At 45.2% G+C, this 56,074-nt stretch carries 41 protein-coding genes; 12 read left to right on the forward strand and 29 right to left on the reverse strand.

Annotated elements, in window-relative coordinates:
* Positions 1-497, reverse strand: a 497-nt coding sequence (locus tag QUA54_RS04715; RefSeq protein WP_445301526.1) for an ISAzo13-like element transposase-related protein, incomplete at its 3' end; no start/stop codon positions are given.
* 137 nt (positions 498-634) lie between these two features.
* Here QUA54_RS04715 and QUA54_RS04720 point away from each other — a divergent pair.
* From QUA54_RS04720 to QUA54_RS04735, 4 genes are read left to right on the forward strand one after another with little or no spacing between them, the layout of a single operon-like run.
* Positions 635-1,000 carry a hypothetical protein gene (locus QUA54_RS04720; protein ID WP_333413582.1) on the forward strand — a complete coding sequence of 122 codons (366 nt, stop codon included), beginning with the start codon at positions 635-637 and terminating at the stop codon, positions 998-1,000.
* A complete protein-coding gene (locus QUA54_RS04725) occupies positions 1,000-2,397 on the forward strand; it encodes a glycosyltransferase family 2 protein (protein ID WP_333413583.1) in 1,398 nt (465 codons plus the stop codon). The genes QUA54_RS04720 and QUA54_RS04725 overlap by 1 nt, the downstream gene beginning before the upstream one ends.
* Positions 2,398-2,433: 36 nt before the next feature.
* A complete protein-coding gene (locus tag QUA54_RS04730; protein WP_333413584.1) occupies positions 2,434-3,372 on the forward strand; it encodes a glycosyltransferase family 2 protein in 939 nt (312 codons plus the stop codon).
* On the forward strand, positions 3,365-4,105 hold the full coding sequence (locus QUA54_RS04735) for a glycosyltransferase family 2 protein (protein WP_333413585.1): 741 nt from the start codon (positions 3,365-3,367) through the stop codon (positions 4,103-4,105). The genes QUA54_RS04730 and QUA54_RS04735 overlap by 8 nt, the downstream gene beginning before the upstream one ends.
* A 275-nt stretch (positions 4,106-4,380) precedes the next feature.
* On the opposite strand, the gene QUA54_RS04740 is transcribed toward QUA54_RS04735, so the two are convergent.
* From QUA54_RS04740 to QUA54_RS04770, 7 genes are all read right to left on the reverse strand, one after another.
* Positions 4,381-4,800 (reverse strand): GFA family protein, encoded by a 420-nt coding sequence (locus QUA54_RS04740; RefSeq protein ID WP_333413586.1) that lies wholly within the window; start codon positions 4,798-4,800, stop codon positions 4,381-4,383.
* 140 nt (positions 4,801-4,940) lie between these two features.
* Positions 4,941-5,099, reverse strand: a complete 159-nt coding sequence (locus tag QUA54_RS04745; protein ID WP_333413587.1) for a hypothetical protein — start codon at positions 5,097-5,099, stop codon at positions 4,941-4,943.
* Positions 5,100-5,229: 130 nt separating this feature from the next.
* Positions 5,230-5,532 (reverse strand): hypothetical protein, encoded by a 303-nt coding sequence (locus QUA54_RS04750; RefSeq protein WP_333413588.1) that lies wholly within the window; start codon positions 5,530-5,532, stop codon positions 5,230-5,232.
* Positions 5,533-5,712: 180 nt separating this feature from the next.
* A complete protein-coding gene (locus QUA54_RS04755) occupies positions 5,713-6,306 on the reverse strand; it encodes a hypothetical protein (protein WP_333413589.1) in 594 nt (197 codons plus the stop codon).
* Positions 6,307-6,659: 353 nt separating this feature from the next.
* Positions 6,660-7,163 carry a hypothetical protein gene (locus QUA54_RS04760; RefSeq protein WP_333413590.1) on the reverse strand — a complete coding sequence of 168 codons (504 nt, stop codon included), beginning with the start codon at positions 7,161-7,163 and terminating at the stop codon, positions 6,660-6,662.
* 102 nt (positions 7,164-7,265) lie between these two features.
* Positions 7,266-7,661: a DOPA 4,5-dioxygenase family protein gene (locus QUA54_RS04765; protein ID WP_333413591.1), complete on the reverse strand. Its 396-nt coding sequence runs from the start codon at positions 7,659-7,661 to the stop codon at positions 7,266-7,268.
* Positions 7,662-7,771: 110 nt separating this feature from the next.
* On the reverse strand, positions 7,772-8,698 hold the full coding sequence (locus QUA54_RS04770; protein WP_333413592.1) for a GIY-YIG nuclease family protein: 927 nt from the start codon (positions 8,696-8,698) through the stop codon (positions 7,772-7,774).
* Positions 8,699-8,905: 207 nt separating this feature from the next.
* Between QUA54_RS04770 and QUA54_RS04775 the strand changes: the two genes are divergently transcribed.
* Together QUA54_RS04775 and QUA54_RS04780 are read left to right on the forward strand one after the other, a co-directional pair.
* The gene (locus tag QUA54_RS04775) at positions 8,906-9,856 is read left to right on the forward strand and encodes a tyrosine-type recombinase/integrase (protein WP_333413593.1); all 951 of its coding nucleotides are present in this window, start codon (positions 8,906-8,908) and stop codon (positions 9,854-9,856) included.
* Entirely contained in the window at positions 9,856-10,098 is a 243-nt protein-coding gene (locus QUA54_RS04780) for a transposase (protein ID WP_333413594.1), read from the forward strand. The genes QUA54_RS04775 and QUA54_RS04780 overlap by 1 nt, the downstream gene beginning before the upstream one ends.
* 652 nt (positions 10,099-10,750) lie before the next feature.
* Here QUA54_RS04780 and QUA54_RS04785 read toward each other — a convergent pair.
* Both QUA54_RS04785 and QUA54_RS04790 read right to left on the reverse strand, forming a co-directional pair.
* Entirely contained in the window at positions 10,751-11,263 is a 513-nt protein-coding gene (locus tag QUA54_RS04785) for a phytochelatin synthase family protein (RefSeq protein ID WP_333413706.1), read from the reverse strand.
* 7 nt (positions 11,264-11,270) lie between these two features.
* Positions 11,271-11,504 carry a hypothetical protein gene (locus QUA54_RS04790; RefSeq protein ID WP_333413595.1) on the reverse strand — a complete coding sequence of 78 codons (234 nt, stop codon included), beginning with the start codon at positions 11,502-11,504 and terminating at the stop codon, positions 11,271-11,273.
* Positions 11,505-11,795: 291 nt separating this feature from the next.
* On the opposite strand from QUA54_RS04790, the gene QUA54_RS04795 reads away from it, so the two are divergent.
* The 4 genes from QUA54_RS04795 to proX all read left to right on the forward strand — a co-directional run bounded on the left by QUA54_RS04795 (position 11,796) and on the right by proX (position 16,368).
* A complete protein-coding gene (locus QUA54_RS04795) occupies positions 11,796-12,686 on the forward strand; it encodes a hypothetical protein (protein ID WP_333413596.1) in 891 nt (296 codons plus the stop codon).
* A gap of 29 nt (positions 12,687-12,715) precedes the next feature.
* The gene (locus tag QUA54_RS04800; protein ID WP_333413597.1) at positions 12,716-13,903 is read left to right on the forward strand and encodes a glycine betaine/L-proline ABC transporter ATP-binding protein; all 1,188 of its coding nucleotides are present in this window, start codon (positions 12,716-12,718) and stop codon (positions 13,901-13,903) included.
* A 324-nt stretch (positions 13,904-14,227) separates the two neighbouring features.
* Positions 14,228-15,220: an ABC transporter permease subunit gene (locus QUA54_RS04805; protein WP_333413598.1), complete on the forward strand. Its 993-nt coding sequence runs from the start codon at positions 14,228-14,230 to the stop codon at positions 15,218-15,220.
* Positions 15,221-15,294: 74 nt separating this feature from the next.
* Positions 15,295-16,368 carry a glycine betaine/L-proline ABC transporter substrate-binding protein ProX gene (gene proX / locus QUA54_RS04810; protein ID WP_333413599.1) on the forward strand — a complete coding sequence of 358 codons (1,074 nt, stop codon included), beginning with the start codon at positions 15,295-15,297 and terminating at the stop codon, positions 16,366-16,368.
* Between the two features lie 17 nt (positions 16,369-16,385).
* Here the strand turns inward: proX and QUA54_RS04815 are convergent, their stop codons facing one another.
* The 18 genes from QUA54_RS04815 to QUA54_RS04900 form a co-directional block, all read right to left on the reverse strand.
* The gene (locus tag QUA54_RS04815) at positions 16,386-17,384 is read right to left on the reverse strand and encodes a GNAT family N-acetyltransferase (RefSeq protein WP_333413600.1); all 999 of its coding nucleotides are present in this window, start codon (positions 17,382-17,384) and stop codon (positions 16,386-16,388) included.
* A 67-nt stretch (positions 17,385-17,451) separates the two neighbouring features.
* A complete protein-coding gene (locus QUA54_RS04820; protein WP_333413601.1) occupies positions 17,452-17,703 on the reverse strand; it encodes a phosphopantetheine-binding protein in 252 nt (83 codons plus the stop codon).
* Between the two features lie 147 nt (positions 17,704-17,850).
* On the reverse strand, positions 17,851-18,651 hold the full coding sequence (locus tag QUA54_RS04825; RefSeq protein ID WP_333413602.1) for an enoyl-CoA hydratase/isomerase family protein: 801 nt from the start codon (positions 18,649-18,651) through the stop codon (positions 17,851-17,853).
* Complete coding sequence (locus tag QUA54_RS04830; RefSeq protein ID WP_333413603.1) at positions 18,642-19,865, reverse strand: hydroxymethylglutaryl-CoA synthase; 1,224 nt, start codon at positions 19,863-19,865, stop codon at positions 18,642-18,644. Before QUA54_RS04830 ends, QUA54_RS04825 begins: the two co-directional genes overlap by 10 nt.
* Positions 19,866-24,665: a beta-ketoacyl synthase N-terminal-like domain-containing protein gene (locus tag QUA54_RS04835; protein WP_333413604.1), complete on the reverse strand. Its 4,800-nt coding sequence runs from the start codon at positions 24,663-24,665 to the stop codon at positions 19,866-19,868.
* A gap of 281 nt (positions 24,666-24,946) precedes the next feature.
* Complete coding sequence (locus QUA54_RS04840; protein ID WP_333413605.1) at positions 24,947-25,126, reverse strand: hypothetical protein; 180 nt, start codon at positions 25,124-25,126, stop codon at positions 24,947-24,949.
* Positions 25,127-25,180: 54 nt separating this feature from the next.
* On the reverse strand, positions 25,181-25,597 hold the full coding sequence (locus tag QUA54_RS04845) for a hypothetical protein (RefSeq protein ID WP_333413606.1): 417 nt from the start codon (positions 25,595-25,597) through the stop codon (positions 25,181-25,183).
* Positions 25,598-25,969: 372 nt separating this feature from the next.
* Positions 25,970-26,260 (reverse strand): hypothetical protein, encoded by a 291-nt coding sequence (locus tag QUA54_RS04850; protein WP_333413607.1) that lies wholly within the window; start codon positions 26,258-26,260, stop codon positions 25,970-25,972.
* Positions 26,261-26,447: 187 nt separating this feature from the next.
* Complete coding sequence (locus tag QUA54_RS04855) at positions 26,448-26,621, reverse strand: hypothetical protein (protein WP_333413608.1); 174 nt, start codon at positions 26,619-26,621, stop codon at positions 26,448-26,450.
* A 3-nt stretch (positions 26,622-26,624) separates the two neighbouring features.
* Complete coding sequence (locus tag QUA54_RS04860) at positions 26,625-27,152, reverse strand: hypothetical protein (RefSeq protein WP_333413609.1); 528 nt, start codon at positions 27,150-27,152, stop codon at positions 26,625-26,627.
* A 24-nt stretch (positions 27,153-27,176) separates the two neighbouring features.
* Entirely contained in the window at positions 27,177-27,467 is a 291-nt protein-coding gene (locus QUA54_RS04865; RefSeq protein ID WP_333413610.1) for a hypothetical protein, read from the reverse strand.
* A gap of 127 nt (positions 27,468-27,594) precedes the next feature.
* Positions 27,595-28,620 carry a fatty acid desaturase gene (locus QUA54_RS04870; RefSeq protein ID WP_333413611.1) on the reverse strand — a complete coding sequence of 342 codons (1,026 nt, stop codon included), beginning with the start codon at positions 28,618-28,620 and terminating at the stop codon, positions 27,595-27,597.
* Positions 28,607-30,151 (reverse strand): FAD-dependent oxidoreductase, encoded by a 1,545-nt coding sequence (locus tag QUA54_RS04875; RefSeq protein ID WP_333413612.1) that lies wholly within the window; start codon positions 30,149-30,151, stop codon positions 28,607-28,609. Before QUA54_RS04875 ends, QUA54_RS04870 begins: the two co-directional genes overlap by 14 nt.
* Before the next feature lie 115 nt (positions 30,152-30,266).
* Positions 30,267-30,905, reverse strand: a complete 639-nt coding sequence (locus tag QUA54_RS04880) for a hypothetical protein (RefSeq protein ID WP_333413613.1) — start codon at positions 30,903-30,905, stop codon at positions 30,267-30,269.
* Between the two features lie 539 nt (positions 30,906-31,444).
* Positions 31,445-32,437 (reverse strand): linear amide C-N hydrolase, encoded by a 993-nt coding sequence (locus QUA54_RS04885; protein ID WP_333413614.1) that lies wholly within the window; start codon positions 32,435-32,437, stop codon positions 31,445-31,447.
* A 257-nt stretch (positions 32,438-32,694) separates the two neighbouring features.
* Complete coding sequence (locus QUA54_RS04890; RefSeq protein ID WP_333413615.1) at positions 32,695-32,820, reverse strand: hypothetical protein; 126 nt, start codon at positions 32,818-32,820, stop codon at positions 32,695-32,697.
* A 273-nt stretch (positions 32,821-33,093) separates the two neighbouring features.
* Positions 33,094-41,688: a LamG-like jellyroll fold domain-containing protein gene (locus QUA54_RS04895; protein ID WP_333413616.1), complete on the reverse strand. Its 8,595-nt coding sequence runs from the start codon at positions 41,686-41,688 to the stop codon at positions 33,094-33,096.
* A gap of 340 nt (positions 41,689-42,028) precedes the next feature.
* Complete coding sequence (locus QUA54_RS04900; RefSeq protein ID WP_333413617.1) at positions 42,029-45,568, reverse strand: WD40 domain-containing protein; 3,540 nt, start codon at positions 45,566-45,568, stop codon at positions 42,029-42,031.
* Positions 45,569-46,089: 521 nt separating this feature from the next.
* Here QUA54_RS04900 and QUA54_RS04905 point away from each other — a divergent pair.
* Positions 46,090-48,087, forward strand: a complete 1,998-nt coding sequence (locus tag QUA54_RS04905; protein ID WP_333413618.1) for a non-ribosomal peptide synthetase — start codon at positions 46,090-46,092, stop codon at positions 48,085-48,087.
* Positions 48,088-48,195: 108 nt separating this feature from the next.
* Positions 48,196-54,498, forward strand: coding sequence for an SDR family NAD(P)-dependent oxidoreductase (locus tag QUA54_RS04910; protein ID WP_333413619.1), 6,303 nt, complete (start codon positions 48,196-48,198; stop codon positions 54,496-54,498).
* 40 nt (positions 54,499-54,538) lie between these two features.
* On the opposite strand, the gene QUA54_RS04915 is transcribed toward QUA54_RS04910, so the two are convergent.
* Positions 54,539-55,909 carry an AAA-like domain-containing protein gene (locus tag QUA54_RS04915; protein ID WP_333413620.1) on the reverse strand — a complete coding sequence of 457 codons (1,371 nt, stop codon included), beginning with the start codon at positions 55,907-55,909 and terminating at the stop codon, positions 54,539-54,541.
* Between the last annotated feature and the right edge of the window lie 165 nt (positions 55,910-56,074).

The following is a 56,074-nucleotide window of genomic DNA, read 5'->3' on the forward strand; positions in this document are numbered from 1 at the left end:
TGTTCATTACGATTCTTTGTTACTCCGGTTGTTTGTTTTTTTTGAGCTTGACGTTTCACATATCCATGTTTTTTTAACAGTTTTTTAACAACTGTTGTACTGACTATTGTTTCCTGAGCCTTCAGACCTTCAACTATTTGTTGCTGGGTAAGATTTGTCCATTTAATTTTTTCCGACATGGGATCTCCGGCTGTGTGGTTTTTTAATACTTCTAAAAAACGCTCATTTAAATCAGGTATCTCAGACTCCCTACTTTTTCTTCCTCCCCCACGTCGGCGAATTGTCTGTTGATTAAAAGTAGTGTCTGATTCACTTTTTAACTCTTTAATTCCCTTGGCTATTGTATTCCTGTCTACTCCCAAAACTCGGGCTATGTAAATAATTCCACCATGTCCAAGTTTTACGGCTTCTATAGCTGCATATTTTCTTTGGTCTTTTTCAGATAAAGACTGATGATGTTTTCGCATTAAATCAGTAATTTCGTCTGAGTAACACATAAATTAAGTTAGTAATAAATGATTTAAATCAAAAAATCTTGGGCGACATAAGAAGAACCAAGTAGGTATAATATTTGACATCTCTACCGAAACATAAACCTATTCATATTCACTCATTTATTTATTATACATCGCTGATGTTATTAAATTTTCATTCCTTACAAGCAACAGCAACTTTACTGACAGAGGTAGCGCGAGTAGAACTGGAACAAGGATATGCTAAACTGCTGTGGGAAACTGACATTAATCCTATAGAATGGTTAAATAAAATTGCCAATAATGCTGGATTGATTGACCGCAGCTTACCCGATGGAGTTCTCGATCCAATACCTTGGATACCGCTGTTGTTAAAATTAGCCAAACTTTTGTTAGCGCGGGGAGAAGGGGAATTAGCCTATCAGTGTTTAATTGCCTCGGCACCGCCAGATATGCGGGCTTCTGGATTTGAAAGATTAGCGCGAGAGATGAATTACAAACAATCTATAATTTGCGATCGCACCTAATGATAAGTTTAACTTTAATTATACTGGGAAACAGCAATCCTGACTGGGAAATAGAGGCGATCGCCGCTTTCCAAAAACAAGCCTGTGACTTACAGCAGGTAATGAGATTCAATCCCTCAAACCCCCACAACACGGTTGATTTTTTATCCTATTTGCAACTTTTAAATACAATTAATACAGAAGTCACAGCTATTTTACCAGCAAATACACAATTAAATTTTTTGCTACCTCAATTCGCAAATACTGCACTGGCATTCTTACCGCCTAGGATGGAGTTTCCTCTAGAAACTGCCCAACAATATCCTGTCGCCGCCTTAGCTTGGATGGCATCAAGTTTTTTGGTAAAAGCGGCACTACCGCAGTTAGAAATAACGCGCTGGAATTTGTTAGCAGTTGCTGGGGAATTAGAACGGCAAAACATCGCTTTTACTTGGGGTTCTGCTCGGGCAAATACTGCTATTTTAGAATTGGATAATTATCAAATACAAGCTGATTATCTATGGAAAGGTTCAGAGATAAATAACAGCTATATCTGCACAAATATAGATAAAGAAAACATCAAATATTCTCGAAATCGCGATCTAATTACTAGCAAATCTCGCGTGCTGGCTGTGATTCCCCATTATCGCTGCGAACAGTTTCTCCATCGCTGCTTGCAGTCTCTGGTAACTCAAACTAGACCTCTGGACGGTATTGTAGTTATTGATGATGGTTCGGATGTGCCGCCTGTAGATATCGTGCGAGACTTTCCGGGAGTGACTTTATTAGCTTCAGCTTTGAATGTCGGCCCTTATCGCTTAATTCAACAGGTGATTTGTCAAACAAATTATGATGCTTATTTATTTCAAGATGCCGATGATTGGTCGAGCAGCTATCGGCTGGAGTTGCTGCTAGCAGCAGCCGAAAGTTATGGAGCTGAATTAGTCGGAACTCAGGAGTTGCGCGTGTTTGAAGATGACAGGGTTTTACCCGTACTTTATCCTCTCAATGTCAGCGCCGCCCTAGCAGCAAAACCGGGGCATCCGCTGTTGCATCCCACCAGCTTAGTTTCGCGGAATTTAGTGTTGAGATTGGGCGGTTTTGCTACGGGATTGCGGTTTTCGGGAGATACTGAGTTTTTGTTGCGAGCGCAGTTTGCTGCGACAATAGTTAATGTTCCCGATTACGGTTATTTTCGCCGGCACCGAGCTGGTTCCCTAACTACCGATCGAGCAACTGGATTAGATTCTCCAGTGCGTTTAGAATTGATTCAGCAGCTCAAAAAAAGAGCGATCGCCAACAGTGCTGCGGTGCGGTCAGGCAAATTACCGGATTTGCGTCCTTTGGAGACAGCAGGGGAGATCGAACTCAATTATATAGCCGGTTCTGCCCTTGAGAGCTCAGACGTATCGATTTGAGATTTGAGATTTGAGATTAGAAATGACTGATTCTGGATGAGCGGTGTCAATATCGTGTTACAGGTAATTATCCCCGTTAAAAATCGTCCCGAAATCGTTGACTGCGTGCGATCGCTTTTAGCAGTTGGTTATCCCGTGACTAAAATCATTATTTGCGACGGCGGTACCGCTGAATCTAAATGTTTAATGGCTTTACAAGATTTAGCCAAATTATCACAGGTAGAGTGGTTCAAGTATCCTCAATCTGATTTTAATAAATCTCAGTTAATTAATCAGGGTATTCTCCAGGCTAGTAGCGAATATTTGCTGATTTCTGATGCTGACATCATCTGGAATAGACAAGGAATTTTACAACTATTCTTTTCCATTTTAGAACCAATTGATCGGGAATCCTTTTATTTAAGAACTCGGATAGAAAATGTAAAACATCTCCCAGAAATATCCTCTTTATCGGCTGTAAGTAATTCAAAAAACGGGATTATTTGCTGTGTAAGAACTGTAGCAGAGTCTTGCCTGCAAACAACGGCCCTAAAGCGGGAACGCTTTAGTTACAACATCCAGAAGGGGGAACAGATTGCTGCTGTTAATATTGTACTGGCGGTGGCGGGCAATCGCGCTCGACCTGGATGCGGTTTGCTCTGTACCCGCAAACAAACGTTATTATCATTAGGAGGATATAAAGAAAGTTTTACAGGTTGGGGATGGGAAGACCAAGATTTGCTGATTCGCGCTACCCTTTTTGGCATCAAGATATGCGCGGCGGGAAATGTAATTCATCTTTCTCATAGCGATGCTGCGCGCAATCAGCACCACCAGCAATTGCCGCCAACACAAACGCGAGATCGTAACATCATCTCTTGCTTGCAATCTCTCCAAAAAGGCGATATATTTGGAGACTTACGGCAACCAGCAATGCTACCTCATCCATTGTTGGAAATTACCACTAATTTTACCCCTAATTCTAGTTGTGAGTGAACTTCAGTTATCCTTAATTATTACCTACCGCCAGCGGGAAGAGCATTTGAGAACTCAACTCGCGTGGTGGAGAACTCAAGCCTCGGAAAGTTTATTATCTCTTTGCGAAATCATTTTAATTGAACTCGATTGCATTCCTTCGGCTTGGATTTTACCAGAAATTACTAATTTGCCAGTCAGTTACAATTATCTGCCCGTTGGGGGAACTTTTCATAAAACCAAAGCTTTAAATTTAGGTTTATCTCTGGCGCAAGGGCAATGGGTAGCTGCTTTTGATGTCGATCTCATTCCCTACGGAGATACTCTCGCTCGCCATCTAAAAATGGCTCAACTTTCAGCCCAAATGTTAGTAACTGGGTATCGAATGATGTGCGATACTCCGCACCTGGATTTTGCTCAAAATTTGGCTACAATCGAACAGTCGCAAGTTGCACCAGAAGATATGCCAACCGCGCTATTTAAGCACTTGATCCGGCGGGAAAGATTTGGAGTTTTACCCCTATTTCAAAGCCAACGCTTAATCGAAATCGGGGGATGGGATGAGACATTCATTGGCTGGGGAGCTGAGGATCAAGATATTGTGGAACGATACTTAGGAGAGGATAGATATTTTTGTCGCTCGCCTGAATTAACCTACATCCATTTAGCGCATCCACCCGATAATAATTGGTCGGAATCTTGCTGGATAGAACAAAATCGCCAGCACTATTATACTAAACGTCAGTCGATTTGAAATTTGAGATTTGAGATTGACTGCACAGATGAATCTGATAGCTTGAGCTTTTGGCTAAACCAGATCTAAGTTTCAGTAATATCAAATTGAAGTTGCGGCGAAGCGCGGCATTTGACTTTTGCCGACGAGAGAGCGAGATCGGTTAGCAGTGCGGTAGCGGTGCGGGCCGACTACACTTAAATTCACACGCTTATCGGTGGAGTAAAAAGGCGATGATTGTTCGCATCGGCACTGAGCGGTTGGAGTTACGACCATTGGGAAGGCGTGCTTTATCCCTACCATGACTCTGGATACTCGGCATGGGTTGGAAGCCCTCCGCTAGCACAACTCCACGGCGCTCTCGATGCCCAGAAAATGCGATCCGTCGGAGCCATAGGCGGTGCTGTATCCAGCGAGCCGGCTGGAACAACCACAATTAGGCCGCTGCGCGTTAGACGGGGGAGCGGGCACCCGCAATGACTGCAAAACCATTTGCTGAAGCTCGTTGCCGCGGGAAGGTCGTAACGTGTGATGCCTTCCTCCCCTGACAGCCACCGGAACTGGCTCGGCTCAACGGTTAGATTTGTGGCGTGGCCTGTGCCCGTGCCTTTGCGACACCGCGAGCAGTAGCAATGAGCCATTTTCTGGAACGGTGGGTTCACTTCAAAGGTCACAGTTCCGCAAAGGCAACTACCGTGAATGCTGGGCTTATCCATCTGCTCTCTCCGAGTGTCTAAATATTATTAGGCTGAACGATTCTAGTTATCCACCAGAACTAGATGGACAGCCAGAATCGTTCTGTATATCATTCTAAATTTAGTGGATAGGTAGAATTGTTCCGTATATTAAGTATTTTCTAGAGGAAAGGCTGAATTTTTCCGTATATCTTCAAATGCGCTCGCCCCTCGCTGTAGGTTGGGTTGAGCTTGCCACGTCCTTGCTTGCGAATCCGGGTAACGTGAAACCAAACATGGCTCGATGGGGCGCTCGCACCGGGATTGAGGTCTAGAAGCATTTATGAGTATCGGGTTTCATCTTTCAACCCAACCTAAAAGATCGGGCGACCGCATTAAGTTGAAGGATAGAATGCGCGAGCAAGCTACAAACTGAGATAGCTCGCATTCTCATACCTCAAATACCTCGATCTATTCCATTCCCCACGTATTATCCCAGCTATAGCACTCTTGAATCAGTTGATGTACCGCAGCACCTGCGGTTGAAAACGTACCGCAATTAGTTCTTTTTGTTCCAGATGCCGCATGACCGACATCTCGATACAGCGCAAACTGACCGTTCTCAAAATGAATAGAGAGCGTAATAGCAACGCCATTTGTATACTGTTTCCACAAGTTAACAAATGAAGCTCCTTGCGGTATCAGTTTTACATCTTCTAGATCACAAATCCATTGCCGCTGTTGCAAGTCTGTCCGCGTATGTTCCTCTATCATTGCATTCCATGCTCTTATCGTATTTGAGTTGTATCATTACCTAAACAAACACTAATTGAGCCAAAACTGTACAGCAATCTAACAGTTCGCTTGAGTGGCTCCAAGTGACCTTCGCAATGCACTAATGTCTTTCGTCAGTCCGCTCCAAGCAAATTGTTATACAACCGATGCCAAACAACGTTACCATCCCTGAGCATATAGCTGTTTAACCGCTCCAGGATTATGCTTACGGCGAATATCGCCAAACTTAGCCTCATCTGTAACTTCTACATACCCGTCTGAAGCCACTGTATAAACACCCGTCTCATAGCACTCAGCTAAGGCCAACATCATATTAGTAAGGTTTGTGAAAGCAAAGCTCAATGAACCATCATCACAACCTACATGAAAGATCGGGGCAGTATCATTTAGATTGTCACTACCTGTAACAGCAAAATACTCACCATCAAAATCAAATATTAGAAAGAGGTGAAGAGGGTCTCCATCTCTTTCTCGAACTTCAAGCCAGTAAGAATCATTAAAACCTTGTGAATATTGCAAAGCAGTGTCTAGATCTAACAAGTAGTGATATACAAAAACACCGCACCTATCATTAGTACCATTACACCATTGATATAATTCGTGGACTTCACGAGATACACAAAAAGGTATCTCACCTAGCTTCTCTTCAACTTCTTCGGGTGATAAGCCTGGCTGAAAACCTGACGCACAAATAGGGCTGTTTTGTTGAAGCCATTCCATGATGCGGTTTAGAGCATCAGTTAAAGCTGACATAATATTGCCTCATAGAGAACTCTCGCATTAAGTTGAAGGATGCAATGCGCCAGCGAAATCAACACACCTGCACTTAAAGCTTCTTGAAGTATCTGGCAACTGGTAACAGCTCGAAGCCCGCCTTTTCGTAGGTGTGACGGGCTCTTTCACGACCGGGTTCGCCCCCAGTCTCAACCATCGCCACAGACATCCCAGGGCCTTAGTTCCCTGAAGCTGAATTAAAAATCGGAGGTGGCGTTCGTCTAGGTTGTTGTTTGACGATCGCACTCTTCGAGATTGGGGGCACGGGTTGGTGTTGGGATTTGGTTCTGTTTTCATCAAAACTGAGGTGTTGGGAGCGATCGCACTTTTGCTCAGTTAATCCCATCTGGCAAGTACAAATCATCACCCGGAAGTCGCCGCTCGATAACCTCTTTTCGGTTCTCCAACATAACTGACTCAAAAAATTCACCAAACCGCAGATTGTACTCAGGTTCAGTACGTTTGATGCTGAATGCTGCGTCAGCCCGCCGTTCGATAGATTCTGCCATGCTAGCTTGCACTAAAGCTTGAGCTTTTACGTTGCCTTTAGTTGCTTCATTGAGCCAGTATGCTGTAGCTAATGCAATGGGAATAGGCTTGATTAATTGAGCGTTGCCTTCCACTGGAATGCTTTGGGCTTGTGTAAAATTGTATCCGCCAAAAGGCAGAGCTAAAGCCGATTTCCCAGCGATAAACTTAGTTAATGCGCTGCCCTTTTTATCCACCGCACCCATAACCCCAATTGCATCGACTTTGTAGCCGCCGTCGGGTAGTTGATAAACATTCAGAGGAATCGCACCTAAAAGGATGGTGGCGGAAATAGCTTTAACTGTCATTTGTGAGTTCAAATAAATTACAATTGCCAGAGATTAGCCTGTTTTTGACTAATTAATCAACGATATCTCTGAGCAAATAATTTAGTTTGCGGACTACCGAACCTAGCAAGTAGTGTTTGCTCTACATAGAGCAATCCACCGCTGAGAATGATGACAAGCGAACTTCGCGTTGGCTGTCCTAGGTCGCAGGACTTCGACATTCAGCTCTAGTTTTTCTCCCAGCCACAAAGAATGTGTTGTATGGTCTGCCAGATCGTCGCCTGTTTCGAGATGGACGAGAATATTTAGTTCCTGGCGGTGGAGCATCAACCAGGGAACGACTGTGCCAAACTGCGGGGGTAAAAACGCAACTTGATACATCGCTTGGGAGTGGGGGCCAATGGGTTTGTCGTGCCGCCGTGCCCTTGCTGCACCTCGAACCGAGCCAATCCTTCGCGCACGCGCTCTGCGGCCGAAGGCGGCGATCGGCGTCGAAATAAATATGTGCGTGAAAACCAACAATTTCGCTGGCGTCTTCTTTCATCATTTTCAGTGGGGTATTGAGCCGACATTTGCACAAAACGGCTGTTAACTGAGCGGGTAACTTGACTTATAGCAAACTGCGGAATTCAGCCATCCGTGTTGTTCGCACTCACTCCGTTAATTGCATCCAACTCAACAGCAGATAACACTTTGGGTTCCATCCCGTACAAATCGCATAGCACGGCCTTGACGTTCGGAAACACAAAATATTCCGTCAGTTTTCCGATGCGGTAATTAAAGGGTTGATACCGGTGTTTGAAGTACAGCTCCACATTTCCCCGGCGTTCCCACAATCCCAGCAAATTAACAACCACATCCGAGTAATGCCCTCTCACATCCCGCTCCACTTCAGCTATCCTCTCTTCAATCTGACGAGTAGTAACGCCAATTTTATAGAAGCAGTTGGCATCAGCTTTCACCTCTAAAAAGTAGAGCGAGTTCACCAAAATCCGGCGAAGCTGTGCAAGGGTAATCAGCAAATCAGCCCGCCGTTCATCCAAACAAGATAAACCTGCAGATAAAGCAATTTCTACAGAGCCTTCCAATGAAGCTAGCTCCGACAGCAGCAAAGGTTCCTGGACTTTGTTGAATAACACCAGGGGAAGCGCGCCGACGGGGATTTTGCCGAGGTCGGTAAAGTGATAAGTGCGATCGCCCGACGACTCCACCAATCCTTTGAGTTCCCACCGAAAGTTTACCAAGTCTTTGGAAATGGCGTAATTTTGTGCGCCGTACTCTTTCCACAGCACCTTCAACTGTTCTAATTCCTCACCCTTAAGCTCGATGGTGAAATTATTGTAGAGAGGCAGCGATGGGAAAGCTTTGGTTTTAATCCGCTGTGACACGGGCTTGCAAGTTTCCCCGGTGTGGGCGAAGTGATGTTCTTTCACTGACCCTTTTTTCGCTGTCAATCCGCCGCCACAGTAGAGGCAAGTTAGCTGAGTTTTTCCGCGCACAACTTCATCAATGCCCGTCAGTTCGCCACTGCGAGCAACACCAAATTTAAGCCACATCGCCCTTCAATTCTCCTCAATGCAGGTTTGAAGATGCACCCGCTAGATGAAGAATTGTAACAATATTGCTTGTTAATAGCCTCTGCCTTGGGGGAGAACCAACCTCCAGGTGCTGCTGAGGGCGACTCTTTTGAGAAGTAAATTTTGAATAAAGGCAAGTGTTCCTTAGTCTAAATTAGTATTTATAACCACACTTTGAAAGAGTAAATGCTCAACTTACTTGAAGAGCAACAGCCGGAAACCTTGAAGTTGCAGGCACCGGTGCCACTGGCATTGCATCCAGCTGCGGTGTACCTTGACAGTTTGGGAAGCGATCGCTCGAAGGCAACGATGGGGGCGGCGCTGGACATCATGGCGAAGTTGCTGGCGGGCTCGGAGTGCGACCGGATGACGTTGAATTGGGCAGCATTGCGCTACAAGCACACGGCAGCGCTGCGCTCGGCTCTGGAGAAAAAGTACGCGCCAGCTTCGGTCAATCAAATGCTGTGCGCCTTGAGGCGAGTGTTGAAGGAGGCTCTGCGGTTAGATTTAATCGACCCCCTGGATTACAGCAAGGCGGTAGACGTGAGAAGCGTCAAGCAATCGGGAAAACCAAGGGGGCGGGCACTGTCACCGCATGAAATTGCAGCGCTGGTGCAAAGCTGCTCTGGCGAGAGTACCGTTGATGTTCGAGATGCAGCCTTGATTGCTATCTTGCGGGGGGGAGGCATCCGCCGCGCTGAAGCAGTCAGCCTTAATTTGGACGATTTCAACCGCTCCACGGGAGCATTGGAAATTCGATTCGGGAAGGGGAAGAAAAACAGGATGGTTTATCTCCCAGAGGCAGCGATGGCGTTGGTGGAACAGTGGCTCAAGTTGAGGGGAGAAGCACCAGGGCCGCTGCTTTTTCCCATCCGTAAGGGAGGAGAAATTCAATTTCGGCGGATGACGGACGATGGTATTTTGAAGATTTTGCAGCGACGGGCGTTCCTTGCCGGAGTGGATTCTTTCTCGCCTCACGATTTTCGGCGTACATTTTGCTCAGATCTCCTCGATGCTGGAGTCGATATCGTGACAGTGCAAAAGTTGGCAGGTCACGCTTCCCCCGTGACGACAGCTAAGTACGATCGCCGGGGCGAAGAAACGAAGCGACGGGCTGTGCAGCACTTAGGGTTTTGATGCTGAGGGTGGAAAGCTCATCGCAGATTTTCTTGAGCAATGCTAGGCCGTGCCTTCTATTTTTATCTCAAGCGCGATCTGGTTCCATACACCGATGTCATGAAGTACAACACTTATGGTCGCAGTGGGAAAGCCAGGGCTTATATATATTCTTTTTACCCAAATATTGTTCGGAAATGAATCCAATTGAATTGGAGTCGCAACACATCAAAAAAGATGAACTAGCTGCGACATTTATTTGATGATGAGTTAGAGCACGGGCTTATGCTGTAATTCATGGGGTGGAGGTGAGAGGAAAAAAAGGAAACTACCGTACACAACGTATTAAATTTAACTGGAATTATCCTACTTAATGTTTTGTTACATACTTGGGAATTTTCCCGACGACATACTTATAGCGTGTTTAAATAGTTAAACTTTGGCTTAGGGTAAGATTTGCTGTTGAGAGTTATAAAGTCATACTGGTAAATCGTAAAAAGCTTTTGCGAGGGTCTTGATTACTACAAGGGTGAGGGATGCTGGGTCGCTTCGATAGCGGAAAATTACTTTAAGGACTTGGAGATATACATTGCTGGTGATGTGAATGAACTTAATCCAACTCTCGAAAAAACAGCAGTTCGCTTTTTCAACAACTTTAGTGCCGTTGAGTCAACTTAAAACTGATAAAGTTTAAATCAAAGATAGAATGCGGAAAATTACTTTAAGGACTTGGAGATATACATTGCTGGTGATGTGAATGAACTTAATCCAACTCTCGAAAAAACAGCAGTTCGCTTTTTCAACAACTTTAGTGCCGTTGAGTCAACTTAAAACTGATAAAGTTTAAATCAAAGATAGAATAATGCTTCAATTACTTTTGCTCACACCCCACTAGGCAATCTCTAATTCTCTATCTTACTGGTGCACAACGAGATAGCCGCGTGTCTTTTTGGAAATTGAATCAGTAGTATTCATCGCTTTCCAAAGATTCTCCGTAGAAGTCCATACAGGCGGATATTTATAACTGGCTACATCTTTAATCAGAAACCGATCGCTTTGCTCGTGATAGGCAGCAAGGGGAGAAATATGCCCGCTTTTACCTTGACCCAAAACAGAGCGTTGGTAATTCACGATTATATAGTCGCCAGAACTGGCAAGGTTGGCTTTAGCTTGGGTACGAAATTGGTTAAGTGTTGTCTCCGACGCATAGTAGACCTCAACTTTGACGTTGTGACTTCTGAGCAAGGCAGCTAATTCATCAAGAGTCATCCCCGAAAAAGTGACGGCATAAGAAGAACGGATATTCTGGGTTTGACCGTCAAAAAAGGTGTCTTGGGTTAGGGGGCGGTATCCCTGTCTTTTGCTGCTGAGTGCATTCAGAACCATCACACTACTAGCCACAATAGGCGGGACGTTTTTGAGTTTCAGTGTGGTGCTAAGCGGTTGAAAATCTTGTTTGCTCTTGCTCTGGCGAGCGTAGCTGTTGTCCTTCGGGTGATTCTAGAGAAACCAAAGTTTTGGGAAGTGGTTGTCGCTCAACAGAAGGTGGCGAGAAGGCTTTCCAGGTAAAAACGCTTAAACCTGTGCCGAAGATTAGGAGAATACCACCTCCAGCTTTTATTAGTCGGCCTCGCCATCGGTGATTGCCAGACGTTTGATTTAAGTGCATATCTTCATATCTCTCAAGAACAGTTGTGTAAAAAAGTCTTAGTCAGAATTTTTCGTTAGATAATTAAACATTACAATGTCTAAACCTTGCCATCTGGTTAGTAGCTCTGATACCTATCGCCTTTGCTTTGGACATCATTCTAGCAAGTCTTTTTATGGTTAAAATTTCATTATAATTCAGGAAAAATTTCATTTTTATAAAGCGGTCTGAAAAACTTGGATTCTGTAATATTGAAAAACTTGGATTCTGTAATATAATTTTGAAATCTATGCAGTTTCGCTCGATTTAACCGTGCCGCCAATACCAACAGTCACAGTCAAGTCAGGATACAAGCCACAATCTATCGATACCAGCATTGAGGCGGATGTGCTGATGTTTCAGCTATTGCGCCAGTTAACGCACCAACAAAAAGTACAGCGGACTTGCGCTTTCAATCAAGCGGTGCGAAGGCTGGCAATATCTGGAATAAAGAACCAGTATCCCAATGCTACTGAGGCAAAAGTTCGGCAAGAATTTATTAAAAGGTGCTTGGGTGCTGAGTGGATAGAAGTTTTATCAGACAGTAAAGATTGGGGTGAACTCGTGATTGCAGATCCGATCGAATTAGCGCAAAAAATAGCCAGCATTTTGCTACCGCTGAATATTCCCTATGTGGTGGGAGGTTCGGTGGCAAGTTCGCTGTTGGGAGAAAACAGATCTACGCAAGACTTGGACTTAGTGATTGATTTGGAATCCCGAACAGCACAGAGACTAATTGATGCCATGTCAGGTGAGTTTTACATCAGCGAGTCGGCTGTGAATGAAGCAATTGCCAAGTCCAAAGCAGCACCCCGCGAATCATCGTTCAATGTCATCTATTTGCCTTCTATGGAGAAAGCAGATATTTTTGTGATGGGCAGCGATGACCCTTTTTCAGCTTCGGTGATGAGTCGCCGCCAACTTTACCCTGTTAGCGGTTTAACAGAGGAGGGAATCTACATTTATTCGCCCGAAGATATCGTCCTACAAAAACTCAGTTGGTACAAACTAATTCCTGGCGGTTCCCAAAAGCAGTGGAGGGATGTGTTGGGAGTTTTGAAGGTGCAGGGGGAACGACTCGATCTTGTTTATATGAACCAGTGGGCTGTTACACTCCAACTAACAGATTTGCTTTCGGGAGCGCTGCGTCAATCAGGATATTAACAGTCGGCCATTACTTGTGACCCCAGGAAATGACAAATTCAAAACCCAAAATTTGCATCGAGCATCTCATCAAAATTTATGGAGAAAAACCTCAAGTTGCTCTCAAAATGTTTCGAGACGGCAAGTCTAAAGATGATATTTTACAAGCAACTCTTCACGTGCTGGGCATTGCCGATGTATCTCTCACGGTTAATCAAGGGGAATTGTTCGTAGTGATGGGGTTATCCGGTTCGGGAAAATCTACCTTAGTTCGCTGCATCAACCGTCTGATTAAGCCCACCAGCGGACACATTTACATTGATGGTGAAGATGTTGCCCATGTGGGCGAGAAACGGATGCGGGAGATTCGCCTGACGAAAGTGTCGATGGTTTTTCAGCGATTTGGATTGTTTCCCCACAAAACTGTTGCTGAAAATGTAGAGTACGGTCTTTTGGTGCGGGGAACGGACAAAGCTGATCGCCGCCAAAAAGCCTTGGAAACCTTAGAATTAGTTGGTTTAGCGCAATGGGCGGATTATTTGCCCGACTCGCTGAGTGGTGGGATGCAGCAACGGGTGGGTTTAGCCCGTGCTTTGGCGACAGATGCGGAGATTTTACTCATGGATGAGCCATTCAGCGCCCTCGATCCGCTGATTCGCCGGGAAATGCAGGATGAATTGCTGCGCCTCCAAAAAGAACTGCACAAAACTATTATATTTATCAGTCACGATATTCATGAGGCGCTGAAAATTGGCGATCGCATTGCCGTAATGCAAGATGGCTGTATCGTTCAAGTCGGTACCCCTTCTGAACTCATTGCCCAACCCGCTTCCGACTACATCCGCGCCTTTACTAGAGATGTCAACCGCGCCCAAGTCCTCAAAGTAGGGTCAATTGCCCGTCAAACCATTACCTTGATTCTCGGTCAAAACTCCCCTACAGAGGCACTGGAGCAAATGTTACACCATAACCTTAAACAAATGTACGTTGTCGATCTCGGTGGTAAACTGGTTGGCATGGTTAAGAAAAAATTTCTCTCTGAAGCAATCCCACAAGGAAATGAAGACCTTACTTCTGTGATGCTGCAAAACTTTCCTAAAGCCAATGCTTCAACCAGTCTCGAAAATATTTTTCACCTCTACCAACAAGGACGGACGGTTGCTGTGGTTGATGCCGAAGAAAAATTCCAAGGTGTGGTTGAAGCGGATGATGTTCTTGCTAGTATTAGCAGCATTTGATAAGAGGCAGGAGGCAGGAGGCAGGAGGCAGGAGGCAGGGGGCAGAAGGCAGGAGGCAGGAGGAACCCACGTTTAAAAAAGTGGGATTCAAGCAAGGACGACGGCACTTCACTCAAGTCGAGAAACCAGCCCACGTGAGTGGCTCCTTTGTATCTTGTGGCACTTTCCGCTCATACCAATATCTTCTTTTAAACTGGGCAATGACCCAGAACTAAAGTTTTCATTCATACTTCTTTCCTCCTGCCTCCTGCCCTCTGCCTTCTGCCTTCTCTTGTAAGTTAACTTTTCGCTCTTTTTGCCATCTGTATCAGGACGCTCTCTATTTTGTTAAATTCCTTAACTCTACGCGCTAATCTCATTGCCAAGAGCCAATCCGGGCTGGATGTTATCCTAAACCCCTTTGAGCTTTATACTATACCTCTGGATAATTGGATTAACGCTGCGGTTAATTTTCTCGTTGACAACTTTCGTCCGTTCTTCCAAGCGATTCGTGTCCCGATTAAATTCGCGCTTGACTCTATAGAGGCGATGTTCCAATCGATTCCTCCCCTAATTTTCCTGATGATTATCGGGTTGATGGCATGGCAACTGGCAGGGAGAAAAATTGCGATTTATAGCATCTGGGCCTTGACCTTAATTGGTTTTCTTGGGGCGTGGAAGGAGGCAATGGTGACACTTTCCCTGGTGGTGACTGCGGTAGCATTTTGCGTGGCGATCGGTATTCCCCTGGGTGTTGCCTGTGCCAGGAGCGATCGCCTAGAGGGATTTGTCCGACCCCTCCTCGATGTCATGCAAACCATCCCCATCTTCGTCTATCTGGTTCCTGTCGTCATGCTATTCGGCATTGGTAAAGTTCCTGGAGTGATGGCAACGATCGTCTTTGCACTGCCGCCTCTGATTCGCCTCACCAACCTGGGTATCCGGCAAGTCTCTGAAGAGGTGGTGGAAGCGGCGATCGCTTTTGGGTCAACTCCTTGGCAAGTCCTGTGGGAAGCGCAAATTCCCCTAGCTATGCCAACCATTCTCACTGGGTTAAATCAAACTATACTGTTTGCATTGGGAATGTCGGTAGTTACCTCAATGATTGCTGTGCCTGGGCTAGGATTGATGGTGTTGCAGGGCGTTGGTCGTTTGGATGTGGGACTGGCTGCTGTTGGAGGGTTGTGCATTGTCTTGCTGGCGATTATGCTCGATCGAATTACTCAGGCTGTGGGGAAAGTCAACAGTAGAGGTTCTTGGCTTCAACAAGGACCGATCGGTTTTCTCCTTTCCCGATTGAGAGTCAAAAGTCGCGATCGCTCTCAACAAACAGGATGAAAAACTTTTTTCCCCTACACCCCACACCCGATTTTCAGTACAGATATCAGTCAAAGCTAACTAACCCAATGATAATGAAACTACACAGAAAAAAACCAATTTTTGCTATAGCAGTAGCCTTGATTGTAGGTTTAATTTCCTGCCAATCGACTCCCGAAAGCACTACAAAATCTCCAGGCAACAGTCGATCGACAGAAGTAGGACTACCTGGTAAGGGGGTGAAAGTACGCCCTGGTTCTGGTACTTCAGTAACGGGACAATTTGTTTCAGAAATCCTTCGCATTGGGTTAGAAAAGCTTGGTTACGAAGTCGAAGAACTAAAGCAACTGAATACCACCGCTCTATTTCTTGCTCTCGGTAATGACGAAATAGATGTTACTCCCATTCTAGAAAAAGTTTATGCCAACTTCTTTGAAAAGGCTGGGGGTGAAAAAAAACTACAGGTTGTTGGAATGTTTGCTGACAGTGAGATTCTTCAAGGTTATTCGATTGATAAGAAGACTGCTGAACAATATAAAATCACGAATCTCGTCCAACTTAAAGACCCAAAACTTGCTCAACTGTTTGACTCAGACGGAGATGGTAAGGCAAATTTAACGGGTTGCAATCCGGGGTTGACCTGTGAGCTGATTATCGATCGTCACTTAAAAGTTTACGGATTAGAGGATACCGTCAAACAGGATAAAGGAGAAATTGAAGTTCTCAAGGCAGATATCATTACTCGCTATCAGCAAGGAAAACCCGTACTCTATTACAGTTGGAATCTTAGTTGGTTGACTTCAGTTTTACAAACTGGCAAAGATGTGGTTTGGTTAGAAGTTCCCTTTACCTCTTTGCCAGGAGAAAAGGGAAAAGAGGTGACACAAAAAGATACTACGGCAGGTGGGAAGAATCTGGGATTTGCTGTGGATAAAGGGCGTATTGCGGCTTCTCAGCAATTTTTGGAGTCTAACCCAGCCGCTAAACGTTGGTTTGAGCTGGTTCGGGTTCCTTTTGAGGATATTATCACCCAAGAAAAACTCGCTCATGAGGGTAAAAGTCGTCCAAAAGATATCCGTCGTCATGCCGAAGAGTGGGTAAAGAACCATCAAGCGCTGGTTGATGGTTGGCTAGAAGAAGCAAGAATTGCCGGAAAAGCTTCTAAATGATTTTAACTACTCTGGCTTTATTGTGATTGGTTTTGAGTATACCATTCATAAATCCAGTATTCTAGTTCTTCAGCTTGTTGATAACCAGCAAAATTTAGAGATTTCAAGATGCGATCGGTAATGGGAAAAAACCCGCCTACTGCTAGATACCCCTTGTTGTGGGCTAGTTGGCGCAACTCGTGTAACAGAGTTGTCAAACCTTCATCCGTGCCATTGGCATAACCAATCCACCAAGTTTGATGAGCGCCTTTCCACAAGGCTTCATTTGCGCCTTCAAGATAATCGATGCTATCGACAGGCATTTGGATAACTAGACCGAGCAACTGTTCTTTTTGCTTGAGTCCCCACACTCTGCCTTCATTGAGGCAGTTTATCAGTTGCTGTTGGGTTAGTTCCTGCCACTTAGTAGCACGGTTGAGGTAAAGATATGATTCGCCACTGCATAGGTCAGAGTTTGTCACCACCGCCCAAGCTAAGTTGAAATCATTAATATTTAACTCTACTATCTGGTTAGGTGGTGAGTCTATAGCATCAGCTTTATAGGGAATATAGCAGCCAACTTTTTGGTAACCCAACAGCGTGGAGTATTTATGTATGAAAGTATTATTGGAACAGGTAACAAAGCGCGAGATTTGGATGTTCGCTTCCAGCAAGTACTGCTCAATGTGGTTTCGCAAAACCTCTATCAGAAAAAAACCTTGACCTCGGCGACGGCAGTGCGGATCGACTCGCAGACCCTGCCGCCAAGCTTCTAGTTCGGACATGAGGGCGACTCCTGTGATGGCTACAGGTAAACCATCCATTTCAGCTACAAAGAAGTGACAGTTGGGATCGGCCATCCACTTATCCCAATACAAGGGAAGGCTGTCTGATGAATGTTCCCACGTTTGTTGGCAAATAACCGACACCGCCTCTTTATCCTCTGCTCGTGCTAGCCGCACTTCTACATCAGCTTCTTGGACAAGTAAATCTGCAACTTGGTCTTCTGAGGGTAAGGGTTTTTGTTCTTTGGTCATAATCTTTCCGGTGGTATGGAGCTTCCAGGACGAATAATTACTGGAGTTTTTTATCATATAAACTCTCTCATACCTGCTCATTTTTGACTTTTGTCAACAAATCTACTAAATCATTAATTTTCATTAAGCCAGCTAGCTGAGTCCTGGGAACTTTAATTTTAAGTTCGCGCAGCGATGAGTTAACAATTTCAACGATGTCCAAACTGCTAGTTCCATACTCAGCCATTGATTTTTTGGGGTCTATTTCAGTCTCCTCAAGACCATCAACATTGAGTTTGATGTTTTTGAGGACGATATTCAGCACTTCTTCTCGATTCATTATCAGGTTGCTCCTAAGTTTTTGTGGATTTTAATTTTATTGAAAAATCAGGAGGATTTTCCAATAGTTACTTTTCGTCGATTTGGGTTTTCAGGGTTGTTGATTAGGAGTTAGAAGATACCCTCCTCAAGGTTGGTGACTAAAAATTTAGACATGGATTTGCCCTTTGTACTTTTGAAACCAAGGAGGAGAAAGTCCCTCCGTGAAGGTTCGGATCCCTTCGCTGACTTCTGGTTGTGTTAGCCAAGACATTTGTTCATTTAATGCTAGTTCTGTTTGCTGATGCAAGTCTACCGAATACAACTGCTCGAAATACTGTTTGCTCTGGGCTATAGCATGGGGTGAACAGCAGAACAGTCGCTGTAGTTGTCGGTTGAGGGTTTGGAGCATTCCCTCTGTGGCAACTTCATCCACCAAGCCGAATATCTGTGCTTCCTTAGCTGGTATTCCTCGACTGCTGAGAGCCATGTACCTCAGTCGTGCTGGTGTTAAACGACGCAGTAGAAAAGGTGCAATCATGGCTGGAATCATGCCCACAATGACTTCTGATACCATGAAGACTGCGTTATTGCTGGCTAACACGATATCGCAGGCAGCTACCAAACCGACGCCGCCAGCGGTCACGTTTCCTTCTACACAAGCGATTACGGGGCGGCTGGAACTGTGGATTAGCCTTAAACAATCAACTAACATTTTGAAGAATTCTTGGTCAGGTAAGCTACCTTTGACGAAAGCTTCTTCTAGGTCGAGTCCTTTACAAAAGTCAGAACCTATCGCTGAGATGGTAATAACTCGGCAAGACTCATCGTTTATCGCATCTTGAATAGCTCGACTTAACTGTGAGATTAAGGTAGCATTAAGAGCGTTTCCCGATCGCGGTGATGCCAATTTAATCCAAGCTACCCCTGAATCGAGCTGGTATTCAACAGCTTTTGACGTTAACTCCATTGGTATATTCTCTGGTAGTTTTCCACCCGATTTAACACTAGAAAACCTTGAGTGTCGTAAAGTTTCTCATAGTATCCATTTAAAGTGTTGCGGTCGGGTTCGTAGTCGGGACAATCGATTGATTTCTCTCGCGTAGACTCTATCAGTTCATATTCTTCTACCTTAAGACGCAGCCGCTCGTTAAGATGTTGGTCGAGATTGAGCGATCGCACCATCTCAAAAGCCACCGCACCAATATTACCACTATAAAACTCCCCCTGGCAACCGGAACCGTAAGCAAACAATGATATCTGGTCACCAGGATTGAGATTTCCTGCTGAAGCCAACAACCCCAGCAAACAAACAAAATTAGAGCCGCCGTAGCAACTACCAATCCGCTTTGCAAAATACAAACTTTCTGCTACTTTTTGCTGGAAGTTCAACTTAATGGTTGCCTTGTCTAGTGCAGTCAACCGACTCACTATGTCGCGGTGAGCCTGAAATGTCATTCCCGGAAAGGGAGCGTGGTAAATGTGCTTTTTGAAATCTGCATTGTAATCTACTTTACCAGCTATTTGTTCGTAATGTTCGTATGCCCCCTCTAACGCATCAAAATACGAATAAATGCTGATTTGACCGTTCATGGTTTCGGTTCTGGAAGTGGGTCGAAAGGTATCAGCAATCTCGCTTGTCCAGTAGCCAGCCTTATCCAGTTCGATTTCGAGAATCTGAGGATTTTCACTAACTATGAAGGCAACAGCGCACCCACCACCTATCGGTTCATGTTCTGTGCCGACAAAATTGCGACTGAAGTCCGTATTAATGACTAAAGCCTTTTTCCCAGGTCGGCTACCAGAAGCTACCCAAGATGCTGCCATTTTGAATGCCCCGGTGGAACTGTAACAGGCGTGTTTGACTTCAAAGTTACGGCAATTGGGGCTTAGGTTGCAAAAACGATGCACCCAAGTTGAAATCGGCTTGCCCATATCAACCGCCGACTCGGTGCCGACAATGAGCAGTTCTATATCCTCAATATCTTCTGGTGACAAGAGCTTTTTGGCTGCATTTACGGCAAGGGTTACAGCATCTTCCCATACTGGATAGACCGATCGCTGTTCGCACATTAAATTAGTAGCTATGTACTGGGGGTCTTGACCGCGTGCCTTCGCTAAATCGGCTAGATCGAGATAGAATCGCCCTGCGTACAGATTGATTTTTTCAATTCCTACAGGCATTTAAACTCCTTTTTTTGAGTAAGATTTAATCTCAGATGGCTCTAGCCAGCACCGTTTCCGTTGGAAAGGATAGGTGGGTAGCGCAACTCGGCGACGCGGGTAATTTCGGTCAAACTCAGCCCAATTTACGTCCCAGCCACTCACATACAGGGTTGCTAGACTGTCCAAGAGCGATCGCCACTCATCTTCATCCTTTTTCAAGGACGCTAACCAAGTGCCAGTTCCTTTGGGCAGGCAACGTTTACCCATGCCGATCATCGTGTCTGTTGGACCAATCTCTAAAAATAGTTCATACCCAGCATCTGCCAGCGTCTGCATTCCTTGATAAAAGCGTACTGGTTGACGAATATGATTGCGCCAGTAGCTGGCATCCTGTATTTCTTGAGGCTGCACCATTTGCCCTGTTACGTTGGAAATCAGGGGGAGAGTAGGGGCAAAGAACTGTACAGAAGAAGCTGTCTCCTCAAAAGTGTTAAGGATGGGTTCCATTAGGTGCGAGTGGAAAGCGTGGGAGACATTTAAAGCATGGGTTGTAATGCAATCGTCTTCCAAACTTTGTAGCACCGCCTCTACCGCTTGCTTTGTACCAGAAATCACCGTTTGTGTGGGACCATTGACAGCAGCAATGGAGATAGCGTTTTGGTAAGGCGCGATCGCTTTTACCACCAACTCTTCTTCAGCAAATACCGCAGCCATTGTACCCTCGTTTGGCAGTGAACTCATCAGTCGTCCGCGTTCGGTGATTAAGCGGAGTCCATCTTCTAAACTGAATACTCCAGCGATGCAGGCGGCAACATATTCTCCCACACTGTGACCCATGACTGCATCGGGTTCTATTCCCCAAGACTGCCACAATTGAAAGAGAGCATATTCTAGGGCAAAAAGTGCAGGTTGGGCATAGGCTGTGTCATCGAGGAGAGAAGACTGCCCGGACTCTGGATATAAAATTGACAGCAGAGATTGAGAAAGATTTGGGCGCAGCAGTTCATCGCACCGATTTAAAGCTTCTCGGAATGTGGGCTGAGTATCGTATAGCTGGCGTCCCATACCAATGTACTGAGAACCCTGTCCTGTAAACAGAAACGCGATCTTAGGGCGTTTGCGATCGCCTACCTTGCCATCTAGGGTTCCGTCGGTCTTCTTCCCGGAGGTAAAATTACCGAGTTGCTGGCGCAGAGTATCGGCTTCCTCGGCTACTATAGCTAGGCGGTAGTCGAAATGCGACCTGCCAGTGTTCGCTGTGAAGCCAATATCTGGAAGTAACTGATCCAGATTAGCTGGCAGATGACTTTCGTAGCGATCGGCTAGTTGTTTGAGGGCTTTATCAGTTCTTGCTGATAGTGTCAATAGATGCAACGGGCGATCGATCGATGTTGGATTTGGGATTTTGGATATTAGATTGTTAGATTCAACAATTTCTGACTTTTCATCCGTATTCCTTAATGCCAACTCAGCAAGCGAAAATTCCCAGTTAGCTGGTGTTGCTTCTAGCACGACATGAGCGTTAGTGCCTCCAAAACCAAACGAACTTAACCCGACAAAACGAGGCTTAATATCCGAGGGTTGGTGAATGGTGGGGATGACAAAGGGAGTTTTCTCTAAAGCAATGCGGGGATTGATTTCTTTGAGATGGGGGTGAGGAGGAATCTCCCCATGTTGTAGAGATAGCACAACCTTGATTAAACCTGCGATGCCAGCAGCCGCTTCCAAGTGTCCGATATTCGTCTTCACTGAACCAAGGGCACATTTCTGGTATTGCGATCGCTCTTGCCCTAGCACTTCTGCTAGGGACTGCACCTCAATCACATCCCCCAAGGGGGTGCCAGAACCATGAGCCTCGATATAATCTATCTGGTTTGGCGACAGTTCAGCATTATCCAGAGCTTGACGGATAACTGCTTGTTGAGCAAGTCCATTGGGAGCGGTCAGACCATTACTGCGACCATCCTGATTCACAGCCGAACCCCGAATAACTGCCAGGATGTTGTCACCATCCTTAAGTGCATCGCGCAGACGTTTGAGGACGACCATACCGCAACCTTCTCCCCGCACATAGCCGTCAGCAGCGGCATCGAAGCTTTTACACAAACCATCTGACGCCATCATTCCGGCTTGGGAGAAGGTAACATTCCACTGTGGTGAGAGGATAATATTCACTCCACCTGCCAAGGCTAGGTTTGCCTCCCTAGTCCGTAGACTCTGACAAGCCAGATGAACCGCCACCAACGATGATGAGCAGGCAGTATCCACAGCCATACTTGGTCCTCGCAAATCTAGGAAATAGGATAGACGGTTGGCAGCTATGCTATTCGAGATTCCCGTAGCGGCTCTCTTAGGTGCGTCAAACATCAACTTGTAATAATCTTGGCTACTGATGCCCACAAATACCCCTGTCTGACTTCCCGCTAGTCGAGTGGGTGCAAGTCCTGCATTTTCCAAAGCCTCCCAAGTTACCTCCAACAGTAGCCGTTGTTGCGGGTCCATCGCTGAGGCTTCGCGAGAGGAAACTCCGAAAAAGAAGGGGTCGAATTTGTCTACATCCTCTAAAAAGCCACCCCAGCGCGTATTCATTTTGTCATCGCTATCCAAATTTGGGTCGTAGAAGGCATCTACATCCCAGCGTTCTGGAGGTACTTCGGTTACAGCTACCCGACCCTCATGCAGCATTTGCCAGAATTCTTCCGGGTCTTTTGCCCCTGGAAAACGGCAACCGATGCCGATAATAGCGATCGCTTCTGTTTGAAGCCAGCTTTTATTGTCACTGTTGAGCGTTACCGAACGATCGGTTTTCCCTGTTAAATGCTGAACCAGAGCCTTGATGGTTGGATATTCCCACAATAAGGTAGGAGAAAGCTCACATAAGAGCCACTCTTCTAGCTCGCCGACCAGACTCACTGCCTCTCTTGAAGCTAAACCATAGCGTGCAAAAGGTTCGCGGACATCAATTTGAGTAGGAGCAATGTTAAGGCGATGAGCCAGTTGTGCAATTAGCCAATCTTGAATTTCTTCTTCTGACAGATGAACATTGCTTTTCGGCGGCTGAGTTTCCCCACTTGTATCTTTTTTGTCTCCTCTGTTCCACTCTTTCACAACTTCCAGGCTTCTCTCTAAAAAAGCTTTCCGACAAGCACGACGCTGAATCTTGCCGCTGGAAGTTTTCAGAATACTACCCTTTTTAAGTAGCGAAATAGCGTAAACTTCTAGCTCATGATATTCTGCTACTGCCTGGAGAATCCCACTGACTACATCATTAATATCCTGGGTACGACGCTCTACCTCGGCGATGACAACTAACTTTTCTTCTCCCTCAATCTCGACGGAAAATGTGGCGCAATGGTCAGGGCGAATCGAGGGATGGCTTTGTTCTACTCTCCATTCAATATCCTGGGGATAATGGTTAACGCCTCCAATGATAATCAGATCCTTGAGTCGTCCACAGACAAACAGTTCGCCATCTTTCAAAAATCCCAAGTCACCCGTCCGCAGAAACGGACCTTCGCCAGTATCAGCTAGGTAAGCTCGGAAGGTGCGTTCCGTTTCCTCCGGTTGATTCCAGTAGCCCAGAGCTACACTTGCATTTGACACCCAAATTTCTCCGACTTCATCGCCAGCGCATCTAATCAAGTTTTGAGGATTAACGATGGTAACTTTGGTATCGCCAACCAACTGACCGCAGCCAACGACTTTCTGCACACTTTGCTGATAGTTAGATGCCTCAACAATCCGATTTTCTTCCAATGAAGTGGCCGAGAAGTGGCCGATAACAGGTGGGTTTTGTTGCGAACTGAAAGAAACTAGGAGAGTTGCCTCCGCCAGTCCGTAAGCAGGACAAGAGGCGTTCCACTGAAATCCGCATGACTTAAAGGTTTGAAACAAACTCTCTAGGACTGTGGGGTTAATTGGCTCTGCGGCGTTGCCTGCTGCACGCCAACTGCTCAGGTCTAAAGTAGCGCGTTGTTCTGCGGTAATCTTACGAATGCAATAGTCGTAGGCAAAATTGGGTCCTTGGCTATGGGTTGCCTTGTAGCGTGAAATTGCCTTGAGCCAGCGAATGGGGCGTTTGATAAAAGCCAAAGGAGACATTAAGTAACAGGGGATACCCACGTATAAAGGTTGGATGAGTCCTTCAACTAGCCCATAATCATGGAAGTAAGGCATCCAAGTGACAGTAACACTGTCCGACGTGTACTCGCAGGTTTGGCTGAGGGAGGAACATTGGTGTATCAGGTTTTTATGACTAATCATCACGCCCTTGGGCGTTGAGGTAGAACCGGATGTGTACTGAAGATAAGTTAGCGTGTCACTATTTATTTCTGGTTGCTGCCATTGTTGTGCCAGTTGGCTCTCAATTTCCTCGCTAGCTAGCCAACGCATGGCTGGGAATTCTAAAATTTGCTCTTGGGCATCCTGAAGCTGGGAAAGAATGCCAGAAGTCGTTAGCACCAATGACGCTTGGGCATCTTTAGCGATCGCCTGAAGTCTGGGCAAGGTTCGCTTCAACCGGGCTTGATCGGGTGGAGGTGCCGGAATAGCAATTACGCCAGCATATAAGCAACCGCAAAAAGCCGCGATGAATTCTAGACCCTGTGGGTAAAGGAGTAGTGCTCGTTCACCCAGTGAACCGAGGGATTGTAAGTGAGCAGCGATCGCCTTAGCCCGTCGCTCTAATTCTTGGTAAGTCAAGCTATCTGCTTCTATTTCTCCATCTTTGAGAAAGGTATAAGCAGTTTGCTGAGGCTGATGTAGCGCTCTGCATTGCAGCAGTTCTATTAGGTTGGAATAGTCTGTGATTTGGTTCATAACCTGAATAAGAAGCGGTAATCTGACTGGAGAGGGGCTTTACCAAATCCATGACGCTACTTCACCAATTTAAGTAACCAGACAGAATTAATTACAATACTGATTCTTTACTAGGCAAGAATTTCAGCCCATATTTTTTGTAATTAATTGTGTCCAACTACTTAAAAAGTTTGACTATGACCCTCAACATCCACATGTCTCGACTGCCAAAGTTTTGGAGACTGCAAAAAAGTCACCTTGACAGGGCTACCCCTTAACCAACGTGCAGTTTTCTTAACCTATCACAGATGATCGCGGATACGGATCTCTACGAACATTTCCGCATCGTTGGCTCCCGAAAGAGTCATCTGAACATTGTGGTCATCCAAGTCTTTATTGAAAACATCTCCGGCTTTTAACGGTTGTAAATAGGATTGTTCTGAACCGTTAGGATAAAAGTCGTAACCATAATACAACTCCACATATCTATTGTAGTCTATGGGTATATCCCGTGTATAAATTCTTGCGTTCATGTATCAGCTACCTGAGTAAGGAACGCACCATAGGATCATGAGCCTATCTTGGTTAGAGGGGAAATCAAAACCGACAACACCTACTGTACCTCTAAAGCTCGCAGCAGCGTGCTGGTACAACCCTGGTGAAGCCATTGCCTTTGGAATTTTCAAAGCAGTACCTTTTGTCGTATATCCACTATAGAGGTAAGTGCCAGCGTAGTTGATATCTTCATTCGTGTAATTTGATATTCCCATCACACAAGCTCGGTTAGTACCTCCAGCAAGTGTCCCCCAGATTGCATCGACAACCTTGTTAATAATGGTTGTTGAAACAACTGTGTATACATTGTCACTTACTGTGGTTTTCTGCTGAGGCTCAGGGGGAAGATTTTGAGGAAATTTTCCATCAGACATAAGAATAGGTTCGGGTTCAAACATCGTCTTTCTTCCTTGTAATGGCAAAAGTAGTGGATAGGTGAATTGACTGTATGTATTATTCAGTTATTTAGCTCAACAAGAAATAGATAAAGTTGGTATGTTTGTGTAAAGTTAGATTGCTGCAAGCTACCCAAAACACAATTAGTTGCTTTTGTCAATATACTAAATTGGTCAATTAATGCCCAAACTAGAAGCTCAGGTGGGTTCCAACAGGCGCTTCGGACGAATTACAGATACCAAGTCAGTAGCCGTTTAACCTCTGGTGGACGATCGCTCTCAACTACCCTCTCTCCACAATCTGTTCGACTTGATGCAGCCGCCTATCCACGCTGTTCGAGGCATCCGACCTTCTGTCCATCAGAGGAGTTAAAATCATTTAGAAGCTTTTGCGGCAATTCTTGCTTGTTCTAGCCAACCATCAACCAGCGCTTGATGGTTCTTTACCCACTCTTCGGCATTACGACGGATATCTTTTGGGCGATTTTGACCCTCATGGGCAAGTTTTTCTTGAGTGATAATATCCTCAAAAGGAACCCGAACCAGTTCAAACCAACGTTTGGCGGCTGGGTTAGCCGCCAAAAATTGCCGGGAAGCCGCAATACGCCCTCTATCCACAGCAAATCCCAGATTCTTCCCGCCTACTGTGGTATCTTTTTGTGTCACCTCTTTCAGGGGGCGACAAGCGCCCCCTGAAAGATTCAGGTCTAAGATTGAGGAACTAGAGATCGATCAGATTGAGTAATCATGCGTTTGTCCAAAAAATTAATGACAGACCTTCTTTGATGACGAAACGGCACTCGCCTCAAGTAGGGAAACCCGCCCACGGCGCTGCTTCAAGTTTGTACTACCGTTAAAGCTTGACCCTATCAATAACATCAATGCCTTTATGACGCTTGTTGTGGTTTTGTCCTAAGTAACCTGCTATGGAATCTTTATCCAATTCAAAACGTAATATAGCAAAACCATTTGATTTGTAAACAATCGATTCAATCATCACAAGCGTTTCAGGTTGTTCTACATTCATGACTCAAATAGACTTGCTATAGTCAGAAGATGAATATGGACTGGACGCCTCTGGAGTGTCGTACCCACCCACGTACATATTCTGTGTAGCATCCCAAATAAAGTATATGGCATATACATCTGACATACCTTGCTGTGATGCAGAATAAGGGGTCACATTAGTTGTATACGAGCTTCCCCTTACAGCCCATTGCCAACATAATTCCGCCCAACCCATACAAACGTATGGTACGTCTCCTTTATATGCTGCTAATCCAACCCAATCGTAGCCTGGGTAAGGTCTACCTTTTGCAGTAATTACCGAGTTTGAGATATTTTCATTTGATAGATAATTTGCTGCGTTTTCGGGAGAAATGATATTTGGATAATCCGGATGTTCGCGTCGTTCCTTATTGTAATTCTCTGGTATTGGAGTAAGCTGTAGAGGCTGTGCTTCTACTATCTCGCCCTTTCTCGTCTTTACGTAAATTTTAAACTTTCTGTCTTTTTCTTTACTTTCGGTACTAATTTTTAGGGTTGGATTCTGGGTCACTTCTTGAATATCATTAGTGACTTGTTATGGAACTTGAGACATTTGTTTAGGAGGTAGTTTCTCTTCATTATCAGCAGACCAGTTTAAGGCAATAAAGGAATCCCCTGAAAAATTGTCGAAAAAAAGCCGTGAGCCCACTGGACTAATCGTACTTGTGTGAGCAGGAATTTTCAAGGGGATGTGACCGCTGATGTTTAGTGGAGGTATCGATGCCAAAGCGGGCGGGCTGAAAATAACCACGAGACTAAGGGCTAAGATGCAGCCAATGACTACGATGATGCTGAAATAAGGCTTTTCCGGTGAGTTGTTCATCATGAATAGTTCCTCAACTTGCTAGATTTAAACGAACTTTTCTAAAAGTCTAGACTGACAATTTTAGACGATTGACTTAAGCGAAAAATAGGTTGTACAATTCTCCGAATATTTGGGTTTCTCAAGGTCATTAGTCAACATACTCGTTATTAGATGGGATAACTTGCCTAAATAAACTAAACCAACCCCTTTCTTGATTGCGAGAAGCATAAACCTCATCCTTCATCAAAATCTGGTGCGCTAGCTTGTACCGCCACGAAGGAACACCAGGAAAAAGATGATGCAACAAGTGATAACCTTCCCAATGAATCCCTAGTAAAAAATTCGCCACTGGAGAGCAAAGCCGGTTGCGAGACATAAACAAGTCAACCGATTTGGGATTTGGGATTTGGGTTTGGGGATTTTTGAACTTGCCTTCAATTCCCTCCGAAGTCACCTCCATCAACGGGTAATGCTCGAACAACTCAATAAACGCTCCAACCCAATTAGCCGTTATCAACAAAGGAACCCACCAATACAGCACTAACAACCACCCCCAACCCAGACCGATAAACATTGAATTCAACACAATCACATAGACTAGGCGCACCAGCTTCTCTCTCAATTCCTCCTGCGAATTCAAAATTCTGTTTTTGAGCAGATAGCTCAGGTAAGTCAGAGTCGTTGCCGGGTGAACAATGTTCCATAAATAGCGACGCACGCTGTTAGCTTCTAGATTCGCTCCGTACAACCCACTCTCCTGCAACCCAATGTAATCTGGGTCTAGCTTGGAGTCCCCAAAATGACCGTGATGCTGGAAAACGTGGGAGGAGCGATAACCCGAATAACTTTGCAGCACTAGATAACCCGAAGGAAACGTCCCCAAAACAAAATTGAACACTTTATTCTTCGCTAAGGTTTTGTGGGTTGACTGGTGCAGCAAATCTGCCAAAGCACGCATCCTGGCACCAATGATCAAAATCGCAATGAAGTAAACCATCCCACCCACGACTAGCGGCAAGTGCTGCCATGTCCACCTAGAAGCAAACACCGCGAGAGCGATAATCACCCAATCCTCAACAAGTTGCAGGAACCCGTGCCAATTATCCAGATCAAAGCAAGAACTCAACTCTCTCAGGATTGCGCCGTCAAAGCGATAACGCTCAACCCTTAGCATTAGCGACACTCTTGGCAACGCTGTCAGTTTTACCATTTGTGAATTGGGGGTTAACTTGTGGCACAGAGGAAGGCACGGCGGTTTTGATAAATTCGTAATAAATGGACAGAAAAACTTCATCCAATGGCACATCGCGCATCATCTGCCTCGCCTTTTCCCGCAGCGTTTCGTGTGCCGAGTTGTCGATGACTGCCATTTCAAACAGCAGGCGAAGATAGGACTCTAGTTCGCGGGTGCGATTGTATGGCAAAAAGCCACCGGGTTCCCGTACTGTTGCCATCAAATCGCGGGCACCGACATCCAGCAACCGCTGGAACGGATTGTCATTGCGACGACGTTCAATCATCGGCGAGAACACATTCTCAGTGGGAAGTTGTTTGCCAAGTAACTCTGCCGTCACCACCTGGGCAACCAACGGAGCCATCAGCATCCCATTCCTGTAGGTTCCCGTCGCCACGAACAACCCTGGAAATGCAGTTTTCCCAACTAAAGGAATCCCATCAGCGGGAATGGGACGCAATCCATAACGCATTTCTTCGATTCTGGTATTTCGCAGCGCAGTATTGAACTGGCTAGCTCCATCACCCAGAATATAGAGGAGGTCTTGAGGTTGAACTCCCAAACTCATTTGGGCAGTCAAGCTCAAAGAATTGGTTGCCCCAACGTATAAGCGTCCCTCACTGCGAGGAACAACGTGCAATCCGCAAGCAAAGGAACGATTGGGAGTGCGAAGCGTATGGGGAAAATGGGGAGCATCTGCCAAGATACAACTGGTGCCTTTGCCAAATAACACCGCAGGCAGTTTCAGCTTGGAAAACAGTGTCTCACCGATAACTTCTGGAACCTTAGCTCCCGCACACACCACCACATTTGGAGTGGAAATGCAACCGTGGTTTTCGGTTTGGATGTTCCATGTGCCTTCGGTTTCCCCAAAATCGATCTTCACAACTTTATCGTCTAAAACTTCCCCTTTGGGGTGTTGGGCGATCGCCACCTCAAGGGCTGATAGTAAGTTGTGAGAATCAACTGACCCTTCACCAGGGATAAACAAAGCTTGGTACGCGGGACAGGAATTGTTGGCATCTAAACCGGGAACGTCGTCTGGATCGACCCACTCATGGGGTTCATTATAGGTTTCTAGTTGGGCTTTCATGCGCTTGAGGTTGGCGCGATCGCGATCGCCTGCATTGTTGCCGATAATAAATGTCCCTTGTGTGGTGAAGATATCTTGCCCCGATGCTTCTCTCACACTAGAGAGCCAATCAGGGTAAATCTTCTGCGCTTTGATCCGAAACTCCAGTTCCAGGCGTTCTTCGAGAGTCTCTTGGTCGGCAGTAATCTCGCCGTAGGCGCCCAACATAGCACCACTAGCCAGCGAGGCTCCATCACTATTCTGCTGTTGGGGATAGATCAGCACCACCTTCAAACCGGAACGGGCTAGTTCAAAGGCGATGGATTTCCCGATAATTCCACCACCAACAACCACGGCATCATATGAATGGTGGCTGGTGCCATTGTTCTGTAAAGTCATTTCTTTTCTGCCAATTCTGTGAAACCTTTCTAGTTACTTAAAATAAAACACTGTTCAATCTTACGGGATTGTTGAAGGCATTTGTCAAAAATACTAATCCTTATTTTGCAATAAATTAAGTAGGAAAAGTAGGAAGATTTATCAGGAGGGCTATAAAACCCATTTGACATCTTTTAGCGATCGCCCACAACAGTCGATCGCCCATAGCAGTCGATCGCTCATAGCAGTGTATCGCCCCCAGAAGCTGTTTTTTGAGGTCATTATTATCTGTGGAATTTTGGCACTTCTGCTGTTCTCTCTCTACGTGCGAGTTTTCTTGTTTTACCAGCTCGCCGCGATCGCAAATCCGTGATAATTGCTCGCTATCCCCTGAGTTTGAAGCCTCCACAAAATCAGTGGCAACTGATAACTGATTAGTGGTAGGCGTTAGTGGCGGTTCTATTACTTCTACCAACGAAAAGGTCACTGGTAACTGGTCACTATTGACTGTTTCACCTGTCCGGCAGAGCAGATATTGCTTCAGGACTAAAAACAGATTTTTTTTCGTCACCTTCTCTCCTAATGCTTTTGAAAAAGCCTGCCACAACTGGGAGCCAATATCCTTGATGTGAGCAATACTATAGGCACAATCGGCTGCCATCTCGCTATAACCGCGTCCGAGCCATGAGTGACACAGGATGAAGCGCTCAAGGGAACTGAGTTTCCTAGATAGCAGACTTTGTTCTACAGTGTCCAGAACTTCGTCAACATTCATGTAGTGACTCCATTTGAGTAGTATGCACACAGCAAGGAACGCTAAGGATTCTTATGCCCCAAAACAGGTAGTTAATAAAAGAAGGCTTTTATGCAGATAGCAGAGGGGAGAAGGACAAGGGCCCAATTACTGTAAGCGTACATTCACTAAAAAACTTCACTATTAATTATTCAGTTGTTTAGCTCAACAAGAAATAGATAAAGTTGGTATGTTTGTGTAAAGTTATATTGCTGCGACCCTCAAATTTCACAAGTAGTTGATTTTGTCAATATCCTAAATTGGCTAATTAATTCCCCAACTAAAGCTACAGCTTGGTTCCAAGAGGCTTGATGACGAATTACAGATACTCGCGTCAGCAGCCGTTTCACCTCTGTTGGGGCGATCGCCCTTCGATCTTCATTTCAAGCCGATACCTTCGGTAAGCTTCGCTAACGCACCCCATCACCCTCAAACCCAATTCATACGGGATAGCGAGAGCTTCATCGAAAATGCTTGAAACTCTCGCTATTCCGTAAGGAATCGCTTGCCTGATTATGCCTTCAAGAATCTATCTTGGCTTTGGGAACAAACGAAAACGGCTCGGTAGGTTCAAACTTCTCGGCCACATTGCCAGCAAAAAAGTGATTATCCGTCAGCGTCAGCTTTTTCGTCGGTTCTCCTGCTGTGAAATTCATATCTGATAAGTTGACCCAGAATACATTCGGATGGCGAGTAGATTCATAGTAATAACGCTTGTTCTTGTGATCGGCTACGACGCGCCAAAGCGTGGAGGAGATATTGGGTTCTTTTTCTGTACTGATGCCCAGAGGTACTGACACATTGCGAATGACCGAAAAGGCACTGGCGATCGCTTCATTGATATCAGACGTTTTGGGAATCGCTTTGATGTAGAACGAAGCTCGAACAAATCGATCGGCTGCTCGATTGGTGCCAGGTAGCATGGTGGTTCCACCAATCTGCTCCCAATACTTATTCAGCGCAAGTTGCTGGTCGTAGGTCGGTGAGTTGGTCATTACCTGATACTCCCGATTATGGTGAATGTTCAAATTGCCTTTGATGTACTGGAAGATGGCGGAGTCACCTGTAGGGTCAGAAATCGATAGGTGGATAGTTCCTTCCGCTTCCGTAGCATCGGGTGCATCACTTGACACGATGTAGAACGGTTCGTTTCTTAATTCCTTAACTGCCTCGTCAACGGTGGCGTAGTTGTCCAAGACGTATTGCGCCCAAGCAGAAAGGGCTAGGGCTTTGCGTTCGTCAGTGGGAGTCGGATACTTTGTCTCAGTAAGATAGAGCATATTCGCGACCAGTCCTTCCTCATTCATGCCATCGGCTGAACCATTATCGAAGCAAGTCGCCACAACACTGCCATACTTGGAAGTCCATTCAATGGAGTTAGGTCCAGCCGCGCCATCACGCTTCATGCCTCGTGGAAATGCCCAAAGGTTTGTCCCCATGTCAAACTTCCAGTCCATGCTGCGTGCAGTGATGATGGTTTTTTCTGGTCCAAGATAAACAACTCTAGTACACATTGCTTTATTTTCCTGAATTTTCAGTAGTTAGTAGGCAAGATAAGCTTATTAGCTTTCACTTATGTATTGTTCAGCTTTTTAGCTCAACAAGAAATAGATAAAGTTGGTATGTTTGTGTATAGTTATATTGCTGTGAGTCACAAAATCACAATTAGTGGCTTTTGTCAATCTACTAAATTGGCTAATTAGTTCGCCATCAGATAATTTTTTGATTGCATAGGCTGCAACTATAAAGCGAGAAAAGCGAGAAGCTGTAACTATCCGCATTCGGGCCGATCGCCTTGAGCAAACAAGGCAGTTTCGAGGAGGCAGTGAATCTTTTGACGAGATGGTTGTGGAGGCGATCGCCCGCGAGGTGCGACGACGGTGATCGCACTCAGCATATCAGCGCATTGCGGCTCGTAGTGCCGAAGTATATGGAGACTTATGCCAAATGCCTGTTGACCAGCTAGATAGCGATGCTATTCGTGCAAAAACACGGGCGCTTGCTCCCTTGATTTTCCAGCCATATCATCAAACATAGTCCCGATCGCACCCCTTACCCTCAAACCCAATCCCAATAGGATCGCTCTCCTGATTCGTGAATCCAATCATGCTGAAGTGCGATCGCAAAAACTGGAAAACAGGGAGAAGATACCCCCTCCCTGAATCATCAACTATTTCTGCGCTTTCAGCAAATCGAGAATAGTATCAAGTTTCTCCTCTAGTTTTTGGTTCTTTTTCTCCAAATTGGCTATTTTATCCAGCAGTTGTTGATTTTCAGAAATCGCAGCCGCAACCCGTAGTTTGCGAACATCCCGACCAAATCCCATCAGCGCCGGACGTTCCACGTAGGTGACTCGGTGTAGCACCCGCCAAGCTTTGTTGGGTTTACCTGCTTGAGTTTCCCGCAAAGCCCGTGCTTCTTCATCATTACTAGCTAACCATTCGGGGTCAACGACATAGTTAAAGAAGTCGTGGAAATTTTGCGTGCTACCTTCGAGGTAGAAACTCATAAACCGATAGCGATCAACTTTTTCCCCTGGGAGAATGGGTTTATCGTCGTAATCGGTGATGCCTTTATGTTCCAGACCACCCAAATCTACGTTCAACTGGAAGCCCTTACTGCGATTTTCGGTTTTGCTCATGGTTTGGGTCAGGTTGACGGTGGCTAGGGCAGTTAGTTCTACAGCCGCACCAGCGACAAACTTCCCTTCAGCACCATATCCGGCATCCATCGTAAAGGAACCTCCAATGGTATGCTCCACTGTGTTGGCAAAGCTTTGGGCTTCGGTTCGCAGTCCACCATCAGCATCCCAAACGTAAGTATTGACTATGTTGCGCTTGCCAGACCGAATTTGCAGGCTTTCCATCCGTTTTTGCCAACCAGCAAAACTGTCTGTGGCTTGTGCTCGTTTCTCTTCGTCGTCAATTTTGCTGCGGATTTCGGCTTGTTTTTGCTTGACAGCGGGACTGTTGTTATCGAGTACTGCTGCCGCATCCGCTTCAGCCTTCTTACGTTTTGCCTCTTCGGCTTTTTTCTTTTCTTCTTCAGTCATCTCACTTTCGGGTTTTTCTCCTTCTGGTAGTACCCCAATCGTGGTTGGTGCATCACCACTGTCTATATTCCGAGCCAAAGAGAGTTCATCGACCGTACCCACATCATAATTAGAAAAGTAAGATTCCCTTCGCTTATCCTCTTCTTCAATTTGTTGTTTGAGGTCATAAGCTTCTTGCAAGCGATAGTAACTGGCGGGATAGAGGGAACCATACTGCGATCGCATTTCGGGAACGTGCTTGAAAAAACGATCGCTTGTCGCAATGCTACCCGTTAACCCATCTAAACTACCGTTCATGGTGTATGCCGGATTGATTAAAAAGGTAATAGTGTTGACATCGGGGGGAATGCCGTCAACAGGTTGGACTTGGTAGCCGACCATTTTACCACTACGGGAAAGTCGGGTGACAAACACATCTGCTAAGGCCGAGATAACCAAGGCATAGCCTACGTTTTTGGGAATAAAGCGTGTGCCGAGATGGGGGAATTTCGCGGTTTCTTCTGATGTACCCCGCAGTTCCAGTTTATCCGTCATGTTCAGGGATGAACTGGAGCCAATGCTACTCTCATTCTGGAACTGGTAGTTGAATTTAAACTTGCCTTTGAAACCAGCACGGAGCGCCGCTAATTTTGTCGTGATTCCAAGACCCGCATTTATTTCTGTATCACCACCTACAAATGTTTCCGTATCCGCACCCAAACCAGAATCTTGCACTCGTTTCCAGCTAAACGCCACATCTTCAGACATGGTTAATTCTACAGAAGTCGCACTATTATAGTCGTCTGACAAGGTTAGGTTTTCGCTGGGTACGGGGGGCGCCCCTTCGATGTAACCTAACAGAGTCGGAGCAAACTGAGCGTTACCAATCCATTTTAGTTCTAAGGCTTCAACCCGCTTATCGGGTAGTAAAGTAACTCCATCGATAGTCGGATAGGCAAAGAACCGTCGCATGATTGCAACCTTGCGGTTATTTTCGATGGTAACGCTACTGTATTCGTTGGACACGAGGGCATCGCTAATTTCAAAGTTGCTCTCAACTTTGCCAATGGGCGCACTACAACCCCACCAGATTTCACCAGACATCGTGCCATTATATCCATTCCCAGAATGATCGCGGACTTCAACTCCTGTGGCTTCATTCATCGGATAGTAAGCCAGTAAACCCGGCTCGTTCCCACTCAGCAGGGTTTTGCTATTGACTGCAATTTCTTCATCACTCAGGGCGACTCCCCAAATGCGGACTTCTGCCAGTTTCCCAAATTGTTGTGCGCTTTCCCCTTGATTACCGATGAAGTCAATATTGCCGCTGAGTTTCAGAATTGCTTGCTTGATGTCATCAACCCTTTTCTTGGCATCTTTGTATGCCTGACTAGCCTGATCGGAGATAGCGCTCAACTGCTGTTCGGCAACTGCTAGAGCTTTGGCTTTAGTATCGCCCACTTTCTTGCCGTCGATGTAGAACAGGGTTGTATCTCCTCGACCTACAGCAGTGAGATGATGCCATCCCTCAGATAAAAACTCCATATTGAAGCCGCTGTCATAAAAAGATTCTCCCAGCAGTTGTTGCTCAAAATAACTACCTAATTGTTTGCCATTTTTGACCACAATATACTTTCCAGCATTTTGTCTCCCGATCAATGTATTCTCGCCACTTTTTTCTGGCAAGGGATAGACAAACCAAGCTTCAATCGTCCAGTCTGCAGGCAGTACTAAGATGTTATTGGGATCTTGATTTAACCTAAGTACGCTATTGTCGTTCCTAAAGTTTAAGCAGGCACGTTGGGCATCGGGAATCCACTGTTCAAAGGCGGCATTGTTTCCGTCCGCAGTAGCATCATATTTTGTTTGCCGCATCCGTCTTTTGAGGTCGAAGTAACTCAATTGCACGTTACCTTCGCTGGTTTCAATGGCATTCAGGCGGCTGGCGGAATTAACAAAACCGAGTAAAGCTCCTTGTGTCACCAATCCCTTGCTATCTTTAGCAACTTGGCCCATGCTTTGCGGGTTTTGTTGGGTATTTATAACTCCGGTAAGAAATTCGTCATTGTAGGTGTTTATCAGAAGTTGAATATCAATGATTTGCTGATAGACCAACAGCAGACGTTCCTCAAGTTCACGTATTTTAGCCGATTGGTCAGTACTACTTAATGTTAGGAGATTCAGGTCATCTTGAAATTGAATTAACTGATTTTGCGCTAATGTCAACTCTTGTGTTTTAGTATTCACAAATGCTTTAGCATCACTAATGTTGTTATTAGACTCATTTCCAATCTGAATGATTTTCCACTGTTGTGAATAATATGCTTGATTCTGGTTCTGAATCCAAACATTAAAGTTGTTCTTTATACTACGACAATCCAATACTTGTCCAGTACTCCGATGGCAAATCAAATAATAATCACTATTTGAATGTTTTTCGGGTTTCCATTGAGAGTCATTACGATTTTTTGTATCAAAATTTGGGTCAGCATAAACTTCGGATTGTGAATACCCAACTAACCCTATGTTTTCAAATTGTGAGATAATCTGATAATACCCGCCATCTGTCGCCACAAATTTAAAGTAATTATTGTTGTAATAAGGATTACCATTCGCTCCCACATCAGCATAAAGAAGTGCTTTCGACTCTGTATAAATACGAGCGATAAAATTTTCATTTACTCGGCAGACTAATTTGCACCAGTAGTTTAATACATTATCCTGTTCTCTTTGCCAAGTCTGTGTCGCTCGTTCCAGTTGACCTTCGAGAGTTTTGATGGTTTTGTTTTGGTTTTTAATTTGCTCTTCTTTAGCAGCTATAGCTTTTGTTTTGGCATCTCCTGCTAACTTCAACGTAGCAATGTTCAATTCTAACTGACGTTGTTCTTTGAGCAATCCTAATTCCCTCAGCTCTTCTAATTCCAGCTCTTCGAGTTTTCTTTCTAAGGATGCATGGTTATTAACCAAAGAGTTAAGAGTCATCGTGTCAGTGTACTTAGCCTCAGTAATGCTCTCAGACAACAAGCGAATACGATGTTTACGAATTTCCAGTGATGCCCAGTTACCTTTGATATTGGCAATCTCAAAGGAACGCAACAGACTCACCCTTTCAGGAATGGTAACGTTGCAAGAAGCTCGATACCAGCCATTGGTTACTTCTGTAAATTCATTCTGTACCGCAACAATGTTCTTTTTCTCTTCAGCACTCCGGCTGGTTTTTCCCCAATAGGATAGAGCAAAAATCTTCCCCTGACCATTTGCATTATTTAAATAGTCAACATCGACAGCTTTTGAGGAATGAATTACCTTAAACTCAAAGCTTTCTTCATAAGTTGCCCGTTCACTAACAGCGAATAGTTCAGGGTTGCTATACTGAACTGCATCAGTTCCCCCTGCTAGTTTGCGGTTCAGTGTCGCAGCACTCACATAGGGCTCCCCAAAGACAGTGCCATTGTTGCCATTAACCGAAAAGTCAATAACTTTACCGTCGCTAATTGCTCCCAAACGCCAGTAACCCACTAAACCGACTTCTTTGCCAGTCAATTGCAGATACAGATTGTCTTTAATCTCTTGAGCCGTACGGGCTTTGTTCCAGATTTGGACATCGGCAATTTTGCCGACAAAGGATTTTCCGATTCTGGATTGGGAAACCTTTTGAAAAGTAAAAACATAGGCGCTGCCAGCATCGTTCCCGCCAGTATCTTCGTTATAAGCGCCGACAATAGCCGTATCTCCACTGATGGCAACGGAGTTGCCGAAGAAGTCATTAGGTTCCTTGTCGCTGGCTTGGAGTTTTTCGACCTGTTGCCACCTGCCTTGCGCGTTGCGTTGGAAAATATAGGCGCTGCCCGCATTGTTCCCGCCCGTATCTTCGTTATAAGCGCCGACAATAGCCGTATCTCCACTGATGGCAACAGAGTAGCCGAAGAAGTCAGCAGGTTCCTTGTCGCTGGCTTGGAGTTTTGCGACCTGTTGCCACCTGCCTTGCGCGTTGCGTTGGAAAATATAGGCGCTGCCTGCAGCGTTCGCGCCAGTATCTTCCAGATAAGCGCCGACAATAGCCGTATCTCCACTGATGGCGACGGAGTTGCCGAAGTTGTCCTCAATTTCCTTGTCGCTGGCTTGGAGTTTTTCGACCTCGTGCCACCTGCCTTGGGCATTACGTTGGAAAATATAGGCGCTGCCCGTAAGGTACTCGGTAGCAATAGCACCGACAATAGCCGTATCTCCACTGATGGCAACGGAGTAGCCGAAGTGGCCACCACGTACCTTGTCGCTGGCTTGGAGTTTTGCGACCTCGTCCCATCCGTCTTGGGCGTTGCGTTGGAAAATATAGACGCTGCCCTCCCTCTGCCAGTCAGTACTACTTTTCCGATAAGCGCCGACAATAGCCGTATCTCCACTGATGGTGACGGAGTTGCCGAAGTTGCCCTCAATTTCCTTGTCGCTGGATTGGAGTTTTGCGACCTCGTCCCACCTGCCGGCCTTGCGTTGGAAAATATAGGCGCTGCCTGCATTGCTCGCGCCAGTATCTTCCTGATAAGCGCCGACAATAGCCGTATCTCCACTGATGGCGACGGAGTAGCCGAAGAAGTCCTCAGTTTCCTTATCGCTGGCTTGGAGTTTTGCGACCTCGTCCCACCTGCCGGCCTTGCGTTGGAAAATATAGGCGCTGCCTGCATCGTTCCCGCCAGTATCTTCCTGATAAGCGCCGACAATAGCCGTATCTCCACTGATGGCGACGGAGCCGCCGAATTTGTCAAAAGCTTCTTTGTCCGTGGCTTGGAGTTTTTGTGTTTCTTCTAGAACTGGGAGGACAATGACATTGTGCTGGAAAACTTGTTTGACCACCTCTACACCGTTTTTGCACAGCATCAGTGTGGTTTCCTGAGTTTTTTTGTTGTAGTCAACCACCCCTGCATAATGAACCCATTGACCTTGTGCTATAGGATTGGAGTCTTCTACCTTCTGCAAGAAATTACCAGTTACTACTCGGAAAACAACTTGGCCGCTTTGGTTGATTAAAAGCTCCATAGAACAGCTATTTTGACCCAAAATAAACCGTTTTCCGCTTGCTACCTCAGACTCGTAAATCCAAGCCGAACAGGTTGCTTCAAAGTCTTCGTTCGCTGAGGGTGCTTTTAAGACATCATCGGGAATTTCGATATAGTCGTCATTCCCATCGAATACAATCCCTCGCCGCTTCTGGGATAGCAGTTTCACATTAACGGCTTCTCCCGTTGCCCACTTGCGTTCAATGACAAAGTGGGTATCGTCAATTTTCTGCACTGGGTAAGTTTCGTTATAGGCTTCTGTGCCAGCAATCTGTACTTGTTCCCCATCTTGTAACCCGTGATTGGGACAAGTCACTTTCAACTTACCATCGGCTGTCTTTTCGTAGGCGGTAATCATGCCGTCAAAAATTAAACCGCCCGCTTCTTGTTCTTGCTTCTCCCAAGAACCCAGTGTTTGTTTGCGAGCCGGGGTTGCCGCACTCACAAAAGCGCCCCCGTGGACAGTGCCATTTTTACCACTAACCAAGTCTATAACTTTGCCTTCGGTAATAGCATCTAAAGGCCAGTAACTCAATAAATTTCGCTCTTGACCAGTCAGTCGCAGATGCATCTCCTTAGTGATTGTTGACTCATTTCTGATGTTGTTCCAGATACGGACATCGCTAATTTTTCCTCTAAAAAAAGTGTTCCCATCTAAGTCTTTTTTGCCAATACAGTTCGTCGGCATATTTAAGATATCTGAGATATCATCTCTTAAACGCTCTTTTTTAGTCAACAAGGAGCCATTTTTGTACAGAGATGCATCCAGTGATCCATCTCCTAAATTTCTATTTCTAAAAGTTGCTGCTATATGAATCCATTCGCCTGGACTGGGATTGATATCCTCCACAGCCTCAAACTCTATTAGTGGTCCACCAAACAATGTAAGTAAAGTCAGTTTGTTAGTGACTGGTACAATGCCAAATGCAAGAAAGTTTTCGCCAGCCATAAATTGGATAATATTTGAATAATCTTGAAAACTGTCATACGACACCCAAGCTTCTATAGTAAATTCTGTATCCAACACATCGTAATCCAAGCTGGGTAGAGAAATATAATCATCCGCCCCATCAAATACTATCCCTCGCAGCTTCTGGGATATCAGTTTCACATTGGCTTCTGCGTTTACCAACCAGCGTTCAATGAAAAACTGGGCATCGTCAATTTTCTGCACTGGGTAGATAGTTGTTCCAGTGCTTGAGCCAGCCCTCTGAACAGTATCCCCATTGTCTAACCCATGATTTTTATAGGTAACTTTTAATCTGCTATCGTTTGTCTTTTCGTAGGTGGCAATCATGCCGTCAAAAAGTAATGTGCCAACTGGCATATTAGTAACTGAAGACTCAACAACTGGAAGGTCAATTTCAAAGGTATTATCATCTACTCTTTTTGTGCTATAAAGCCCATGATAATCTTTGGTGTGACTAATTTTTACAACGTCCCCATTTTCTAATTTTTCGAGGTTGCCATCAGTCGATATTTTCACCAAATCTTCGGCATCTTCTTCGTCTGTACCGACTTTTAAACCAGTAATCATTCCTTGGGGGGGTGGTGTACTGTCGCCAAAGGCTGTGATTTCATCTAAAGTATTCAACGGTAACAGCACTTCTCGCTGTTTACTGCGGATGATTGTACTATCGGGTGTTTCGTCGATTTGTGCTAATGTCCCATCTCCAGCAATGGCAAAACTTAATGCAGCCGTGCCTTGGTTTGTGAGAACTGCTAACATCAAACGGGTTGCCGTTCTAATCAGTTGCATTTCCCCTGATTGGGTTTGCTGCTCCTGTTGTAAATCGTATTTGGTAGCGGCTAAACCATTTATGACGGTTACATCATTGTTGACTGTTACACCCCTAATATCTAAAGTCCGTTTAATTACCCCCGGAATGTGGCGGGGAACAAGAGTATCGTTTACCTCGTCAAAAACTGTGTAATCTTTGACATTAAATAACCCTTCGGCGGATGCGCGAATTGTCGTTAATTCGACTTTTTCTGTTGATTTGTTGTAGGCAAAAATGTGCCAGCGATAGACATCATTTTCAATGGTGGGAACTAAAACAACAGAAAACCAGCCTTTGTCCAGATTATTTACTATACACAGTTCCGTTGTGGGTTCGTAGAAAAAGTTACCATTCGCATCTCGAAAGTCCAAAGTGTCAACATTCTCTAGTCCATTGGCACCCTTGTTCATGTTTTTAGTGGGTGTGTGCTTCTGCTTACTGCGCTTAAACCGCACTTCTAGCTTGCGGTTCAGCTTATTGGTCATCCCATCTAAAACAAAGCGGTCTACCAACAGAGTATAGGACTTAGACTGACGAAAAACGTAAATGTGTCCTAGTGCAGAAATTAGTTGCACCGGAGCAGCAGCCGATTGATTCTGGGTTTGGTAGAGCGACTTGAGAATAAATTTGTTGGTGTCGTTCTGGTAGGTGAGTTCGGCGGTTTCTTGAGCAATTACCGACTCGTCATTTTTCTCCTCATTGGGGAATTCCAATGTTTGCCAGGTTTCCCACCCAGTTCTCTTATCTTCAGGTGTATTCAGATAACTATCTTCAAAGCCATCCTGCTTGACGGTGTACGAAATATTTCCATCTGTATCGGTAGCGAAGACGACTATTTTACCTTCGTGGGCAATGCTGTTTAGGTTCTGGAGCTTTTCTTGGGGGAGGAAAGTAGTCATAAGGGGCGAAATTAATTGTATTTGAATATTTGAATGTATTATTCGGTTTTTTCGCTCAAAGAGCAATAGATAAAGTTGGTATGTTTGTGTGAAGTTATATTGCTGTAAAGCTCAAAATGCACAATTAGTGGCTTTTGTCAATATACTAAATTGGCTAATTAATTCCCCAAATCGAGCTACAGGTTGGTTCCAAGAGGCGCTTCGGACGAATTACAGATACTCGCGTCAGCAATCGTTTAACCTCTGTTGGGGCGATCGCTCTTATAAGTTCATGAAAAAATGAGGGAACGAATATTACCCTCTTAACCCTAAAGCCCGTCCAGCTTCATATCGTTGATGTTTATTGGGGAGATCGATCGCACAAATGTCTGTCTTCCTGTTTAACTTCGGCATTCGTTCGCAGATAATCTCGCACCCAATCGCAACCCACTGCAACTACCTTATCCAACTCTACAGACTGCTCTAAATTCCACAAAATTAACGTTTTGTCCTCAGCAGCCGAAGCCAGAGTTTTACCGTCAGGAGCGAAAGCTAATCCCTTAACCCCAGCACTATGTCCAATCAGATTGGTCAGCAATGTGCCATTACTCTTCCAGAGTTTAATTATTCCATCATTACTGCCTGTAGCAATTGTCTGGCTGTCAGGGCTAAACGCGACACTCCAAATCCCAGAATTATGTCCCCCAAGAGTATGCAGTAACTTGCCATCACCAGTCCAAAGTTTAGCCCTCCTGTCTTCACTCACTGAAGCAATGAATTCGCCATTCGGGCTGAAAGCTACGTTGATGACTGCACTATTATGACCTTGGAGAGTCTTGAATAAGCTATCCTGACTTTTATCTAGCTGGCGCAAGTGATTCAAAACCGCAGCCAAACGCCAAAGCTTTACTGTCTTATCGCCACTGCTCGATACAAGTGTCGAACCATCGGGACTAAAAGCAACTCCCCAAGTCCCCGCCGTGTGTCCTCTCAAAGTAGCAATTTGGGTGCCGTCTAACCGCCAAAGTTTGATGGTGCGATCGGTACTGCTTGATGCAACCATCTTACCGTCAGGGCTAAAAGCGACTCGCTTAATATTACCCTGATGCCCTTTGAGACTATGCAGCAACGTACCGTCTTGACTCCAAAGCTTGACCGATTGATCTGCACCAACAGTAGCGATCGTTTTCCCATCTGGACTGATAGCAACTGAGCCAAACTGAGCGTTTGGCCCTTTTAAACGCCTATTGCTAATCCCGTTCTTGCGCCAGAGGATCGTCTCCTTCGCACTTGATGAAGCCACTAACAGTCCGTCGGGACTAAAAGCGACTCCCCAAATTCCACCCGTATGTCCCCGCAGAATTGTCAGCATTGGACTGCGTAATTTCCAGAGTTTTACAGTGCCATCCCAAGATGCAGAGAATAGGGTGTCGTCCCTGGGACTAAATGCAATATCTTTAATGCCACCGTCATGTCCTTTAATGGCATTCAAAGAAGTACCATCGAGACTCCAGAATTTTAGCATCTTGTCGTCAGAGCCAGAGACGATTATTTGCCCATTCTGGCTAAAAGCTAGGGCGTTAATTGCCGCATTGTGTGCTGTGAAAGTCCTTAACAAACTGCCGTCACGCTGCCACAGTTGCAGTTGGCCGTCTCCATTGCCTGTTGCCAGGGTTTTGCTGTCAGGACTAAAGGCAATTGAGAAAACAGGAGATTGAATATCTGAAAGTGTTTTCAGCAATGTGCCATCTCGATGCCAGAGTTTGACAGTGCCGTTGTCAGAAGCCGAGGCAATCAGTTTTCCATCGGGGCTAAAAACTACTGGTGTCAGGATCACGCCATGCCTCAAAGTCTTTAGCAATGTGCCATCTTGCCGCCAGAGTTTTATCGTACCGTCCCCACTGGAGGCAACAATCAGTTTTCCGTCAGGACTAAACTTGACTTTGCCAGTTGCAGCTTTAAACCCTGGCAACGTTTTCAGCAGAGTGCCGTCACGCCGCCAGAGTTTGACGGTTGTGTCTCCGCTTGATGAAGCAATAAGTTGACCGTTGGGGCTGATGGCCACTCCTAGAACTGGGCCTTGATGTCCTTTGAGGGTGCGGATCAACTTGCCATCGCGCTGCCAAATTTGGATGCCATCTCCGATTGTTGCCACAGCAATCATCTCGCCATCAGAACTGATATCTAAGGCGTTATTGACGGAGGCATAACCTGAAAAGCGGTTAAATTCAGCAGCTCCATAAATTGACCGTCGCAAAGCTAATTCTATCATTGTTGCTGTCTGCGGGTCGATTGAGGCCAAGTGTTTTAGTTCTCTTCTTGCCCTCAGCGCTTCAATTAAAGCATCTAACCTTTGATCTAAGGCAAAGAGGGCTTCCGAATATCTAGCCATTTTTTGAATTTTTTCTATTTCCTCATGGCGTTGGCTGGCGATCGCTTTTTGGTACTGGGAAAACGCAAAAATTCCTGCTGCGATCGCGATCGCTAAAGCGAGCGAAAGTCCCGCAATCAAATAAGTTTGGCGTTTAGCACTTTTTTTCTTTAGTTCCAGCTTAGCTTCTACTTCTTTAAGCCGTTCCGCTTCTAAAAATAATTGCAATTCTTGTCTGTCTACTTCTTGGCTAGCTGCTAAAAACTGATAATCCAAATCGCTTAAACTTTTGCCCTGCGCCCAGGTTTGAGCATCTTTTAAGGCTTGTCCGCGCAAGAGGCGGGATTTATCATGCTGCCCTGAACCTACCCAACCCTCTAGGATCTGCGAATAAGGCCGCAGGTTCCCTAATTTTTTTTCAATCCATTGAAGATTAAATACTTGTTGATAGATGCGATTTTTTACCTTTAATATTCCCTCGTGTCTAACTACCAAGCCACTGAGTAACAATTCCATCTGTTCTTGACTATCATCACTTTTTATTTCAATTTCTTGCAAAATTTTTTGATAAATGCCTAGAGTTCTACCAGCCCGCTGACCGTTACGTTCAATGCGATCGCGAATGGTTCTCAGGTGTTCCGGTTCATCCTGCGATTCCCAACGCTCAATGATGCGAGTTTTGACCAAGTTCTCAATCCAGAACGATTCTGTTCCTGGTGGAATGCGATTTGAGCGATCGTTCCCCATTGTCCCCTGACTCAATTGCGCGACTAAATGACACAACTTCTGAGTCAGAAACGGTTGTCCAGCCGTCCATTCTAAAATCGCTCTCACCACCGATGCAGGCTGTTCCACCGTTTTGTCCAGCCCTTGAATTAAGGGAGTCACTTCCTCCCACTCAAACCCTTTTAGTTCTATTGCTTGCCCAATATTGAACGGTGTCTTCGTTCTGTCTCGAATTAGATCCGAGGGAGTTGCTACCCCAAAAATCGCAAAGGTAATGCGTTGATATTCTGGGTCGATCGCCCGTTGGTTATAGCAGAAGCGAATGAAGGCAAAAAAGTCATCAATCGAAAAGTTAAGCCCCAGCAGAGAGTCGATTTCATCGACAAAGATAAACAACCGTTGTTGGGGAAACTGCACCAGTAGCAATTCCTCAATAAACCACCGCAGCCGTTGCAGTAAACCGAGATCGTTGCGTTCTTGCCACCAAGTTTTCAGGTTTAAGGTTTCCAATAGCCCCAACTGTAGCCATAAGTCACCGACGAATCCCTTGTACCATTGCACTGGAGTAATTTGTTCGCTACCTACCACGCTCAAATCCACGGCAGCGCAGCGAAAGCCATCTTGTTCAAGGCGATGCTTGGTTCGCACCAGCAGTGAGGATTTGCCCATTTGCCGGGAGTTGAGGACATAGCAGAATTCTCCTCGCTTCAGGGCTTCATACAGTTGGGAGTCAGCTTGCCGCTGTACGTAACTAGGTGCATCAATGGTTAAACTGCCGCCGAGTTGATAGCTATCTTGGGGCATAAAAGTTGATTAATTTAGCCTGTTTTTTCGTCAAAGTCCTTATTCAGGCGGGGTTTCAGAAATACCGTGCGTTTGCCCTGTTCCGAATTCCGACTTTTCCGACTTTTCCGACTTGACTTTATATTATCAAATAAGCTTTGATATTAATGCAAACAAATTACGCTACTTAGCGAGCTAGAAAGTAATCCATGCTAACTAAACTTCAGGAGAAGAAATTCAACTTTTATTTTCATACCTTTGACACGGATCAAAATACAGGGCAAACGCATCTTGTCAATAACGAGGGGTTTTAGCACTGCGGACTCGGCTTTATTGTTGTTTATTGAGAACGATCTTTTCACCTGTAGCGCTTTTGTCTATACTCCAACGCTATAATATATGGGAATTTATAAATTAGATGCGTTTACCCTGCCTACTCTTTTGGCATTTTCCTAAAGTTTCAGCACAGTAAGTACGGAAGAACCTATTTTTTAGGTTGATAAACTTTATTAATTCGGAACAATAAGGGAATATTAGCAGCAATGAGTGATTTTTCTGATAAAACCCTGAGCCAAACTGCACATAACTCAGAATCACTTTATTCCCAGAATAAGTGCATCCATCAGTTATTTGAAGCACAGGTAGAGCAGAATATTAATGCAGTGGCGGTGATATTCGATCGGCAGTCGTGGACTTACCGTGAACTCAACGCCAAGGCCAACCAGCTAGCTAACTATCTCAAAAAGCGAGGCGTAAAGCCAGAAGTGCGAGTGGGAATTTGCGCGGAACGCTCCCTAGACATGGTTATAGGAATTCTAGGTATTCTCAAAGCAGGTGGTGCCTATGTTCCTCTAGACCCAGCTTATCCTAAAGAGCGTCTGGACTTTATTCTTAAAGAAACTAAAGCGCCATTGCTGTTGACTCAAAAGCATCTGGTTGAAAAGTTTATCCAAGAGGAAATACAAGTCGTTTGTCTGGACGCAGATTGTGACACGATTGCCCAAGAGAGTGAGGAAACACCTAACACTGAGGTAACAATAGAAAACTTGGCTTACATCATGTACACTTCTGGCTCCACTGGCAAGCCAAAAGGAGTACAAGTGACTCATGCCAACATCTCGCATTATATTCCAGCAGTCAGCCAAGTGATGCAAATTCAGCCTGAAGATGTCTATCTCCATGTGGCATCTTTCTCGTTTTCTTCCTCAGTCAGGCAATTAATGGTACCTCTGTTTCGAGGAGCCACCAGTATTATTGCCAATAGCGAACAAACCAAAAACCCCATCAGTTTGTTCGAGCTGATCCAGAAACAAGGAGTAACTATTGTTGACAGCGTACACTCAGTTTGGCGCTATGGACTTCAGGCGTTAGAAACTCTGGACAAAAGACACACAGAAGCACTCACCAAATCTAAATTACGCACGATCGTGCTTTCTGGTGACTTACCGCCAGTTCAAATTTACAAGCAGCTACGAGACCTGTTTAAAGAGCGCTTAGACATTTTCAACGTTTACGGTCAAGCAGAAACTATTGGTAACTGTGCTTATTCGGTTCCAAAGGACTTTGACCCTGAACGAGGATACATTTATATACCCGTAGGCTATCCTTATCCCCATAACCAAGCCTACATCCTCGACGAAAATCTTGAGCCTGTTACACCAGGAGAAGTCGGTGAGCTTTATATGGGTGGTGCTTGTTTAGCTCGTGGCTATTTCAACAGTTTAGAGTTGAATGCCGAAAAATTTATCTCAAATCCTTTCAATGGCGATTCTCTTCAACGATTATTCAAAACTGGCGACTTAGCGCGCTACTGGTCGGAGGGTGCTATTGAGTTATTAGGTCGCACTGATTTTCAAGTCAAGATTAGGGGGATGCGGGTTGAACTAGGAGAAATTGAGTCTGTACTGGGACAGCATCCCAGCGTTAAAGAAGCTGTGGTCATAGCAGCAGAGAATGAACTAAAGGAAAACCACCTTGTAGCCTATGTAGTTCCCAACTCATCTTTATCCAAGATCACCCAAACAGAACTGCGCGCCTACCTCGATCGCAAGTTACCAGATTATATAGTGCCTTCTGCCTTTGTGCTGCTTGATTCTTTACCTCTAACCCCTAACGGCAAAATTGATCGGCTTGCTCTACGGAGTCGCAAAGTTATACATCCAGAACTAGAAGCTGCTTATGTAAAACCTCAAACCGAGACAGAGGAAATCATTGCTACTATTTGGCAAGAGGTACTTCTCTTAGAATATGTTGGCATTCACGACAATTTCTTTGAACTGGGTGGACATTCTTTACTTATGGCTCAGGTTCACAGTAAATTGTCAAGCATATTAGAATTGTCAAATATATTAGGACAACAACTATCAATTGTTGAACTGTATCAATACCCAACAATAAACTTGTTAGCTGACTACTTAACCCACAAGCAAAATCCCCAATTAAATTCCTCCAAAAACCATGAAAAAGTACAAATGGGTCGCTCAAGGAAAGCTGCTTTGCAGCAACAGCGAGAACGAAGACAAAAATCAAAACAGGGATAGGTGAGTTCAGTCCTGATAGCGAAGTGTGTCGTCAGCCATAGGAGTACGCTCCACTGGATACCCGAAGGGTTGTTAGCGAATAAATTTAATTAATTTAAGGGCAAGCAAATGAAGGAATTAGATTCACTTGATTTAGTCGATCAGTCAGCGATCGCCATTGTGGGGATGGCAGGTCGCTTTCCAGGGGCGAACAATCTCGATGAATTTTGGCATAACCTGAAAAATGGGGTGGAATCTATTTCCCGATTCTCTGACGAGGAACTTCTAGATGCAGGGATAAACCCAACGTTGTTGAGTCAATCAAATTACGTTAAAGCTAACCCTTTTTTGTCAGATACTGAACTGTTTGATGCTCGCTTCTTTGGCTTCAACGACCAAGAAGCTGCCATAACAGATCCGCAACACCGGATTTTCCTAGAATGTGCTTGGGAAGCTATTGAAAGTGCTGGTTGCGATTTAGAAACTTACGGTGGTTTGATTGGTGTTTATGCCGGTTCGTGCATGAGCACCTATATGCTCAACAACCTCTATTCAAACCCTGACCTAAAAGACTCATTTGACAGTTTCCAATCATTGAGCAGTTTCCAAATGAGGATTGGAAACGATAAAGATTCTTTGCCAACACGGGTTTCTTACAAACTGAATCTCTGTGGACCTTCTGTCAATGTTCAAACCGCCTGTTCGACTTCTTTAGTAGCTGTTCACTTGGCTTGCCAAAGCTTGTTGCAAGGCGAATGCGACACGGTTCTAGCTGGTGGGGTTACAGTCCGGTTTCCTCAAAAAGCAGGTTATCTCTATCAACAAGGAATGATTTTTTCTCCCGATGGCCATTGTCGCGCTTTTGATGCCAAAGCCCAGGGAACTGTATATGGCGATGGTGTAGGAGTTGTGGTCTTGAAACGGCTCACAGACGCGATCGCTGCGGGTGACTGCATACACGCAGTTATCAAAGGAACAGCTATCAATAATGACGGTTCCAAGAAAGTTGGCTACACAGCTCCTTCTGTCGATGGTCAAGCAGCAGTGATTTTGGAAGCTCAAAACTTAGCTGAAATTGACCCCGAAACCATTAATTATATAGAAACTCACGGCACTGGAACACCTATTGGTGACCCAATTGAAATTGCAGGTTTAACAAAAGCTTTTCGTACCAGTACCCAGAAAAAGGGTTTCTGTGCAATTGGTTCAGTGAAAACAAATGTTGGACATTTGGTTTGGGCATCTGGTGTAGCAGGGCTGATTAAGACTGTCCTAGCACTTAAACATAAATTAATTCCGCCCAGCTTGCATTTTGAACAACCATTACCGAATATTGATTTTGCCAATAGTCCTTTTTATGTCAATACTAAGCTGTCGGAATGGAAAACTAACGGGACTCCCAGACGCGCTGGAGTTAGCTCCTTTGGCGTTGGTGGCACTAATGCCCATGTAATTCTGGAAGAAGCACCTGCGGAAAATGACGAGCAAAAGGCTACTGACGAAATTAATTCTTCTTTCCAACGTCCGTTACATCTTCTAACTCTATCAGCAAAGACCCAAAAAGCGCTGCAAGAATTAGTACAACGCTATCAAGAATTTTTAGGTAAAAATCCGACGGTAGCGCTGGCAAATGTTTGCTTTACTGCTAATACCGGGCGCACCCATTTTAACTACCGCTTATCAGTAGTGTCGGAATCGATCGCACATTTGCAAGAGCAACTTGGTGCTTTTGCGGTTGGGGAAGAAACAGTTGGACTGGCAAGCAAACAAGTCAGCAGTCAGAAGTCTGCAAAAATAGCGTTTTTATTCACGGGTCAGGGTTCTCAGTATATCAACATGGGAAGGCAACTTTACCAGACTCAGCCTACCTTCCGCAACAGTCTCGATCGCTGTAACGAAATTCTGCGTTCCTACCTGGAAAAACCCCTGCTTGAAGTCTTATATCCAGAACCCAGAGAAACTTCACCCATCAACGAAACAGCGTATACCCAACCCGCTTTATTTGCCTTGGAATATGCTCTCTTCCAATTGTGGAAGTCCTGGGGGATAGAGCCTGATGTCGTTATGGGTCATAGTGTGGGCGAATATGTAGCTGCTGTCAGTGCAGGGATATTCAGTCTCGAAGATGGTCTGAGGCTAATTGCGGTTCGGGGACGCTTAATGCAGGCTCTACCGCCTGATGGCAAGATGGTATCACTGTTGGCTTCCGAAGCGCAGGTGCAAGCGGCAATTCAACCCTATACAGATGAAGTTGCGATCGCTGCTGTCAACGGTCAAGAGAGCATCGTCATCTCCGGTAGAAGTCAAGCCATAGAAAATGTCTGTGCCACCTTAGAAGCTCAAGGGGTGAAGACCAAAGCCTTAGAAGTTTCCCATGCGTTCCATTCCCCCTTAATGGAACCAATGCTAGCGGAATTTGCACAAGTCGCTAAAACGATCGCCTACTCGGAACCGCAAATAAAGTTAATCTCCAATGTTACGGGAGAATTTGCCACCTCTGAAATAGCAACTCCCGAATATTGGTGCCGTCACATCCGCCAACCCGTCAAATTTGCAGCGAGTATGGAAACACTCGATCGACAAAGTTTTGAAGTGTTTGTGGAAATAGGACCCAAGCCAATATTGTTGGGAATGGGTCGTCAGTGCATACCAGAAGTCGGGAGAGTTTGGCTTCCTAGTTTGCGTCAAGGACAGCAGGACTGGGAGCAAATACTCCACAGTTTGGGCGAATTATATGTGCGCGGCGTGAAGGTAGATTGGTCGGGTTTTGACAGTGATTATTACCGCCGCAAGGTAGTATTGCCAACTTATCCCTGGCAGCGACAGCGTTATTGGATTGAACCGACTGCAAAAAATGCGATCGCGCCTTCCCCATCTTCGCTACCCAATTCATATCATCCTCTGCTCGGTCAACGGCTGCGATTACCATTTTCTCAAGAAATTCGCTTTGAATCCCTATTTAGACTCGATCGACCTTCATATCTAAATGACCACAAGATATATGGAACAGTAGTCGTTGGTGTGGCTTCCCATATTTCAATGGTTTTATCGGCAGTTAAGGAAGCTTTTGACACCCAATCCTGCGAAATACAGGAGTTGTATATACCACAACCTCTGATCCTATTAGAGCAAAGTCATCGGCTCGTGCAATTGGTTCTAACGCCTGAAGCTGAAGAAACTTCTTTCCAGCTAGTCAGCCTCAAAGCAGGGGAAGAACAAAACGATAATGATACTAATTCCTGGATGTTACACGCAACTGGAAAAGTTCGGATCGCTGAAGAAATGTCAATTACAGCACCGAGTTGGCAAGAGATTAAAGAGCGATGCGATCGAGAGATGTCTGGACAAGAATTTTACGCAGCTTTTGCGAGGATTGGATTCAACATTGAAGCTTCGTTTCAATGGATGGAAACGATCTGGCGCAAAGGGGGAGAAGCTTTAGTAAAAATGCACGTTCCCGATCTATCAGAGGACGCTTTAAGCGGTTATCAGCTTCATCCAGGTTTGATTGATTCTTGTTTTCAATCGTCGGCTGTATGCTGGTTTGAGGAAAAAACCAGTAGCGATGCTATTTATGTTCCTTTTCAAATAGCGGGCTTTAAGTTCTACAAACGTCCCAGTAATTTTAGTCAGCTTTGGTGTCACGCTCAAAAGCGGGAAAAAGACAGAGCGAATCCTCAAAGCTTGGTTGCAGATGTCACTCTGTTCGATGAAAACGGACTGATAATCGCAGAAGTAATTGGGTACGAGTGTCGCCAAGCAAGTCGTGCTGTATTGTTACGCAGTCTCCAAAACAAGAATTTAGGGGATTGGTTGTACGAGTTTGCTTGGCAACCCCAGCCGAGCGATCGCCATTCAGAGCCGCTACCGACGGAGGTACCGGGCAGTTGGCTGATTTTTGCCGGTGCAGCCGGGATTGGGCTGAAGCTCGCCGAACGGCTGACAGAACGGGGCGCGTCCTGTGTCCTGGTCTCTGTCGGACTCGCTTACGAGCAGGTTTCGAGAGAGCATTATCGCCTTAATCCTGTCAATCCAAACGACTTCCAGCGATTGCTAGAGGATATCGTCGGCGACAGTCAACCTCCTTATCGTGGGGTAGTTCACCTGTGGAGTCTGGAAGACACACAGGCAGACTCCCTGGCAACTTTACAAAATGCTCAAGTTTTGGGCTGTGGCAGCGTGTTACCTCTAGTGCAAGCGATAATCCAAGCTGGGTGGTCTACTCTTCCCCATTTGTGGCTAGTAACTCAGGGAGCTCAGGCTGTAGAACCAGTACCAGGTTCCCTGCAAATACAACAAGCTCCTGTGTGGGGATTAGGTCGCTCCATTGCAATGGAGCATCCAGAACTGCACTGCACGTGTCTTGACTTACCGTCATTAGTCGAGGAAAGCGACATCCAACTCCTGTTAGAAGAACTGTGGTTCCCAAATTCAGAAAACCAGATTGCTTATCGTCAGGGAATCCGTCATGTTGCCAGATTAGTGCGGCGTACTTCTGACAAAGTAGAAACTGCTTTGGAGCGGTTTTCTCTTCAAGAAAATGGCAGCTATCTAATTACTGGTGGTTTGGGAGCACTGGGACTGAAAGTGGCTCAGTGGATGGTACAGCAAGGAGCGAAGCATCTAGTTTTAATGGGTCGTCGTGGGGTAAGTGTGACGGTACAGGAGGCGATCGCTCAACTAGAACAAGCTGGAACTCAAGTTAATGTTGTTAAAGGCGATGTTGCTAATCCTTCAGATGTAGCTCGGATACTGGCGGAAATTCAAGCAAGCGGGATATCGCTGCGCGGGATAGTTCATGCTGCCGGAGTTCTTGACGACGGGGTGTTGTTGCAGCAGAACTGGGAGCGTTTTACTCAGGTAATGTCTCCCAAGGTGGAAGGAGCATGGAATCTGCATACCTTGACTCAGAACTTGCCCCTAGACTTCTTCGTCTGTTTTTCCTCAGTCACGGCATTGCTGGGCACGCGGGGTCAAGGAAACTATGCAGCAGCCAATGCGTTCATGGATGCCCTAATTCATTATCGTCGGGGATTGGGACTGCCTGGATTGAGCATTAATTGGGGGGCTTGGGCAGATGCAGGAATGGCAGCCAACTTGGCGAGTAGCGACCAAATTCGCAGATCGGCACGCGGATCGGGCATGATTCCCCCCGAACTGGGATTGCAGGTGTTGGGAGAGTTGCTGGCACAAAATGCTGTACAAGTTGGCGTGTTTTCGTATGATTGGTCGAAATTTCTCCAGCAATTCCCAAATCATGCTTACCCAGCTTTATTCTCGGATTTAGCTCGCCAAGAGGTGCAGCAGCTAGAGAAAAGCAAGCAACTGCGAGTTAAACAACTTGAATTTTTGCGTCAAGTACAACAGGTAAGTCCAGAAACACGCCTGGAACTTTTAATTGCTCATGTTCAAGAGCAAGTTGCCAAAGTTTTGGGGTTGAGTTCATCCCAACAAATAGCGATCGGACAATCGTTAAATGAGTTGGGTCTAGACTCTTTGACCCTCATAGAGCTAAGAAATTTGTTGGAGAGCAGCTTGAGTATTGTGTTGCCTCCCAGGAAGCTGCTTCAAAATCCCAACATCATTGAACTGGCAGAAGAGCTGACCCAGCAATTGACACCAAAAGGTTCATTAGAATCAATTAAACACTCAGTTGTAGTTAAACAGCCTGCAAGTGACTGGATAGCTTACCGTAAATCAAAGCCAGATGCTCGTTTGCGTCTGTTCTGCTTCCATCACCTAGGAGGAGCAGCGTCCGTATTTAGCGAATGGTCAGATCAGCTACCACCAGATATTGAAGTTTGCCCGATTCAGCTACCAGGGCGGGAAAATCGCATTAGCGAGCAACCGTTCACTCAGTTTGCGCCACTTGTGGAAACCCTGGGACAGGTTCTTATTCCCCATCTCGACAAACCTTTTGCTTTTTATAGTCACAGCATGGGAAATTTGATTGGTTTTGAAGTTGCCCATCTACTTCGCCAACAGTATGGTTGCAGCCCAATCCACTTGCTCGTTGGTGGATTTTTCGCTCCTCAAGCTGTTGCTTCTGCTAATCAGTTGCTGGACAAATCTTTTCTTGAAGAACGAATCCTGAAAAGAGGAGAAATCCCTCGCGAACTTCAGGAAGACAAACAGTTCATGGAGTATTTGATGTCTATTTGCAGATTAGACAATCAACTTTTGCAGAGTTATATTTACTCAAATAAAGAACCGTTGGACTGTCCAATTTCAGCTTGGGGTGGTGAACAAGATTCTTTGGTTAGTCAGGACGATCTCTTAGGTTGGCATCAGCATACCAAGAACACATTCAAACTGCATATGATACCGGGCAAACACTTGTTCCTAACAACTAATCGAAAACTGCTTTTGAAAGCCATATCCCAAGAACTAATCTCGGATTTGTCACCAGTAAAAAAAAATCACTGGGATTAGCCAAATCCGACATGATTTAACGTGAAACAATTTCTTTAAATCAAAAATAATGCTGCTCACAAATAAAAAAATAATGGCGGAAATACTCTTGATATAGCTCACAGCTAACAGTTGCTTGACTATCGACAAGATGCACCAATCCTAAACTTTTTAACTTAAACGCTACCTCCATCTCTAACTGAATTGGAGCGGTTAAAACCTGCTGAAATGCGTCAGCTAATTGAGGATGGTGTTGAAAGTTCCACAACTGATACTGAAGATGTTGTTGATAGATTCCAGTATTCCTCGTAGCATCTTGCAGTAAAGTTTGTAGAAGAATTTTTAATCTGGCAGTTTGATACAATGCCAGTCGGATTAAATATGGAAACCCGCCAGTAAGCTTCATTAACTGCTCTAATTCAGAAGCAGTGAGTTGAAGTTGGTGGCGTTGAGCTAAATCCTGCGCCTGTTCTTGGTTAAAGATAGGCAGTTCGATCGCCAATCCCACATTAAACGGAGAGCGATGGGTGGGTAACGGAATGTAAACTTCAACAGAATGAGCCATTACGACTCGTAATTTTTGCCAAACAGAAGTGTCCTTTGTTTCCTCATACCAGGAACGCAACAAAACGAAAAAATCACCAGCGAGTTCTGGATACTCAAATAATTGGTCGATGCCATCTAGTGCTAAAACAATAGGGTTAGAGATTTCCTTGAGGATATAACCTTGAAAATAAATCGTGCTGTTCATCAAGGCTCCCATATCCTCATCCCAGTAGTCATTTAATCTAGATGCCACACCCAACTGCTGAGTGACATTGGTACAGAACCAGCGCAAGAAGCGATCGCTTGAAGCAAACACCTGTGTGCCAGCGCAATGTAAGCTAAGTCTCACTGTGTGGTAATTATGACTGATCCCATAATCCAAAATGCGTGCAATTAGGGAAGTCTTCCCCATTTTTCGGGGTGCAAAGATGCGAAGGAATGCACGGGGTTGGAGAATTTCTTGATAACAGATTTGTTCGATAGTCGATCGCTCAATGTAAAGGCCCGAAGCAAGGGGAACCTGTCCTTCTGGAGATTCTAAAACGTAGCATTCCACAGTTAAGCTCACCCCAGATATTGCTGTTGTTGTCTCAGTATTCTGAATATTATTCAGATTTATAAACTGCTGTTCTAGCAACGCCTGGAGATTCGTTTTATTAACTTTTTCACCCATCGCGTGTGAAAGCAACTGCCATAGCTTAGGTGCAACTGTGAACTTAATATAGCTTTCAGAATAATTATTTTCTTCAGCAATTTGAGCGTAAGTTTTTTTGTCTTTGAGTAGAGATTCTCGCAAGATTACCTTTTGAATATAATTAAGCGAAAATCCTGTTTTTGTAGCAACGAACTGGATCGCAAATTCAACAAGTTCTTCAATATTTTTCATTCAAATAGCAACTTGCTAGTACATCACCGCGCAAATAACCCACCAGCTCAACAAGGTTAAAAAGCTGCTTATTTTACAAGCTTTCTTCCCTCCTGCCTCCTGCCTCCTGCCTCCTGCCTCCTGCCTGCCTCCTGCCTCCTGCCTCCTGCCTCCTGCCTCCTGCCT

It is taken from the genome of Microcoleus sp. MOSTC5 (assembly GCF_036701825.1).
GTDB classification, from domain to species: domain Bacteria; phylum Cyanobacteriota; class Cyanobacteriia; order Cyanobacteriales; family Microcoleaceae; genus Microcoleus; species Microcoleus asticus.

Coding starts and splice junctions, on each gene's coding strand:
- QUA54_RS04720 (WP_333413582.1), top strand. CDS start 635: ATGTTATTAAATTTTCATTCCTTACAAGCAACAGCAACTTTACTGACA.
- QUA54_RS04725 (WP_333413583.1), top strand. CDS start 1,000: ATGATAAGTTTAACTTTAATTATACTGGGAAACAGCAATCCTGACTGG.
- QUA54_RS04730 (WP_333413584.1), top strand. CDS start 2,434: ATGAGCGGTGTCAATATCGTGTTACAGGTAATTATCCCCGTTAAAAAT.
- QUA54_RS04740 (WP_333413586.1), bottom strand. CDS start 4,800: ATGGATAAGCCCAGCATTCACGGTAGTTGCCTTTGCGGAACTGTGACC.
- QUA54_RS04745 (WP_333413587.1), bottom strand. CDS start 5,099: ATGCTTCTAGACCTCAATCCCGGTGCGAGCGCCCCATCGAGCCATGTT.
- QUA54_RS04750 (WP_333413588.1), bottom strand. CDS start 5,532: ATGATAGAGGAACATACGCGGACAGACTTGCAACAGCGGCAATGGATT.
- QUA54_RS04755 (WP_333413589.1), bottom strand. CDS start 6,306: ATGTCAGCTTTAACTGATGCTCTAAACCGCATCATGGAATGGCTTCAA.
- QUA54_RS04760 (WP_333413590.1), bottom strand. CDS start 7,163: ATGACAGTTAAAGCTATTTCCGCCACCATCCTTTTAGGTGCGATTCCT.
- QUA54_RS04770 (WP_333413592.1), bottom strand. CDS start 8,698: ATGTGGCTTAAATTTGGTGTTGCTCGCAGTGGCGAACTGACGGGCATT.
- QUA54_RS04775 (WP_333413593.1), top strand. CDS start 8,906: ATGCTCAACTTACTTGAAGAGCAACAGCCGGAAACCTTGAAGTTGCAG.
- QUA54_RS04780 (WP_333413594.1), top strand. CDS start 9,856: ATGCTGAGGGTGGAAAGCTCATCGCAGATTTTCTTGAGCAATGCTAGG.
- QUA54_RS04790 (WP_333413595.1), bottom strand. CDS start 11,504: ATGCACTTAAATCAAACGTCTGGCAATCACCGATGGCGAGGCCGACTA.
- QUA54_RS04800 (WP_333413597.1), top strand. CDS start 12,716: ATGACAAATTCAAAACCCAAAATTTGCATCGAGCATCTCATCAAAATT.
- proX (WP_333413599.1), top strand. CDS start 15,295: ATGAAACTACACAGAAAAAAACCAATTTTTGCTATAGCAGTAGCCTTG.
- QUA54_RS04815 (WP_333413600.1), bottom strand. CDS start 17,384: ATGACCAAAGAACAAAAACCCTTACCCTCAGAAGACCAAGTTGCAGAT.
- QUA54_RS04820 (WP_333413601.1), bottom strand. CDS start 17,703: ATGAATCGAGAAGAAGTGCTGAATATCGTCCTCAAAAACATCAAACTC.
- QUA54_RS04825 (WP_333413602.1), bottom strand. CDS start 18,651: ATGGAGTTAACGTCAAAAGCTGTTGAATACCAGCTCGATTCAGGGGTA.
- QUA54_RS04830 (WP_333413603.1), bottom strand. CDS start 19,865: ATGCCTGTAGGAATTGAAAAAATCAATCTGTACGCAGGGCGATTCTAT.
- QUA54_RS04835 (WP_333413604.1), bottom strand. CDS start 24,665: ATGAACCAAATCACAGACTATTCCAACCTAATAGAACTGCTGCAATGC.
- QUA54_RS04845 (WP_333413606.1), bottom strand. CDS start 25,597: ATGTTTGAACCCGAACCTATTCTTATGTCTGATGGAAAATTTCCTCAA.
- QUA54_RS04855 (WP_333413608.1), bottom strand. CDS start 26,621: ATGAATGTAGAACAACCTGAAACGCTTGTGATGATTGAATCGATTGTT.
- QUA54_RS04865 (WP_333413610.1), bottom strand. CDS start 27,467: ATGATGAACAACTCACCGGAAAAGCCTTATTTCAGCATCATCGTAGTC.
- QUA54_RS04870 (WP_333413611.1), bottom strand. CDS start 28,620: ATGCTAAGGGTTGAGCGTTATCGCTTTGACGGCGCAATCCTGAGAGAG.
- QUA54_RS04875 (WP_333413612.1), bottom strand. CDS start 30,151: ATGACTTTACAGAACAATGGCACCAGCCACCATTCATATGATGCCGTG.
- QUA54_RS04880 (WP_333413613.1), bottom strand. CDS start 30,905: ATGAATGTTGACGAAGTTCTGGACACTGTAGAACAAAGTCTGCTATCT.
- QUA54_RS04885 (WP_333413614.1), bottom strand. CDS start 32,437: ATGTGTACTAGAGTTGTTTATCTTGGACCAGAAAAAACCATCATCACT.
- QUA54_RS04890 (WP_333413615.1), bottom strand. CDS start 32,820: ATGCTGAGTGCGATCACCGTCGTCGCACCTCGCGGGCGATCGCCTCCA.
- QUA54_RS04895 (WP_333413616.1), bottom strand. CDS start 41,688: ATGACTACTTTCCTCCCCCAAGAAAAGCTCCAGAACCTAAACAGCATT.
- QUA54_RS04900 (WP_333413617.1), bottom strand. CDS start 45,568: ATGCCCCAAGATAGCTATCAACTCGGCGGCAGTTTAACCATTGATGCA.
- QUA54_RS04905 (WP_333413618.1), top strand. CDS start 46,090: ATGAGTGATTTTTCTGATAAAACCCTGAGCCAAACTGCACATAACTCA.
- QUA54_RS04910 (WP_333413619.1), top strand. CDS start 48,196: ATGAAGGAATTAGATTCACTTGATTTAGTCGATCAGTCAGCGATCGCC.
- QUA54_RS04915 (WP_333413620.1), bottom strand. CDS start 55,909: ATGAAAAATATTGAAGAACTTGTTGAATTTGCGATCCAGTTCGTTGCT.